Source organism: Nocardioides acrostichi, assembly GCF_015319165.1.
Taxonomy (GTDB): domain Bacteria; phylum Actinomycetota; class Actinomycetes; order Propionibacteriales; family Nocardioidaceae; genus Nocardioides; species Nocardioides acrostichi.
The window spans coordinates 1-57,157 of record NZ_JADIVZ010000010.1 but is presented as its reverse complement, the minus strand read 5'-3'; the positions used below and the strand labels follow the sequence as shown (position 1 = coordinate 57,157).

General features: G+C 70.9%; 53 protein-coding genes, 2 tRNA genes and 1 other RNA gene (1 of these 56 cut by a window edge). 25 read left to right on the top strand and 31 right to left on the bottom strand.

Translation table 11 applies throughout. From position 1 onward, the window contains the following. The 3 genes in view from ISG29_RS16285 to ssd are tightly spaced (at most 17 nt apart) and all read right to left on the bottom strand, a layout consistent with a single transcriptional unit that may run on beyond the window. Positions 1–419, bottom strand: partial view of a type II secretion system F family protein gene (locus tag ISG29_RS16285; RefSeq protein WP_194504507.1) — the 5' portion only. It extends 367 nt beyond the left edge of the window; only the first 419 of its 786 coding nucleotides appear in the window; the start codon lies at positions 417–419; its stop codon lies off the left edge, out of view. Continuing rightward, a complete protein-coding gene (locus ISG29_RS16280; protein WP_194504506.1) occupies positions 416–1,561 on the bottom strand; it encodes a TadA family conjugal transfer-associated ATPase in 1,146 nt (381 codons plus the stop codon). The genes ISG29_RS16285 and ISG29_RS16280 overlap by 4 nt, the downstream gene beginning before the upstream one ends. A 17-nt stretch (positions 1,562–1,578) precedes the next feature. Then, positions 1,579–2,643 carry a septum site-determining protein Ssd gene (ssd, locus tag ISG29_RS16275; RefSeq protein ID WP_194504505.1) on the bottom strand — a complete coding sequence of 355 codons (1,065 nt, stop codon included), beginning with the start codon at positions 2,641–2,643 and terminating at the stop codon, positions 1,579–1,581. A 113-nt stretch (positions 2,644–2,756) separates the two neighbouring features. On the opposite strand from ssd, the gene ISG29_RS16270 reads away from it, so the two are divergent. Then, positions 2,757–3,542, top strand: coding sequence for an HAD family hydrolase (locus tag ISG29_RS16270; RefSeq protein ID WP_207793237.1), 786 nt, complete (start codon positions 2,757–2,759; stop codon positions 3,540–3,542). 326 nt (positions 3,543–3,868) lie between these two features. Here ISG29_RS16270 and ISG29_RS16265 read toward each other — a convergent pair whose 3' ends face one another. Next, on the bottom strand, positions 3,869–4,594 hold the full coding sequence (locus tag ISG29_RS16265; RefSeq protein ID WP_194504503.1) for a Fic family protein: 726 nt from the start codon (positions 4,592–4,594) through the stop codon (positions 3,869–3,871). 71 nt (positions 4,595–4,665) lie between these two features. Here ISG29_RS16265 and ISG29_RS16260 point away from each other — a divergent pair, with 71 nt between their 5' ends. Genes ISG29_RS16260 through ISG29_RS16240 form a run of 5 tightly spaced genes read left to right on the top strand, consistent with a single transcriptional unit; the run spans position 4,666 to position 9,387 of the window. After that, entirely contained in the window at positions 4,666–5,565 is a 900-nt protein-coding gene (locus tag ISG29_RS16260; protein ID WP_194504502.1) for a class I SAM-dependent methyltransferase, read from the top strand. 22 nt (positions 5,566–5,587) lie between these two features. Then, entirely contained in the window at positions 5,588–6,700 is a 1,113-nt protein-coding gene (locus ISG29_RS16255) for a sensor histidine kinase (RefSeq protein WP_328829528.1), read from the top strand. Then, positions 6,697–7,467: a LytR/AlgR family response regulator transcription factor gene (locus ISG29_RS16250; RefSeq protein ID WP_194504500.1), complete on the top strand. Its 771-nt coding sequence runs from the start codon at positions 6,697–6,699 to the stop codon at positions 7,465–7,467. The genes ISG29_RS16255 and ISG29_RS16250 overlap by 4 nt, the downstream gene beginning before the upstream one ends. Positions 7,468–7,477: 10 nt before the next feature. Then, positions 7,478–7,837, top strand: a complete 360-nt coding sequence (locus ISG29_RS16245) for a hypothetical protein (RefSeq protein WP_194504499.1) — start codon at positions 7,478–7,480, stop codon at positions 7,835–7,837. Further along, positions 7,834–9,387, top strand: coding sequence for a sodium/solute symporter (locus tag ISG29_RS16240; protein ID WP_328829525.1), 1,554 nt, complete (start codon positions 7,834–7,836; stop codon positions 9,385–9,387). The genes ISG29_RS16245 and ISG29_RS16240 overlap by 4 nt, the downstream gene beginning before the upstream one ends. Here ISG29_RS16240 and ISG29_RS16235 read toward each other — a convergent pair. The 8 genes from ISG29_RS16235 to ISG29_RS16200 form a co-directional block, all read right to left on the bottom strand. Then, a complete protein-coding gene (locus tag ISG29_RS16235) occupies positions 9,373–10,038 on the bottom strand; it encodes a sirohydrochlorin chelatase (protein WP_194504498.1) in 666 nt (221 codons plus the stop codon). The two genes, ISG29_RS16240 and ISG29_RS16235, sit on opposite strands and share 15 nt — an antisense overlap. Before the next feature lie 9 nt (positions 10,039–10,047). Continuing rightward, on the bottom strand, positions 10,048–11,214 hold the full coding sequence (locus ISG29_RS16230; protein WP_194504497.1) for a uroporphyrinogen-III synthase: 1,167 nt from the start codon (positions 11,212–11,214) through the stop codon (positions 10,048–10,050). A 13-nt stretch (positions 11,215–11,227) separates the two neighbouring features. Further along, positions 11,228–11,575 (bottom strand): nitrite reductase small subunit NirD, encoded by a 348-nt coding sequence (gene nirD / locus ISG29_RS16225; protein WP_194504496.1) that lies wholly within the window; start codon positions 11,573–11,575, stop codon positions 11,228–11,230. Continuing rightward, positions 11,572–14,178: a nitrite reductase large subunit NirB gene (nirB, locus tag ISG29_RS16220; RefSeq protein WP_194504495.1), complete on the bottom strand. Its 2,607-nt coding sequence runs from the start codon at positions 14,176–14,178 to the stop codon at positions 11,572–11,574. Before nirB ends, nirD begins: the two co-directional genes overlap by 4 nt. A gap of 109 nt (positions 14,179–14,287) precedes the next feature. Beyond that, positions 14,288–15,772 carry an FAD-dependent oxidoreductase gene (locus ISG29_RS16215; protein WP_194504577.1) on the bottom strand — a complete coding sequence of 495 codons (1,485 nt, stop codon included), beginning with the start codon at positions 15,770–15,772 and terminating at the stop codon, positions 14,288–14,290. A gap of 29 nt (positions 15,773–15,801) precedes the next feature. Beyond that, positions 15,802–17,862 (bottom strand): molybdopterin oxidoreductase family protein, encoded by a 2,061-nt coding sequence (locus tag ISG29_RS16210; protein WP_328829520.1) that lies wholly within the window; start codon positions 17,860–17,862, stop codon positions 15,802–15,804. Positions 17,863–17,914: 52 nt separating this feature from the next. Further along, the gene (locus tag ISG29_RS16205) at positions 17,915–19,429 is read right to left on the bottom strand and encodes an MFS transporter (RefSeq protein ID WP_194504494.1); all 1,515 of its coding nucleotides are present in this window, start codon (positions 19,427–19,429) and stop codon (positions 17,915–17,917) included. A gap of 177 nt (positions 19,430–19,606) precedes the next feature. Further along, a complete protein-coding gene (locus ISG29_RS16200) occupies positions 19,607–20,008 on the bottom strand; it encodes a hypothetical protein (protein WP_207793236.1) in 402 nt (133 codons plus the stop codon). Positions 20,009–20,325: 317 nt separating this feature from the next. On the opposite strand from ISG29_RS16200, the gene ISG29_RS16195 reads away from it, so the two are divergent. The 5 genes from ISG29_RS16195 to ISG29_RS16175 all read left to right on the top strand — a co-directional run bounded on the left by ISG29_RS16195 (position 20,326) and on the right by ISG29_RS16175 (position 26,527). Beyond that, positions 20,326–20,604: a DUF4212 domain-containing protein gene (locus ISG29_RS16195; RefSeq protein ID WP_194504493.1), complete on the top strand. Its 279-nt coding sequence runs from the start codon at positions 20,326–20,328 to the stop codon at positions 20,602–20,604. After that, the gene (locus tag ISG29_RS16190) at positions 20,601–22,280 is read left to right on the top strand and encodes a sodium:solute symporter family protein (protein WP_194504492.1); all 1,680 of its coding nucleotides are present in this window, start codon (positions 20,601–20,603) and stop codon (positions 22,278–22,280) included. The genes ISG29_RS16195 and ISG29_RS16190 overlap by 4 nt, the downstream gene beginning before the upstream one ends. Positions 22,281–22,454: 174 nt before the next feature. Then, a complete protein-coding gene (gene acs / locus ISG29_RS16185; RefSeq protein WP_194504491.1) occupies positions 22,455–24,470 on the top strand; it encodes an acetate--CoA ligase in 2,016 nt (671 codons plus the stop codon). Between the two features lie 158 nt (positions 24,471–24,628). Continuing rightward, positions 24,629–26,032, top strand: a complete 1,404-nt coding sequence (nhaA, locus tag ISG29_RS16180; RefSeq protein WP_194504490.1) for a Na+/H+ antiporter NhaA — start codon at positions 24,629–24,631, stop codon at positions 26,030–26,032. A gap of 90 nt (positions 26,033–26,122) precedes the next feature. Continuing rightward, positions 26,123–26,527, top strand: a complete 405-nt coding sequence (locus ISG29_RS16175; RefSeq protein ID WP_194504489.1) for a phage holin family protein — start codon at positions 26,123–26,125, stop codon at positions 26,525–26,527. Positions 26,528–26,549: 22 nt separating this feature from the next. Here the strand turns inward: ISG29_RS16175 and ISG29_RS16170 are convergent, their stop codons facing one another. The 4 genes from ISG29_RS16170 to nth are packed head-to-tail and all read right to left on the bottom strand — an operon-like array spanning position 26,550 to position 29,772. Beyond that, entirely contained in the window at positions 26,550–27,722 is a 1,173-nt protein-coding gene (locus tag ISG29_RS16170; RefSeq protein ID WP_194504488.1) for a MarP family serine protease, read from the bottom strand. Between the two features lie 12 nt (positions 27,723–27,734). Continuing rightward, complete coding sequence (locus tag ISG29_RS16165; RefSeq protein ID WP_194504487.1) at positions 27,735–28,460, bottom strand: NUDIX hydrolase; 726 nt, start codon at positions 28,458–28,460, stop codon at positions 27,735–27,737. After that, positions 28,457–29,068 (bottom strand): TlpA family protein disulfide reductase, encoded by a 612-nt coding sequence (locus ISG29_RS21045; RefSeq protein WP_194504486.1) that lies wholly within the window; start codon positions 29,066–29,068, stop codon positions 28,457–28,459. The genes ISG29_RS16165 and ISG29_RS21045 overlap by 4 nt, the downstream gene beginning before the upstream one ends. Beyond that, positions 29,065–29,772, bottom strand: coding sequence for an endonuclease III (gene nth, locus ISG29_RS16155; protein ID WP_328829513.1), 708 nt, complete (start codon positions 29,770–29,772; stop codon positions 29,065–29,067). The genes ISG29_RS21045 and nth overlap by 4 nt, the downstream gene beginning before the upstream one ends. 193 nt (positions 29,773–29,965) lie before the next feature. On the opposite strand from nth, the gene ISG29_RS16150 reads away from it, so the two are divergent. The 3 genes from ISG29_RS16150 (at position 29,966) to ISG29_RS16140 (ending at position 32,641) form a co-directional block, all read left to right on the top strand. Beyond that, entirely contained in the window at positions 29,966–30,643 is a 678-nt protein-coding gene (locus tag ISG29_RS16150; RefSeq protein ID WP_194504484.1) for a Crp/Fnr family transcriptional regulator, read from the top strand. Positions 30,644–30,743: 100 nt separating this feature from the next. Continuing rightward, complete coding sequence (locus ISG29_RS16145; protein ID WP_328829511.1) at positions 30,744–31,262, top strand: SigE family RNA polymerase sigma factor; 519 nt, start codon at positions 30,744–30,746, stop codon at positions 31,260–31,262. Beyond that, positions 31,259–32,641 carry a WD40 repeat domain-containing protein gene (locus ISG29_RS16140; protein ID WP_194504483.1) on the top strand — a complete coding sequence of 461 codons (1,383 nt, stop codon included), beginning with the start codon at positions 31,259–31,261 and terminating at the stop codon, positions 32,639–32,641. Before ISG29_RS16145 ends, ISG29_RS16140 begins: the two co-directional genes overlap by 4 nt. 129 nt (positions 32,642–32,770) lie before the next feature. On the opposite strand, the gene ISG29_RS16135 is transcribed toward ISG29_RS16140, so the two are convergent. From ISG29_RS16135 to ISG29_RS16115, 5 genes are read right to left on the bottom strand one after another with little or no spacing between them, the layout of a single operon-like run. Further along, positions 32,771–33,592 carry an MBL fold metallo-hydrolase gene (locus ISG29_RS16135; protein WP_328829508.1) on the bottom strand — a complete coding sequence of 274 codons (822 nt, stop codon included), beginning with the start codon at positions 33,590–33,592 and terminating at the stop codon, positions 32,771–32,773. Further along, positions 33,589–34,521 carry an NUDIX hydrolase gene (locus ISG29_RS16130; protein WP_194504482.1) on the bottom strand — a complete coding sequence of 311 codons (933 nt, stop codon included), beginning with the start codon at positions 34,519–34,521 and terminating at the stop codon, positions 33,589–33,591. Before ISG29_RS16130 ends, ISG29_RS16135 begins: the two co-directional genes overlap by 4 nt. Then, entirely contained in the window at positions 34,521–34,982 is a 462-nt protein-coding gene (locus ISG29_RS16125; RefSeq protein ID WP_194504481.1) for a RidA family protein, read from the bottom strand. The genes ISG29_RS16130 and ISG29_RS16125 overlap by 1 nt, the downstream gene beginning before the upstream one ends. Further along, complete coding sequence (locus ISG29_RS16120; protein WP_194504480.1) at positions 34,979–35,131, bottom strand: hypothetical protein; 153 nt, start codon at positions 35,129–35,131, stop codon at positions 34,979–34,981. Before ISG29_RS16120 ends, ISG29_RS16125 begins: the two co-directional genes overlap by 4 nt. A 56-nt stretch (positions 35,132–35,187) precedes the next feature. After that, complete coding sequence (locus ISG29_RS16115) at positions 35,188–36,759, bottom strand: BCCT family transporter (RefSeq protein WP_207793235.1); 1,572 nt, start codon at positions 36,757–36,759, stop codon at positions 35,188–35,190. Between the two features lie 250 nt (positions 36,760–37,009). On the opposite strand from ISG29_RS16115, the gene ISG29_RS20525 reads away from it, so the two are divergent. Further along, positions 37,010–38,008 carry an ArsA-related P-loop ATPase gene (locus ISG29_RS20525; RefSeq protein WP_328829505.1) on the top strand — a complete coding sequence of 333 codons (999 nt, stop codon included), beginning with the start codon at positions 37,010–37,012 and terminating at the stop codon, positions 38,006–38,008. Beyond that, positions 38,005–39,129 (top strand): ArsA family ATPase, encoded by a 1,125-nt coding sequence (locus ISG29_RS20520; protein ID WP_207793234.1) that lies wholly within the window; start codon positions 38,005–38,007, stop codon positions 39,127–39,129. Before ISG29_RS20525 ends, ISG29_RS20520 begins: the two co-directional genes overlap by 4 nt. Before the next feature lie 8 nt (positions 39,130–39,137). Here the strand turns inward: ISG29_RS20520 and ISG29_RS16105 are convergent, their stop codons facing one another. Continuing rightward, positions 39,138–39,452 (bottom strand): WhiB family transcriptional regulator, encoded by a 315-nt coding sequence (locus ISG29_RS16105; protein ID WP_194504478.1) that lies wholly within the window; start codon positions 39,450–39,452, stop codon positions 39,138–39,140. A gap of 248 nt (positions 39,453–39,700) precedes the next feature. Between ISG29_RS16105 and ISG29_RS16100 the strand changes: the two genes are divergently transcribed. Continuing rightward, the gene (locus tag ISG29_RS16100; protein WP_194504477.1) at positions 39,701–42,082 is read left to right on the top strand and encodes a penicillin-binding protein; all 2,382 of its coding nucleotides are present in this window, start codon (positions 39,701–39,703) and stop codon (positions 42,080–42,082) included. 32 nt (positions 42,083–42,114) lie between these two features. On the opposite strand, the gene ISG29_RS16095 is transcribed toward ISG29_RS16100, so the two are convergent. Then, a complete protein-coding gene (locus tag ISG29_RS16095; RefSeq protein WP_194504476.1) occupies positions 42,115–42,573 on the bottom strand; it encodes a GatB/YqeY domain-containing protein in 459 nt (152 codons plus the stop codon). A gap of 26 nt (positions 42,574–42,599) precedes the next feature. On the opposite strand from ISG29_RS16095, the gene ISG29_RS16090 reads away from it, so the two are divergent. The 3 genes from ISG29_RS16090 (at position 42,600) to ISG29_RS16080 (ending at position 44,717) form a co-directional block, all read left to right on the top strand. Further along, on the top strand, positions 42,600–43,562 hold the full coding sequence (locus tag ISG29_RS16090) for a metallophosphoesterase (RefSeq protein WP_407940232.1): 963 nt from the start codon (positions 42,600–42,602) through the stop codon (positions 43,560–43,562). Positions 43,563–43,633: 71 nt separating this feature from the next. Next, a tRNA-Pro gene (locus tag ISG29_RS16085) sits at positions 43,634–43,707 on the top strand. A 95-nt stretch (positions 43,708–43,802) separates the two neighbouring features. After that, a complete protein-coding gene (locus tag ISG29_RS16080; protein WP_194504475.1) occupies positions 43,803–44,717 on the top strand; it encodes a hypothetical protein in 915 nt (304 codons plus the stop codon). Positions 44,718–44,760: 43 nt separating this feature from the next. On the opposite strand, the gene ISG29_RS16075 is transcribed toward ISG29_RS16080, so the two are convergent. The 7 genes from ISG29_RS16075 to ffs all read right to left on the bottom strand — a co-directional run bounded on the left by ISG29_RS16075 (position 44,761) and on the right by ffs (position 51,111). After that, positions 44,761–45,804 (bottom strand): aspartate-semialdehyde dehydrogenase, encoded by a 1,044-nt coding sequence (locus ISG29_RS16075; RefSeq protein ID WP_194504474.1) that lies wholly within the window; start codon positions 45,802–45,804, stop codon positions 44,761–44,763. Next, on the bottom strand, positions 45,801–47,084 hold the full coding sequence (locus tag ISG29_RS16070) for an aspartate kinase (protein ID WP_194504570.1): 1,284 nt from the start codon (positions 47,082–47,084) through the stop codon (positions 45,801–45,803). The genes ISG29_RS16075 and ISG29_RS16070 overlap by 4 nt, the downstream gene beginning before the upstream one ends. Before the next feature lie 64 nt (positions 47,085–47,148). Next, positions 47,149–47,784 (bottom strand): DUF5063 domain-containing protein, encoded by a 636-nt coding sequence (locus ISG29_RS16065; RefSeq protein WP_194504473.1) that lies wholly within the window; start codon positions 47,782–47,784, stop codon positions 47,149–47,151. Then, a complete protein-coding gene (gene recR / locus ISG29_RS16060) occupies positions 47,781–48,377 on the bottom strand; it encodes a recombination mediator RecR (RefSeq protein WP_194504472.1) in 597 nt (198 codons plus the stop codon). Before recR ends, ISG29_RS16065 begins: the two co-directional genes overlap by 4 nt. A 7-nt stretch (positions 48,378–48,384) precedes the next feature. Next, complete coding sequence (locus tag ISG29_RS16055) at positions 48,385–48,798, bottom strand: YbaB/EbfC family nucleoid-associated protein (protein ID WP_235960149.1); 414 nt, start codon at positions 48,796–48,798, stop codon at positions 48,385–48,387. Between the two features lie 37 nt (positions 48,799–48,835). Then, a complete protein-coding gene (locus ISG29_RS16050; protein ID WP_194504471.1) occupies positions 48,836–50,956 on the bottom strand; it encodes a DNA polymerase III subunit gamma and tau in 2,121 nt (706 codons plus the stop codon). 64 nt (positions 50,957–51,020) lie between these two features. After that, an RNA gene (ffs, locus tag ISG29_RS16045) (signal recognition particle sRNA small type) lies at positions 51,021–51,111 on the bottom strand. Positions 51,112–51,208: 97 nt separating this feature from the next. On the opposite strand from ffs, the gene ISG29_RS16040 reads away from it, so the two are divergent. The 5 genes from ISG29_RS16040 (at position 51,209) to ISG29_RS16020 (ending at position 56,583) form a co-directional block, all read left to right on the top strand. Beyond that, a tRNA-Ser gene (locus ISG29_RS16040) sits at positions 51,209–51,296 on the top strand. Between the two features lie 552 nt (positions 51,297–51,848). Next, the gene (locus ISG29_RS21865) at positions 51,849–52,007 is read left to right on the top strand and encodes a helix-turn-helix domain-containing protein (protein ID WP_194504568.1); all 159 of its coding nucleotides are present in this window, start codon (positions 51,849–51,851) and stop codon (positions 52,005–52,007) included. 45 nt (positions 52,008–52,052) lie between these two features. Continuing rightward, positions 52,053–53,633, top strand: coding sequence for a hypothetical protein (locus tag ISG29_RS16030; RefSeq protein WP_207793232.1), 1,581 nt, complete (start codon positions 52,053–52,055; stop codon positions 53,631–53,633). A 162-nt stretch (positions 53,634–53,795) separates the two neighbouring features. Then, positions 53,796–56,240 carry an ATP-binding protein gene (locus ISG29_RS16025; protein ID WP_194504470.1) on the top strand — a complete coding sequence of 815 codons (2,445 nt, stop codon included), beginning with the start codon at positions 53,796–53,798 and terminating at the stop codon, positions 56,238–56,240. Between the two features lie 40 nt (positions 56,241–56,280). Next, on the top strand, positions 56,281–56,583 hold the full coding sequence (locus ISG29_RS16020; protein WP_194504469.1) for a hypothetical protein: 303 nt from the start codon (positions 56,281–56,283) through the stop codon (positions 56,581–56,583). A 334-nt stretch (positions 56,584–56,917) separates the two neighbouring features. On the opposite strand, the gene ISG29_RS16015 is transcribed toward ISG29_RS16020, so the two are convergent. Beyond that, on the bottom strand, positions 56,918–57,157 hold a 240-nt coding region (locus ISG29_RS16015), incomplete at its 5' end, for a transposase (RefSeq protein ID WP_194504468.1).

Here is a 57,157-nt window from a genome sequence, read left to right as displayed (position 1 = left end):
CGCCAGGCCGCGGGGACGTCGGCACCGACGCGCGCGGCCCGGGCGACCGGAGCGAGCGGGGGCCAGTCGAGGGCAGCGCGGTCGAGGGCTGCGGCGGGAGGGCGCCCCGAGGCCAGGTCGGCCGCCAACGCCTCACAGGTCTCCTGCACCCGCTCCCGGGTCACCCGCGCAGACCGGGCGGCCGCATGCCGGGCGACCAGACGACGCAGTGCCAGCGCGGCAGCCAGGGCAGCCACCCCCGGCACGAGCACCGCAGCACCAGGACGCACGAGCGCGGCGAGGCCGACGGCACCCGCCGCGGCCGCCCACCGCAGCGTGCGGACGTCGAGGTTCGACGGGCGACCCGGGTGCCCGGGACCGGCCGACCACCGCACCGCCAACGCGGTGCCTCCCGCCGCCAGCAGCAGCCCGAGGGTCATCCGAGCAGCCCGGCGAGCAGGTCGGCACCCGGCCCCTCGTGCAGACCATCGGCATCGAAGCGGACGGCGGTGCGCATCGTCACCAGTCCCGTGTCGTCGCGCTCGGGCAGGGAGACGGCTGCGACGCGGCGGCGTCCGTCGCGGTCACGCCGCTGGTGCACGACGAGCTGGAGGCCGGCAGCGAGTTGACTGTGCGCCGCAGCACGACCCAGCCCGGCGGCCAGCGCGAGCGCCTCGACTCGCGCCGGGACGTCGGCGGCGGAGTTCGCGTGCAGCGTGCCGCACCCTCCCTCGTGCCCGGTGTTGAGCGCGGCCAGCAGGTCGACGACCTCGCCGCCGCGCACCTCGCCGACGACCAGCCGGTCGGGACGCATGCGCAGCGCCTGGCGCACCAGGGTGCGCAGGTCGACTGCGCCGGCGCCCTCGACGTTGGGTGGGCGGGCCTCGAGCCCGACGACGTGGGCGTGGTCGGGTCGGAGCTCGGAGGAGTCCTCGACCAGGACCAGGCGCTCCGCCGGGTCGACGAGGCCGAGCAGACACGAGAGCAGGGTGGTCTTGCCCGAGCCGGTGCCGCCGCTGACGAGGAAGGCCAGCCGGGCCGCGACGATCGCCCGCAGCAGTCGGGCGCCGTCGGCCGGGAGGGAGCCCGCGTCGACGAGGTCGTCGAGGGTGAACGCGACTCGCGGCGGCACCCGCAGCGAGATCACCGTGCCCGGTCGGGACAAGGGTGCGAGCACGGCGTGCAGCCGGGTGCCGTCGCTCAGCCGTGCGTCGACGTAGGGCTGGGCGTCGTCGAGGCGGCGCCCGGCCGAGGCCGCGAGCCGCTGGGCGAGACGGCGCACCGCGGCGTCGTCGGCGAAGGTCACGTCGGTGCGTTCCAGCCCTCTCCCCCGGTCGAGGAAGACTCCCCCGGCCCCGTTCACCAGCACATCGGTGACCCCCGGTCGGGCGAGCAGGGGGTCGAGTGGGCCCGCCCCGAGGACGTCGCGGCTCAGCGCCTCGTGGACGGCCAGCACGGTGGCGTCGCCCACCGGGCGCCCGGAGGCGCGCAGGGCCTCGGCGACCCGGTGCGGGGTGAGCGCGCCGGGACTGGAGGCCAGGTGCTCGCGCACCTGGTCGACCAGGGTGGTGGTGTCGGTCATCGTTCGCGCACGCGGGTTCAAGCGACCCGGTCGTCGCCGACCGCACCCGGAGCGGTCACGGCGCCCAGCAGACCGCGGGCGCTGCGAGCCAGGGCTCCCCGGTCACCGCGCAGGGGGCCGAAGCCGAGGTCGACGTTCTCCTCGACCCCGCGCTGGTCGCGTACGACCCCCACCACCGGAACCCCCGCGGCGCGCGCGGCCGCCCGCTCGTCGAGCACCGGGCCGCGCAGCACCAACCGCACCCGCGCCGGGTCGTCGAGCCGCCGGCACAACCGGGTGGCTGCCGCGAGTCCGGTGACGCGGTCGGGCACGAGCACGAGCACGACGTCGCAGCGAGGAACCACCTCGCCGACGACCTCACGGTGGGTGCGGGGCAGGTCGACCACGACCGTCTCGTGACCGCGAGCGGCCGCCGAGAGCACCTCGCGCAGCACGAACGGCGAGCACTCCGCGGTCCCCGGCGGCCAGCCGAGCACCCCGAGACGCTGACGTCGGGGCACGGCCTCGCGCAGCGAGCGGGCGCTGAGCCGGCCGGTGGTGCGCGCCAGGTCTGGCCAGCGCACGCCCGCGGTGTCGTCGAGGCCGAGCACTCGGTCGACACCCGGCCCCAGCGGGTCGGTGTCGACCACCAGCGTGCGCCCGCGGCCGGCGGCAACCTGGCCCAGCGCGCAGGCCAACGTGGTGGCACCGGCTCCCCCGGCGCCGCCGATGACCCCGATGACCCGCGCCCAGGTGGGCCGCCCCTCCCCCAGGTCGGCCAGCACCTCAACCAGCCAGTCGGTCGACTCGGCGACCCGGCTGACGTTCTCGGCGCCCACCGCCAGCGCGAGCCGGAACAGGGAGTCCGCCACCGCTGCCGTGCTGAGCACGTGCACGCCCTGCCGACGAGGCAGGGCCAGGCGCACCAGCGACTCGACGATGTCGTCGCCCACGAGCACCAGCGGCGCCGTGCGCCAGAGTCGGAGCACCGTGTGCGGATCGCTCACGACGCCGGGCTCGACTCCGGCGGCGGCCGCGATGCGGGACACCTCCTCGGCGAGGTGGGCGTCGCTCGTGATCAGCAGGGGTCGTGTGTCGCTCATGCGAACCACAGTGGCTCGCGACGTCTCGCCGAGTGGGCGACGCGACAGCACCTGTGGAGATCGCCTGCACGAACCCGACCTGTGGACGCGAGACGCTGCGTATGCTCGCGGGCATGCCCGGCGCCGCGGCGTTCTTCGACCTCGACAAGACGATCATCGCCAAGTCGAGCACGCTCGCGTTCTCCAAGCCGTTCCAGGCCGGTGGGCTCATCTCCCGGCGAGCGGTGCTGCGCTCGGCCTACGCACAGTTCATGTACCTCGTCGGCGGCGCCGACCACGACCAGATGGAGAAGATGCGGCAGTTCATGTCGCAGCTCTGCGCCGGATGGGACGTCGCGACCGTGCGCGACATCGTCGCCGAGACGCTGCACGAGATCGTCGATCCGCTCGTGTACTCCGAGGCGGTCGAGCTCATCGAGGCCCACCAGCTGGCCGGGCGGGAGGTCGTCATCGTGTCGACCTCCGGCACCGAGGTCGTCGAGCCCATCGGCGCGATGCTCGGCGTCGACCGCGTCGTGGCGACGCGCCTCGCCGAGGAGGACGGTCGCTACACCGGCGAGATCGAGTACTACGCCTACGCCGAGGAGAAGGCGAACGCGATCCGTGAGCTCGCCCGGGACCGCGGCTGGGATCTCGCGCAGTGCTACGGCTACAGCGACTCGGTGACCGACGCGCCCATGCTGGAGGCCGTCGGCCACCCCCACGCCGTCAATCCCGACAAGGATCTGCGCCGGATCGCCGAGGAGCGGCACTGGCCGGTGCTCGTGTTCACGCGCCCGGTCGCGTTGCGTGGCGGCGTGCGCGCGGCCGTCCGCCCCACGGTCGCCGCCCTGGCGGTCGGCGGCGCGCTGGCCGCCGGTGGCCTGTGGTGGAACGCGCGACGCCGCGACCTGACCTGACCTGGCCCGCCTGACCTGACCCGCCTGACCTGACCCGCCCCGACCCACACCGGCCCGCCCTGACCGCGCTCGGGACCAACGGCCCGACACGCCGGACGGCTCTTGTGTTCTGGGTCACACCAGGAGTACACCTGAGGGAACAACTCCACAGACGAACACGTGGCCGCCGGTACCCACGCGGCGATCCACCCTTCTGACCAGGGCGCCATGGCATTCCCGCTCCACGCGGGGGCCGGCTTATCGAGAAGCACGCCTGGTAGCTGACGGTCCACGTGTCCAGCGGTGGCCCTCCGGAGCGGTGTAGCTCCTGGGGGCCACCTGCACGTCTACGGAGCCCGCACCGGGGAGAGCTCGGCCGCGGCGGCGTAGGCCTCGCCGGCGTAGAGCAGCCAGGAGTGCACTCCGGAGCTCGAGCCCGAGGCATAGCCGCGCAGGTTCGACTCGTAGGCCTCGCGCACCATCAGGTGGCCCGCCTCGGGCACCAGCAGCGACTTCTCGTCGACCCCTCGCGCGACCAACACCAGCCGCTCCGCAGCCCGGGCGACGAGTCCGTTGTGCGAGGCGAACGGCGCGGCGGTGGCCAGGTCGGCGTGCACCAGCGCCGCGACGAGCAGGGCGGGCGCGGCCGTCTCGACGGTGAGCAGCGATGCGAGCCCCCGCAGCCGCTCGGCGGCCTCTGCGTCGCGAGGACGCCCCAGGTCCTCGGAGAGCACCCGACCGCGCGCCGCCACGGCGTGCAGCCGGGCGAGAGCCTGAAGCGGCGCCGTTCGCAGCACCGGCACCAGCGCGAGCAGGTCGACCGAGAGCCGGACGGCGTCCGCGGCCACGTCGTCGCCCGCGCCGTCGCGCACCTCGTCGAGGGAGGAGCCGGAACCCTCCAGCACGGCCGAGGAGTGGGCGCCGCGCAGCAGCGACTCGACCGTGAGCTCGGGCGCGGTGCGGCGCAGGCCGCGGTCGCGCAACAGCGCGTCGATGCCGTCGCGGGCGGAGGCGAAGCCGCTGGGCACGCCCTCGAGGGCGACGAGCCAGGCGAGCGGGTCGGGCGCGGTCACCCGAGCAGGGTACGGACCGCCGCGCCGCGCGGCGCCACCACCTGCGGGCCGGATCTCACTAGGCTTCGCACATGACCTCGACCGCGGAGCCAGCCGACCCCGCCCGGAGCTTCGGCGCGGTCGCGCAGGCCTACCACCGCGGTCGCCCGGGCTACCCGCTGGAGGCTGCCGCGTGGCTGGCCGGTGAGCAGCCATCGAGCGTGCTCGAGCTCGGTGCCGGCACCGGCAAGCTGACCCGCCCGCTGGTCGAGCTCGGCCACGACGTGCACGCGTGCGACCCCGACGAGCAGATGCTGGCGATGCTGCGCAGCGAGCTGCCCGGCGTGCGCAGCAGCCTCAGCAGCGCGGAGGAGATCCCGGCCGGCGACCGCAGCGCCGACGTGGTCGTCGTCGGCCAGGGCTTCCAGTGGTTCGACCTCGAGCTGGCCCTGCCCGAGATCGCTCGCGTGCTGCGCCCGGGTGGTCACCTGGCCATCGCATGGAACGAGCGCGACGAGCGCATCCCGTGGGTGCGTCGCCTGGGCCGCATCATCGACTCCGCCCACCCGGCCGACCCCGCCGACCTGCTCGCGGCCACCTCCGATCTCTTCGCCGACGCCGAGCACACCACCTTCCGGCACCGCCAGCACGTCGACCGCGAGTCGCTGCAGGATCTCGTCACCTCGCGCTCGGGTGTGTGCACCCTCGACCGTGAGTCCGCCGAGCAGCGACGCCACGCGGCCGGGGCGCTCTTCGACGAGTACGGCCGCGGCGGCGTCGACGGCATGCTGCTGCCCTACCTCACCCGGTGCCGCCGGGCGCGGGTCCTGCCGACGACGAACCCGGTCGAGGATCCGCCCGACGCGCCGTCCGATGCGCACGACTCCCCCATGGTCATCACGACCGGCAGCATCCGTCGCATCGAGGTCGAGCTGGCCAAGGCCCCGCAGGCTGCGGTCGACGACGGTCTGCTGCTCATCGACTTCCGCTGACGCCAGCGTCCGGGGAGCAGGCGTGTCCAGGTTCCGACGCCGGCTGGGCACCGACGCCGACCGACTCACCTTCCGCACCCTGCACACCGCGGCCCTGGCGGCCCCGGCCCTGCGAGAGGGCCTGACGGCCGCGAGCGCCGAGCGCGCCGTCCGGCACCTGCGCACCCTGCTGGGCTCGCCGGGTGTGGCGCTCACCGACACGACCGGCCTGCTCGCGTGGGACGGCGCCGGTGACCAGCACCACGACCGGGTGCCGTCGCTGGTGGCACTGGTGCTCGAACGGCCCGGCACGCGCGCGTTCGACCGGCACGACCTGCACTGCGTGGTCGGCAGCTGCCCTGCCCGCACGGCCGTGCTGAGCCCGCTGGTCGTCGACGACCGGGTCGTCGGCACCCTGGCCGCCCTCGCCCCGGAGACGACCGCCGGCCTCGTGCGCGCCACCGAGGAGGTCGCCGGCTGGGTGTCGGGGCAGCTCGAGCTCGCCGAGCTCGACAGCTCGCGCACCCGGCTGATGGAGGCCGAGGTGCGCGCGCTGCGCGCCCAGATCAGCCCGCACTTCGTCTACAACTCCCTCGGCGCCATCGCCAGCTTCGTGCGCACCGACCCCGACCGCGCCCGCCAGCTGCTGCTCGAGTTCGCGGACTTCACCCGCTACTCGTTCCGCCGGCACGGCGACTTCACGACCCTGGCCGAGGAGCTGCGCTCGATCGAGCAGTACCTGCTGCTCGAGCAGGCACGCTTCGGGGACCGTCTTCGGGTGACGCTCTCGGTGGCTCCCGAGGTACTCGGGGTCGCGCTGCCGTTCCTCTGTGTCCAGCCCCTGGTCGAGAACGCGGTGCGGCACGGGCTCGAGGGTTCCGAGGCGGGCGGCGGCCGGATCCAGATCACGGCCAAGGACGTCGGCACCGACGCGGTCATCGAGGTCGACGACGACGGCGCGGGCGAGGATCCGGACCACATCAGGCGGGTGCTGGCCGGCGACCAGTCCCTGGACTCCGTGGGGCTCGGCAACGTCGACGCGCGGCTGCGCGCGGTCTACGGTGACGACTACGGCCTGGTCGTCGAGACCGCGCCCGGCGCCGGCACGAAGGTGATCGTCCGGGTGCCCAAGTTCACGCCGGGGGTGCACGCATGACTCGCACGGCCACCGTCGCAGGACTACGCGTGCTGGTCGTCGACGACGAGCGGCCCGCTCTCGACGAGCTCACCTTCTTGCTCCGCGGCGACGATCGAGTCGGTGAGGTGCTCGCCACCACGAGCGCCACCGAAGCACTGCGGATCCTCCAGGAGAGCGACCTCGACGCGCTCTTCCTCGACATCTCGATGCCCGGCTTCTCCGGCTTGGAGCTCGCCTCGGTCCTGAGCCGGTTCAAGGAGCCGCCGCCCATCGTGTTCGTCACGGCCCACGAGCAGCACGCCGTGGAGGCGTTCGAGCTCCAGGCGGTCGACTACGTGCTCAAGCCGGTGCGCGCGCAGCGACTCTCCGAGGCGGTACGACGGCTGGGCCACGCGGGCCGAGACCTCGACGCGACGCCGCGCGCGGCATCCGAGGTGCAGGTTCCGGTCGAGCTCGGCGGGGTCACCCGCTTCGTGCGCCGCAGCGAGATCACCCACGTGGAGTCCCAGGGCGACTACGCGCGGTTGCACACCCCTGGCGGCTCGCACCTGGTGCGTACCCCGCTCACCACGCTCGAGGCGGAGTGGGGGGATGCCGGATTCCTGCGCATCCACCGCTCCCTGCTGGTGGCGCTGCCGCACGTGCGGGAGGTGCGCATGGACGCCGGGCGCTGCTCGGTCGTCGTGGGACGGCCCGATGCCCCCGGGGTCGAGCTGGCCGTGAGCCGGCGACACACGCGCGAGCTGCGCGATCTGCTGCTGCGTCGCGCGTCCGGACCGAGGTAGGCGGGCCGCGATGGCGGAGCGGGTGCGGGTCACGGGGCCGCCGCGACGCGGCACGCGCACGGCACCGGTGCGCGAGGTCGAGGCCGAGACGCCGTTGGGGCGGGTCTACGTCGACTCCCTGCTGCGCGAGCAGCTGTTCACCGCGCTGCGGGTGCTCGGGGTCACGCTGCTCGTGCTCGGGTCGGTGCCGCTGCTGTTCTTCACCGTGCCCGCGCTGCCCTCGCTCCGGGTCGGCGGCGTGCCCGTGGCCTGGGTGCTGCTGGGTGTCGCGCCGTACCCGCTGCTCGTCGGCCTGGGCTGGTGGTTCTGCCGTCGAGCCGAGCGCAACGAAGACGCCTTCGCCGGGCTGATGGAGGAGGTCGACTCGTGATTCCCGGGGTGGATGCCGCGCCGGGCGTCGTCGCGATGCTCGTGGTGACCGCCGCCACCTTGGGCATCGGGGTCTACGGACTCCGGATCTCGCGCACCACGAGCGACTTCATGGTCGCCTCACGCTCGGTGAGCCCCCGCCTCAACGCGGCCGCGATCTCGGGTGAGTACCTCTCGGCCGCCTCGTTCCTCGGCGCCGCCGGACTGCTGCTCACCTTCGGCGCCGACATGCTCTGGTACCCCGTCGGCTGGACGGCGGGCTATCTCGTGCTGCTCCTGCTGGTGGCGGCACCGTTGCGGCGCTCGGGCGCCTTCACCCTGCCCGACTTCGCGGAGGCGCGGCTCGCCTCACGCACGGTGCGTCGGGCGTGCTCGGTACTGGTGGTGGCGATCGGCTGGCTGTATCTGCTGCCGCAGTTCCAGGGTGCCGGCGTGGTGCTGGCGGCGGCCATCGGTGGCCCGCCGTGGCAGAGCACGGTCGTGGTGTGCCTGGTGGTGCTCGTCAACGTCGCCTCGGGCGGCATGCGCTCGATCACCTTCGTGCAGGCCTTCCAGTACTGGCTCAAGCTGACCGCGCTCCTGGTGCCGGCCGTGGTCCTGCTGCTCGTGTGGTTCGGCGACGGACGACCCGCTCCCGCGCCGGGCGTGCTCGGCGACCCCGCCTACCCCACCGAGACGCTGGCCTGGTCGAACCCGATCGCCGAGGGCGGCACCATCGGCCTCTACCTCACCTACTCACTCATCGCGGCGACCTTCCTGGGCACGATGGGCCTCCCGCACGTCGTGGTGCGCTTCTACACCAACCCCGACGGGAGGGCGGCCCGGCGCACCACGCTGCTGGTGCTCGGCCTGGTCGGCGTGTTCTACCTACTGCCCCCCGTGTACGCCGCCCTGGGCCGCGTCTACGCCCCGCACCTCGTCGAACGCGGCTCCGACGGGCTGGTGCTCGCCCTACCCGGCTTGATGGTGCCGGGCTGGGGCGGCACCGTGCTCACCGGCCTCGTGGTCGGCGGCGCGTTCGCCGCCTTCCTCTCCACCTCCTCCGGTCTGGTCATCGCGATCGCCGGGGTGCTCGGCCAGGACGTCACCGGTCGCTCGTTCGGACGCCGTCGCCTCGACGGCGTCACCGCGTTCCGCCTCGGGGCGCTGGTGGCCGTCGCGGTGCCTGCTGTCGTGGCCCTGACCGGGGGCGACGTCGGCGTCGCGACGACCGTCGGCCTGGCGTTCGCCGTGTCGGCCTCCACGTTCTGCCCGCTGCTGGTGTTGGGCATCTGGTGGCGCGGTCTCACGGCCACCGGCGCGCTGGCCGGGCTCGTGGTCGGCGGCGTGGGGTCCGGGCTGGCCAGCCTGCTCACCCTCTACACCGACCCGAGCGACCTCTGGCTCGACGCGCTGCTGCGCCGTCCAGCCGCGTGGAGCGTGCCGGTGGCGCTGGTCGCCATGGTCGGCGTCAGCCTGCTGACCCGCGACGCCGTACCCGCGCACACCCGCCGGTTCATGGTGCGGCTGCACGCACCCGAGGGCACGGCGCTGGGGTCACCGCGCCCATGAGTCCCGCACGCGGGCGACCAGCAGGTCGATGGCGAGCGGATGGGTGCCGATGACGTCGGCGCACGGGGCGTCGTGCGCCTCGGCGACCTCCCGCACTCGGCGGGAGAACAGCCCTGGCGAGAGCAGGTAGGGGGCGAGGGCGTCGCCGCGGCGCACGACGTCGGCCGGACGCGGGCCGAGACCGGAGAGCGTGGCGGTACGGACCTCGGCGGCCTCGACTCCCCACCCCTCGGCGAGCAGTCGGCTCGCACCGCGCAGGTCGCGCCACGCCTCGGGGTCGGTCGAGCCGGCGGCGACCATCACCAGCGGCGTGCCGGGTTGGGCTCCCGCCTCGAGCAGCCGATCGACCTGGGCGAGCGCCAGCAGCCGGTCGGGGCCGAAGGGCTGCCCTATCTGCACCGGCACCGAGGCCGCCGCGCAGGCCCGCGGCACGTCGGTGCGCACGTGGTAGCCGGTCGAGAGCAGCAGCGGCACCACGACCGCCGGCTCGGTCAGACCCGCCACCACGTCGGCGAGCAACGGCTCGCACAGCTCGACGTAGGCGGCGGTGGCAGGCACACCGAGCGTCTCGCCCGCGGCAGCGGTGAGTCGCCGGGCGATCTCGTTGCCGCCGCTGCGACGGGTGCCGTGCGCGACCGTGACCAGGTGCACGAGCAGAACCTATCCGGCCACGGCGAGCCGGTATCCGCGCTTGACCACGGTCTGCACCGAGCGGGTGCCGAGTCCGGCCCGCAGTCGGGCCACCGCCATCTCGACGGCGTGCTCGGAGCCGGCGGTGCCGCTGGGCAGCATCGCCAGCAGGGCACGCCGCGAGACGACGTTGCCCGGGTTGGCGAGCAGCGCCTGGAGCACCGCCCTGGGAGCGGGCGACAGCGCCACCTCGACGCCGTCGAGCAGCACCTGCTCGCCGTGCAGCAGCAACTGGCGCCCGCCGACGAGGTCGACACTGAGACCGGAACGGCGCGAGGGCAGTTCGGTCTCGAGCAGCTTGATCATCGCTCCCAGTCGATTGCGTTCGGGGTAGATCGTCGGCACGCCCCACAGCTCGAAGGCGGCAGCGGTGACCGGGCCGACGCACACGGCGACCACGTCGGCCTGGAGGGCGGAGATGACGTCGTCGCGGCGTCCGACCGAGGCCGCGGCGTCCATCATCGCCGCCACCGCGGGCGCCGAGGTGAAGGTGACGGCGTCGAGCTCGCCGTCGGCCAGCGCGTCGACGAGACCGAACATCGGGGTGGGATCCTCGGCCGAGGCGATCCGGTAGATGGTGACGTTCTCGACGATCGCCCCCTGACGGCGGAGCGCGTGGGCCACCATCGAGAGCGACTGCCCGTGCTCCTGCACCACGATCCGCCGACCCATCAGGTCACGGCCGCGCAGGTGGTCGAGCACGTCCTCGAACAGCTCCGACTCCGGCGACCACAGCTCGCGCAGCCCCACGGCCCGCAGCGAGCCGACAGCCTTGCGACCGCGGGCCAGGATCTCGGCCGGGCGGATCGCCTCGACCAGCGCGTCACGCAGCCCCCACGTCCTCGCCGCCTCGAACCAGGTGCGCATGCCGATGCCCGTGGTCACCAAGAACATGTCCGGCGGCTCGGCGATGACCCGCTCGGTCGCCGCGCGCAACGATGCCTCGTCGACGGTCGGCGCATCCTCCATCAGCGCCGGAGCATGCCGGACGACGGCACCGCGGCGCTCCAGCAGCGCGATCTGGTCGTCGGCCTTGCGGGCCGCCGTCACGCCGATGTGAAAGCCGGTCAGCAGGCCGTCTGCTCCCACGTCTGCGGTGGGGTCGGCCGGCAGGTCGTCGGACTCGGTGAGGCTCATCGGAGTATCCGTCTCAGTCGCGCCGCGCGCCGACCTCGATCGAGCCGCCGACGACGCGCACCTCGTAGGTGGCCACCTTCAGCGTCTCGTCGTCGAGACACACGCCGTCGCTGAGCCGGTAGGGCTGCTTGAGCAGCGGCGATGCCACGAACCCTACGTCACCCTCGACACGTCGCCGTGTTCCGACGATCCCCCGTGAGAGCACGGAGGCACCGGTCTTGGGGTCGATGTTCGAGAGCGCGTACACCGCATCGGTGTGGTCACGAAAGACGGCCACCGCCTCGCCGTGCACCCATGCCGCGACGCCGGATTCGCGGGCGATCTGGCTGAGGTGGCACACGGGGGTCCAGGTGATGCTCATGCCGGGGCTCCCACTCCGATGCTGCTGCCGAGCGACACCGGCTCGACCACCGGATGGCTGGCCTGGTTGCGGGGCTTGATCTGGTCGCGTTCGACGTCGAAGGAGATGTTCGGGTCGGGCGTGCCGGGGGCGTTGACGAAGGAGACGAATCGGGCCAGCTTGGCGGGATCCTCGATGGTGGCCCTCCACTCGTCGAAGTAGCCGGCCACGTGGCGGCTCATCTCGGCCTCGAGCTCGGAGCCCAGGCCGAGCGCATCGTCGACGACGACCTCGCGCACGCGGTCCAGACCGCCCTCGAGGGAGTCGATCCAGGGCGCGGTGCGCTGGAGCCGGTCTGCGGTGCGGATGTAGTACATGAGGAACCGGTCGAGGTAGCGCACCAGTCTCTCGTCGTCGAGGTCGCCCGCGAGCAGTTGGGCATGTGCCGGGGTGGCGCCGCCGTTGCCGCCGACGTAGAGGTTCCAGCCCTTCTCGGTGGCGATGACGCCGAAGTCCTTGGCGCGGGCCTCGGCGCACTCGCGGGCGCACCCGGAGACGCCGCCCTTGAGCTTGTGCGGCGAACGCAGGCCGCGGTAGCGCAGCTCGAGGGCGATGGCCATGCCCACGGAGTCCTGCACGCCGTAACGGCACCAGGTCGACCCGACGCACGACTTCACCGTGCGCAGCGACTTGCCGTAGGCGTGGCCGGACTCGAACCCGGCCTCGACCAGTCGGCCCCAGATGGCGGGCAGCTGCTCGAGGCGGGCGCCGAAGAGGTCGATGCGCTGGCCGCCGGTGATCTTGGTGTAGAGGTCGAAGTCGCGGGCGACCTCGCCGATCACGATCAGCTTCTCGGGCGTGATCTCGCCGCCGGGTATGCGCGGCACGACCGAGTAGGTGCCGTTCTTCTGGATGTTGGCCAGGTAGGCGTCGTTGGTGTCTTGCAAGGTGGCGTTCTCGGGCGCCAGCACGTGAGTGCCCAGCTGGCTGGCCAGGATCGAGGCGATCGCGGGCTTGCAGATGTCGCAGCCGCGGCCGGAGCCGTGCGCGTCGACGATCGCGTCGAACGTGCGATAGCCGTGCACGGAGACGACGTCGAAGAGCTCTTGGCGCGAGAGCGCGAAGTGCTCGCACAGCGCCCGCGAGACCTCCTTGCCGGTGCGCGCGAAGTGGTCCTCGATGATCGCCTTGACCGACCCGACGCAGGAGCCGCAGGTGGTGCCCGCGCCGGTGCAGGCCTTGACCCCCGCGACGTCCTCGCATCGGTGCTCGCCGGACTCGTCGACCGCGGCGAGGATCTCGCCCTTGCTCACGTTGTTGCACGAGCAGATCTGCGCCTCGTCGGGCAGTGCGGCCGCGCCGGAGCCGGCGCCGCCACCGCGGCTGCCGGGGAGGATGAGCTCTTCGGGGTTCTCGGGCAGCGCGATGCCCGAACTCACCATCGGCCGCAGCACGCCGTACGCCGCGGCGTCGCCGACCAGGATGCCGCCGAGCAGGCGGGTGCCGTCGTCGGAGACGACGAGCTTCTTGTAGACGCCGGCCACGGCGTCGGAGTACACGAGCTCGAGCGAGCCCTCGGTGGTCGCGAAGGCGTCACCGAACGAGGCGACGTCGACGCCGAGCAGCTTGAGCTTGGTGGACATGTCGGCGCCGGTGAAGGCGCCCGCGCCGCCGAGCAGCGCGTCGACGACGACCTCGGCCATGTCGTAGCCCGGGGCGACCAGGCCGTACATGCGCCCGCCGGGGGCGGCGCACTCGCCGATGGCCCAGATGCGGGCATCCGAGGTGCGGCACTGCTCGTCGACGAGCACACCGCCGCGCTCGGCGAGGTCGAGGCCGGCCTCGCGGGCCAGGGCGTCGCGCGGGCGGATGCCGGCCGAGAACACGACGACCTGCGCGTCGATGCCGTCGCCACCCCGGAGCGCCAGCCCGGAGACCGAGCCGTCGCCGGTGATCGCCTCGGTGGCCACGCCCGTGTGCACCTGCACGCCGAGCTTCGCGATGTGGCTGACCAGCGTGCGCCCGCCCGCGTCGTCGAGCTGCACCGGCATCAACCGGGGCGCCATCTCGACGACGTGCGTCTCCAGACCCAGCTGCACCAGGGCGTTGGCCGCCTCCAGGCCGAGCAGGCCGCCGCCGATGACCACGCCCGCGGTGGCGTGCGCCGACGCCGCGCGGATCGCGTCGAGATCCTCGATGGTGCGGTAGACGAAGCAGCCGTCGAGCTCGCGGCCCGGCACCGGCGGCACGAACGGCGCGGCGCCGGTGGCGAGCACGAGCTGGTCGTAGGCCAGCACCTCGCCGCCACCCACCGCACCAGCGGCCATCGCACCGTCACCCAGGGTGATCGTGCGGGCCTGGGGGTCGAGTGCGGTGACCTCGGTGGCCAGGCGAAGCTCGACCGCCGGGTGACCGTAGCTGCCCTCGGGGAGTAAGGAGAGTTCCTCGGGTCCGCTGGCTGCGAAGTAGGAGGTGAGGGCGACGCGGTCGTAGGCGGGGCGCGGCTCCTCGCCGACCACGACGATGTCATGGGTGTCGGTCAGGCCCCGCTCGACGGCGGCCTGCACGAAACGGTGGCCGACCATGCCGTGGCCGACGACGACCAGGCGCTGGCGAGTGCTCATCATTCTTCTCCCAGAGTGCGGGTGCGGGTGCCGGGTGGCGATGGCTCAACAGTGGTGGGGTGTCGTCACGCATCCGTGACGTGCCAGGTGACGTTGCGTCACGCTCTGCTCACGACCTCACGGGGCTCACGACCTCACGGGGTTCACGGGGCTCACGGGGCTCACGGACGGGCACCTCGCCGACGAGTCGGCTGCACACCTGGGTGCAGCCGCCGCAGCCGGTGGTGGCACGGGTTCTCTCCTGGGCCTCGGCGAGGCTGCCGCAGGCCCGTACCGCGCCGGCGGTGACGCCCGCGCAGGCGCAGACCTCGGCGTCGTCGGGCAGCGGGGCGAGCGGGGCCGCGGTCTCGGGCAGCAGCAGATCCCCTGGTTCGCGGACGCCGAGCACGGTGCCGCGGTCGTAGGCCTGGGTGATGAGTCCGACACGGCTGAGGTCGCCCACCAGCGCGGCGGCCACGATGACGCCGTCGCGCACGACGAGCCGGCTGTGCTTGCCGGCCACGGGGTTGGAGACCTCCACGATCTCGCCCGGCTCGGCCACGGGGTCGCCGAGGACGGCGACCTCGAGATCGGTGGCCCGCAGCCGGGCCACGTTGCGCGAGCCCCGGTAGTCGAGGTCGGCACCGCACAGCCGCTGCGCGAGCACCACGGCCTGCTCCCAGGCGGGCGGCACGAACCCGGTCACCTGACCCGCGTGCTGCGCGCAGTCGCCGATGGCGTGGATGCGCGGGTCGGTGGGCGAGGCGAGGTGCTCGTCGACCACGATCCCTCGGCGCACCTGGAGTCCGGCGCCACGGGCCAGCGCGACCGACGGGCGACCGCCGGCGGTGAGCACGATCAGGTCGGCGTCGAGCACGAAGCCGTTGTCGAGCTGCACGCCGATCGGGCCGCCCTCCTCGGGATGGTCGATCAGCTTGGTGGCGCGGGCCCCGGTGTAGACGGTGGTGCCGAGCTGGGTGAGGCTACGGGCCAGGATCGTGCCGGCGGCCGGGGTGACCTGGCGCGACAGCACGGTGTCACCGCCCTCGACCACCTCGGTGGCCACGCCGCGCACCGACAGCGCCCGGGCCACCTGGAGACCCAGCAGCCCGCCGCCGATCACGACCGCCCGAGCGGCGTCCACGGGCAGCACGGCCAGCAGGCGCTCGCAGTCGGCCAGGGAACGGAAGGCGTGCACGCGAGGGTGCAGCGAGCCGTCGGGTCGCACCAGCCCGCGGATCGGCGGCAGCGTCGGGATCGCGCCGGTGGCCAGCACGAGCCGGTCGAACGGCACGCAGGTGCCGTCGACCAGCATCACGTCGCCGTGCTCGCGGTCGACCGTGAGCACCCGGGTGCCCAGCCGCAGCTCGACACCGTGCTCGGCGTACCACTCCGGTGAGCGCAACCGGATCGCCGAGGCGTCGTGGGTGCCCTCGAGCACGGCGGAGAGCAGGATCCGGTTGTAGGCCGGCACCGGCTCCTCGCCGATGACGGTGACGTGTCCGGGGTAACCGCCCGCGACCAGCTGCTCGACGAACCTGGTGGCCGCCATCCCGTGGCCGACCACCACCAGGCGCTCGCGAGGGGTCGCAGATCGTCCCCCGAGGGGTCGCATATCGTCGTTCGAGGGGTCGCACATCGCGTTCATGCGGCCTCCACTCGCGCGGCGCACACCTTGAACTCCGGCATCCGGGACGCCGGGTCGAGCGCGTCGTGGGTGAGCCGGTTGACCCCGAGCCAGTGGAACGGCACGAACACCGTGTCCGGGCGGATCGTGGTGGCCACCCGGGCGGGGGCGGTGAGCTCCCCGCGTCGGGTCGAGATCGTCACCCTCATGCCGTCGGCGACGCCGATGCGGGCAGCCAGCAGGGGGTGCATCTCGATGAACGCGCCGCCGTCGGGCAGCTCCCGGATGCGGCGGGTCTGCGCGCCGGACTGGTACTGCGCGAGCACCCGGCCGGTGGTCAGGTGCACCGGGAACTCGCCGTCGCACGGCTCCGCCGGCCCCCGGTGCTCGACGTCGAGGAACCGGGCACGGCCATCGGACGTGGCGAAGGCGTCGGCGAAGAGTCGGGGCGTACCGGGGTGCTCGGGCGTCGGGCAGGGCCAGAACACGCCCAGCTCGGTCTCGATGCGCTCATAGGTGATCCCGGCGTAGTCGGCCTTGCCGCCGGACGACGCCCGCCCGAGCTCGGCGAAGATCGTCTCCGGGTCGGTCGAGAACGGCACCGGCGAGCCGAGTCGTTCGGCGAGTCCGGCGATCACGTCGAGGTCGCTGCGCACTCCGGACGGCGCACGCCGGGCCTGGCGACGCAGGATCACGCGGCCTTCGAGGTTGGTCATGGTGCCGGTCTCCTCGGCCCACTGCGTCACCGGCAGCACGACGTCGGCCATCGCCGCGGTCTCCGACAGCACGAGGTCGCACACGACGAGCAGATCGAGCGCCTCCAGCCGCTCGGCGACGTGCGTGGCGTTGGGCGCGGAGACCACGATGTTCGACCCGTGCACCAGCAGCGCCTTCGGGCCCTCGGGCGTGCCCAGCGCCTCGAGCAGCTCGTAGGCCGAGCGACCCTTGCCGGGCAGTGAGTCGGCCTCGACGCCCCAGACGCCGGCCACGTGCTGGCGGGCGGCGGGGTCGTCGATCATCCGGTAGCCGGGCAACTGGTCGGACTTCTGGCCGTGCTCACGCCCGCCCTGGCCGTTGCCCTGGCCGGTGAGGCAGCCCCAGCCGGCGTGCTCGCGCCCGGGCAGGCCGAGCGCGAGGCAGACGTTGATCCAGGCCAGCACGGTGTCGGAGCCCTGGGCGTGCTGCTCGGCGCCGCGGGCGGTGAGCACCATGACCCTGCGGTGACTGGTCATCAGGTCGGCCAGCGCGTGCAGCTCCGGCACCGAGATGCCGGTGACCCGCTCGACCCGCTCGGGCCACCACGCGGCCACGTGATCGCGCACGGCCTCCCAGCCGCTGGTGCGCTCTGCGACGTAGGACTCGTCCACGTGACCGCCGGAGATCACCAGGTGCAGCACCCCGAGTGCGAGCGCCAGGTCGGTGCCCGGCACCGGCTGGACGACGAGATCGGCGCGGTCGGCCGTGCTCGTGCGGCGGGGGTCGATCACCACGACCTCGCCACCGTTCTCGCGGCACCGGTCGAGGTGCCGGGCGGCCGGTGGCATGGTCTCGGCCAGGTTCGAGCCGACCAGCACCACCACCTCGGCCTGCTCGACGTCGGCGAGCGGGAACGGCAGCCCCCGGTCGACGCCGAACGCCCGGTTGGCGGCCGAGGCCGCCGAGCTCATGCACCAGCGGCCGTTGTAGTCGATCTGGCTGGTGCCGAGCGCCACCCGGGCGAACTTGCCCAACTGGTAGGACTTCTCGTTGGTCAGTCCGCCACCGCCGAACACCGCCAGGGCGTCGGCCCCGTGCTCCTCGCGGATCGCGGCGAGGGTGCCGGCCACGACGTCGAGTGCGTCGTCCCAGCCGACGGAGCGGAACTCGCCGGTGGCGCGGTCACGCAGCAGCGGGGTGGTGAGGCGTTCGCGGTGACCGGTGAGGCCACCGGAGGTCCAGCCCTTGCGGCACAGCGCGCCCTGGTTGACCGGGAACTCCGCCCACGGCTGCACCTCGAGGGTGCGCCGGCCCGCGCCGGTGTTGGCGAGGGTCATGCCGCACTGCAAGGAGCAGTAGGGGCAGTGGGTCTTCGTGGTCACGGGGTCTCCCGGGGGCCAGGGCGCGCTGTGCGAGGAGGGGTCGAATCCGGGATCACGCCCGGGCAGCGGCGAGCTTGCTGCCGCGGCGCAGGTAGAACGCCCAGGTGACGACCGCGCACACCGCGTAGTAGGCGATGAAGAGGCCGAAGGCGTTCTTGACCGCGGCCAGCGGGTTGTCGATCCACGGGGCGCCGAACATCATCGGGATGAAGAACCCCCCGATGGCACCGGCGGCGCCGATGATGCCGACGGCGGCCGAGGCCTCCTTGGTGGCCTTGAGGATGGCGCTCTTGCGCTCCTGCGAGCCCTCGGCGGTGCCCTGGGTGTGCTCGTGGCGCCAGATCGTCGGGATCATCCGGTAGGCCGAACCGTTGCCGACGCCGGTGGCGGCGAAGACCAGCAGGAAGAAGCCGAGGAACAGCGGGAACCACTGGGCGTTGGCGTCGGCCGCGGCGGCCTTGTCGGTGGCGGTGGCGATCGGGGTGAGCTCGGTGAGCGTCCACAGCACCACGGCGGTGAAGCCGATCATGGCGACGAAGGCGGACAGGGTGACCTTGGCACCACCCAGACGGTCGGCCAACCAGCCGCCGAAGGGGCGGGTGAAGGAGCCGACGAGGGCGCCCAGGAAGGCGTAGTAGGCGAAGTTGATGCCGCCGACGACCTTGAGGGTCTCGGGGTCGATGAGCGAGAAGTTGACCTTGATGAGCAGCGGCATGGCGGCCGAGTAGCCGATGAAGGAGCCGAAGGTGCCGATGTAGAGGAAGCTCATCACATAGGTCTGACGGCGCTTGAGTACCGACGCGGTCTCCTTGGAGGAGCCGGTGGCGGTGCCGAGGTTGTTCATGAAGAAGTAGGCGCCGGCCGTGGCGATCAGGGCCAGGGCGACGTAGACCCACCCCGCCCGCTCGAGGTGGATGCCCCCGGTGGAGGCCTTCACCAGCCCGAACACACCGGCCCCGCCGACGATGACGGGCAGCGCGAACTGGATGACCGAGACGCCCACGTTGCCGCCCGCGGCGTTGAGGCCCAGCGCGGCACCCTTCTTGTCAGCGGGGTAGAAGGCGTTGATGTTGGCCATGGACGACGCGAAGTTGCCGCCGCCGAGACCCGCGGTCGCGGCGATCAGCACCATCGCCCAGTACGGGGTTCCCGTGTGCTGCACGGCCACCACGTAGAGCAGCGTCGGCACGAGCAGGAACGCGGCGCTGGCCACGGTCCAGTTGCGGCCACCGAATCTCGGCACCGCGAAGGTGTAGGGCACCCGCACCAGCGAGCCGACCAGGTTGGGCGCGGCGACGAGGAAGAACAGCTGCTGGGGGCTGTAGCCGAAGGCGGCGCCGAGCATGGCGGCCGAGACCGACCAGATCAGCCACACCGAGAATCCGAGATGCTCGGCGAAGATCGACCAGGCGAGGTTGCGCCGGGCGATCGAGGCGCCGCCGTTCTCCCAGAAGGTCGGATCCTCGGGGTGCCAGTCGTCGATCCAACGGCCGGTACGGCGATCCGGCGATCCGGCGCTGGCTGCGCCGGCAGCGGCACCGGTCTGCGGGTTCTGCAGGGTGGTCATGTGAACTCCTGTGGCGAGACGATGCGCGGCCCGGTGCCGGCATGTCATCCACAGTGGGCTAGCCAGGTTTCGCGTTCAGACGCCCAGTCGTCTCACCCTGGTCAACTTCGACTCACGACCTCACAGTCCTCACGACCTCACGGTGAAGAACCCGTGAAGGCTCGCCTGCAGCGCGACTCAGCGGGCCAAGCGCACCGCACAGATCGCCGACACGACCCCGCCCAGGAACACGACGACCAGGCCCGATCCCGGCATCCAGCCGGCCGTGCCCACCAGGTTCAGCACGTGCCCGACCTGCCACCCGGTGAGGCCCACGGCGACGACGGCGAGCAGTGCGGCCTGGACGGCGGCGAGGCGCTGCGAGGGCACCAGGACGCCGGCGAACCCGAGCATGCAGGCGTAGAAGGTCCACAGGCCGGCACCGGCCATCCCGCTCACGCTGCCGACGGCCGTGTCGATCCAGGGCAGGAACGACCCGATCAGCACCATCAGGCTGCCCACGAGCAGCCAACGACGTCCAGGGTGCGCGGCGCGGCGCGCGCTCGGGCGGGCGGTCGGGGCAGGTGCGGTGGTGGCCATGGCGCGAAGGTAGGTGCTGTGACCCGGGTCACGTCAACGACGACGGGAGGCGAGTCGACCGACCGAGCCCCGCGACACGACGAACGGGCCAGACCACGCGACGAGCGGTCGATGACACCCCCGATCACCCCGATCGGACGGCGAGAACCCGGTCGGCGCCGCCGTTCGTCGTCCAGCCTGCACCGCTCGGCGCAGCGTGTGACCGACACCACATGTCGGCCTTGCCGCAGTGAGGCGGTGCTCGCTTCCATGCCCCCACGAGTGACGTGCACCACGTACCAGGGGGACGCGGGCACGCCCGACCCGAGGAGGAACACGTGGATGACGCACAGCGCCAGGAGTACTGGCGCCGCAACCTGAGACTGATGGCGGTGCTGCTCGCCGTCTGGGCCCTGGTGTCGTTCGGCGCCGGGATCGTGTTCGTCGAGCCGCTCAACCGGATCGAGATCGCGGGCTTCCCGCTCGGATTCTGGTTCTCCCAGCAGGGCTCGATCATCACCTTCGTCGCCCTGATCGCCATCTACGTGTGGCGCATGGACAGACTCGACGCGGAGTACGGCGTCACCGAGACCGAGGGCGAGGTGCACCACCCATGAGCGACATCCAGCTCTGGACGCTGGTCTTCGCCGTCGTCACCTTCGGCATCTACATCTACATCGCCTACGCGAGCCGGGTCACCGACACGGCCGGCTTCTACGTCGCCGGCGGCGGCATCCCGGCTCCGGCCAACGGCGCCGCCATCGCCGCGGACTGGATGAGCGCCGCATCGTTCATCAGCCTGGCCGGCATCGTCGGCCTCTCCTACAACGGCTACGCCGGCGGCGTGTTCCTCATGGGCTGGACCGGCGGCTACGTGCTGTTGGCCCTGCTGCTCGCGCCCTACCTGCGCAAGTTCGGCAAGTACACGCTGCCGGACTTCGTGGGCGACCGGTACTCCGAGACCGCCCGACTGGTGGCGGTCATCGCCGCGATCGTCGTCTCGTTCGTCTACGTGGCCGGCCAGATGGGCGGCGTCGGCCTGGTCTTCACCCGGTTCCTCGGCGTGAGCACCACCACCGGTGTGCTCATCGGCATGGCCATCGTGTTCTTCTACGCCGTGCTCGGTGGCATGAAGGGCATCACCTGGACCCAGGTCGCGCAGTACTCCGTGCTCATCGTCGCCTACCTCATCCCGGCCATCGCCGTGTCGACCAAGGTCACCGGCGTGCCGCTGCCGCAGATCGGCTTCGGCACGATCCTCGACGAGCTCAACGGACTGCAGGCCGACCTCGGCCTGGCCGAGTACAGCGGAGCGTTCACGCAGATCTCGATGCCGAACATGGTGCTCATCACCGCGGCCTTGATGTTCGGTACCGCCGGACTGCCGCACGTGATCGTGCGCTTCTACACCGCCAAGTCGGTGCGCGCGGCCCGCTACTCGGCGCTGTGGGCGATCGTGTTCATCGCGATCCTCTACACCACCGCGCCGTCGGTGGCGGCGTTCACGAAGCTCCAGATCATCAAGGATCTCAGCGGCGCCACGCTCGACACGGTGCCGGGCTGGTTCTCCACGTGGTCGGACGTCGGCCTCATCACCGCCGCCGGCGGCGCACCGCTGAGCGACCTCTCGGGCCAGACCTTCAACTACTCCGACGTCGCGATCAACAATGACATCATCGTGCTGGCCAGCCCGGAGATCGGTGGCCTGCCCGCCCCGATCGTCGGGCTGGTCGCAGCCGGGGCCCTCGCCGCCGCGCTGTCGACGGCCTCCGGTCTGTTGCTGGTGATCTCCTCGGCCGTGGCCAACGACGTCTACTACAAGAAGATCAACCCGCAGGCCTCCGAGAGCCAGCAACTGATGGTCGGCCGGATCGCTATGGCCGCGGCCATCTGCGTGGCCGGCTACCTCGGCATCAACCCGCCCGGCTTCGTGGCGCAGGTCGTCGCGCTGGCCTTCGGGCTGGCAGCCGCCAGCTTCTTCCCGATCCTGGTGCTCGGCATCTTCTGGAAGAAGACGACGGCGGCAGGCGCCGCGGCCGGCATGATCACCGGCCTCGCGGTGACGATGGTCTACATGATCTGGACCATCGACATCTACGGCAACAGCGCCGGCATCTGGAACATCCCCGAGACCGGTTTCGGCACCATCGGCATGCTGATCAACTTCGCCGTGACGATCGCCGTCTCGCAGTTCACCACGAGGCCGAGCGAGCAGATGCAGCACCTGGTCGAGGAGATCCGCTACCCCGGCCGCACGAAGCTGGTCCAACAACACGCTGCCGGCGAGGTCTGAGCCGTCCTCCAACCCGCTCGACGACAGGCCCGGGCGTGGCTCGGCCGAGGTGGACCAGGCACCAACCTCGACCGACCACCCTGGGCCTGTCGGCCTACTGTGTGAGGCGGGCCACCGACATCCGTCATACGTTCCCAGCACCACCAACGACACGAGACGAGGAAGAGGCGCGACGTGAGCGACACGACCGAGGAGACCCTGGCCAACCTGCTCAAGGAGGACCGGCGCTTCGAGCCGCCCGCCGAGCTCGCCGAGCACGCCAACGTCACCGCCGACGCCTACGACGCGGCCGCCCAGGACCGCGACGCCTTCTGGGCCGATGCCGCGCGCCGCCTCACGTGGGCCCAGGACTTCACCGAGGTGCTCGACTGGTCGAACCCACCCTTCGCGCAGTGGTTCGCCGACGGCACCATCAACGCCGCCTACAACTGCGTCGACCGCCACGTCGAGGCGGGCAAGGGTGACAAGGTCGCCCTGCACTTCGTGGGCGAGCCGGTCGACGACGACCCCGCGAACAAGCGCAGCATCACCTACGCGCAACTCCAGGACATGGTCTGCCAGGCGGCCAACACGCTGGGCGACCTCGGTGTCGAGAAGGGCGACCGCGTCGCCATCTACATGCCGATGATCCCCGAGGCGATCGTCGCGATGCTCGCGTGCGCCCGCATCGGGGCCCCGCACACGGTCGTCTTCGGCGGATTCTCCTCCGACGCCCTCGCCTCGCGACTCGAGGACTGCCAGGCCAAGGTCGTCGTCACCTCGGACGGCGGCTACCGCCGCGGCGCCCCGAGCTCGCTGAAGCCCGCCGTCGACGAGGCCCGCACCAAGGCCGCCGACCTCGGCCACACCGTCTCGAAGGTGCTGGTGGTCCGGCGCACCGGGCAGGACGTCGCATGGGACGACGCGGTCGACGTGTGGTGGCACGACACGGTCGAGCAGGCATCCACCGACCACACGCCCGAGGCGTTCCCCGCCGAGCATCCGCTCTACGTCATGTACACCTCGGGCACCACGGGCAAGCCCAAGGGCATCCTGCACACCACCGGCGGCTACCTCACCGGCGCCGCCTACACGCACTGGGCGGTCTTCGACCTCAAGCCCGACTCGGACGTCTACTGGTGCACCGCCGACATCGGCTGGGTGACCGGGCACTCCTACATCGTCTACGGCCCGCTCGCGAACGGCGCCACCCAGGTGCTCTACGAGGGCACGCCCGACTTCCCCGAGCGCGGCCGCTGGTGGGACATCGTCGCCGAGTACGGCGTCACGCTCTTCTACACCGCCCCCACCGCGATCCGGTCGTTCATGAAGCAGGGCCGGGAGATCCCCGACGCGCGCGACCTCTCGAGCCTGCGCATCCTCGGTTCGGTCGGCGAGCCGATCAACCCCGAGGCCTACGTCTGGTACCGCCACGTCATCGGCGGCGACCGCACCCCGGTGGTCGACACCTGGTGGCAGACCGAGACCGGCGCGATGATGATCAGCCCGCTGCCCGGCGTCACCGCCGGCAAGCCCGGCTCGGCGATGGTGCCGCTGCCCGGCATCAGCGCCGCGGTCGTCGACGACGCCGGCAAGCCGGTGGGCAACGGCTCCGGCGGTCTGCTGGTCATCACCGACCCCTGGCCCTCGATGCTGCGCACCATCTGGGGCGACGACGACCGCTTCAAGGAGACGTACTGGGCACGGTTCGAGAAGGAGGGCTTCTACTTCGCCGGCGACGGCGCCAAGCTCGACGACGACGGCGACCTGTGGGTGCTCGGCCGGGTCGACGACGTCATGAACGTCTCGGGCCACCGCCTCTCCACCACCGAGATCGAGTCCGCGCTCGTCTCACACCCCAAGGTCGCCGAGGCCGCGGTGGTGGGCGCCAAGGACGAGGACACCGGTCAGGCCGTGTGCGCGTTCGTGATCCTGCGCGAGTCTGCCGTTGAATCTGGGGCGAGCGACGGCGGCGAGGACATCGTCGAGGAGCTGCGCAACCACGTGCGCAAGGAGATCGGCCCCATCGCCAAGCCGCGTCAGATCATGGTCGTGCCCGAACTGCCCAAGACCCGCTCGGGCAAGATCATGCGGCGTCTGCTGCGTGACGTCGCCGAGAACCGCGAGGTCGGCGACGTCACGACCCTGGCCGACTCCTCGGTCATGGACCTCATCTCCTCGGGCCTCTCCTCGGGCAAGGGAGAGGACTGAGCCGAGACGCCCCGCGGCGCGACGCGGGAGGCGGGGTCGGGTGGGGTGAGCCGGCGGCCCGATAGACTGCAGTCCAGGTGAGCCGGGAAGTCTGGTCGGCCCGCACTGTGCAGGTTCTCGGTGCGGAACGACCGTCATCGACCCCAGGAGACACCCTCGTGGCCGACACCCCGCCGTCCGACCAGCAGCCGAGCGACCAGAACCCTTCGGCAGGAGCGGCGACGCCGTCCGGTTCGCGGTCCAGCGTCCGGCTCTTCAGCCGCGGCAGCTTCTTGGAGAGCTCCCGGCTGGCCGAGGTGCTGCGCGCCGAGACCACCGGCGGCATGCTGCTCATCCTCGGCGCCGTCGTCGCGATCGTATGGGCCAACACCCCGTGGGCCCACACGTATGAGGCGATCCGCGACTTCAAGCCCCTCGCGCACCCGGTGCACCTGGGATCGCTCTCGTTGCACCTCGACCTCTCCATCGGCGCCTGGGCGGCCGACGGGCTGCTGGCCATCTTCTTCTTCGTGGTGGGCCTCGAGCTCAAGCGCGAGTTCGTGGCCGGCGACCTGCGCGACCCGCGCCGGGCCGCCCTGCCGATGGCTGCGGCGGTCGGCGGCATGGTCGCCCCGGCGCTCATCTACGTGCTATTCAACCTCGGTGGCAACGGCGCCCTCGGCGGCTGGGCGATCCCGACCGCCACCGACATCGCGTTCGCGGTGGCGATTCTCGCCGTCATCAGCACCCACCTGCCCTCGGGGCTGCGCACCTTCTTGCTGACCCTCGCCGTCGTCGACGACCTGCTGGCCATCACGATCATCGCGATCTTCTACACCAGCGATCTCGAGCCGCTGTTCCTGCTGCTCGGCCTGGTACCGATCGGCGTCTTCGCTCTGCTCGTCCAGAAGCGCATCTGGAAGGGCTACCTGCTCCTTCCCCTGGCGGTCGTCGCGTGGGTGCTCGTGCACGAGTCCGGCGTGCACGCCACCGTCGCCGGCGTCCTGCTCGGCTTCACCGTGCCGGTCCTGCGCCGCGACGGCGCGTCCGGCCCGGGCCTCGCCGAGCATCTCGAGCACCTGGTGCGGCCCGTGAGCGCGGGCTTCGCCGTACCCGTCTTCGCGTTCTTCGCCGCGGGCGTGACCGTCGGCGGCTTCAGCGGACTCTGGGACTCCCTGCACGACCCCGTCGCGATGGGCATCCTGGTCGGCCTGGTGCTCGGCAAGACCATCGGCATCTCCGGCTCGACCTGGCTGCTGGCGACGTTCACCCACGCCGACCTCGACGACGAGCTGAGCTGGATCGACGTCGTCGGCATGGCGATGCTCGCCGGCATCGGGTTCACGGTCTCGCTGCTCATCGGCGAACTCGCCTTCGGGCAGGGCAGTGAGCGCGACGACCACGTCAAGGTCGGCGTCCTGCTCGGCTCCGTGACGGCCGCGCTGCTGGCCACCGTCGTGCTCCGCACCCGCAACCGGGTCTATCGCCGGCTGTGGGAGGAGGAGCAGCGCGACGACGACCACGACGGCATCCCCGACGTCTACCAACGAGGCGACCACGACCTCTCCACTCCGCCCTCCTGACCGACGGGGGAGGGCCAGGGCGCCCGGCGTTCGCTAGGGTCGGTCTCGGCAGATCGCGTGGACGACCGCAAAGAACGACAGGAGCACCTCGTGGCGCTGGAACCGGTCAAGGACGACGACCCGACCATCGGGCGTCTCGTGCTCCAGGCACAGGAGGACATCTCCCTCCTGGTGCGCAAGGAGATCGAGCTCGCCAAGAGCGAACTCAAGATCACCGCGAAGTTCGGCGTCCTCGGCGTCGTCTTCTTCGCGGTCGCCGGCTTCTTGGCCCTGTTGGCCATCATCGCGCTCACGGTGGCCCTGGGCTTCCTCATCGACCGGATCCCGCACATCGGCCCCGACGGCGCGTTCGGCATCGTCACCCTGCTCTACCTGCTGACCGCCGGTCTGCTCGGCCTGATCGGCTACAAGAAGTTCATGGCCAAGGTGGGCCCGCCCGAGGCGACGATCCGCCAGGGCAAGGAGATCCCGAAGGCGTTCAAGGGCTCGAAGTAGCCGCTTTCCCGACCCGTCCGCCTCAGCTGGCGCAGCCGCCGGTGGAGACCTGCTGGTCGTTCTGCTCTCCCTGCGACGCGGCCTGCTGCACCTGGTCGGAGGTCAGCGCGTAGCCGGTGTCGCCATCGGTGACGGACGCCGCGAACACCACGCCCACGACGTCGCCCTTCGGGTCTACCAGCGGGCCGCCGGAATTGCCGGGGCGCACCAGGCCCCGCAGCGAGAAGACCTCGCGGATGACGGTGCCGTTGCCGTAGATGTTCGGCGAGCGGAGCCGCTGCTGGGCGCGGATGCGCCCGGCTCGCACGTCGTAGGGACCGTCTTGCGGGTAACCGGCGATCACCACGTTGTCGCCCTCCCCTGCCGTGGCGAACTCCAGGGCCGGCGAGGAGCCGGTGTCGAGCGCGAGCACGGCGATGTCGACGTCGGGGTTGTAATAGACGACGCGCGCGGGCACCGTGGCCTCGCCCTCCTGCACCGTGGGCGCGGTGACGCCGGCGACGACGTGCGCGTTGGTCATGACGCGCCCGGGGGCGAAGACGAAGCCGCTGCCCTCGACGCCACTGCCGCAGCTGTTGGTGCCGCGGATCTTGAGCACACTGGACTCGACGGCGCGCACGGCCGGCCGCTGGAGCACCTTGGCGTTGCCCGGCGGCACGTTGACGATGCGCTCGGTGGCGAAGGGCTCGAGATAGTCGGGGAAGAAGCTGGTGCCCACGACGGAGTTGAAGGTGGTCAGCAGCTTGTTGGCCGAGGTCGGCAGCACGCCGTTGACCTCGGCGAGCACAGCAGAGCTGCGCACCAGCGGGGTGAGCCCTGCGATGCGGGTGCCGGAGACCGCGACGCCCAGCGCCCACGCGACGAGCAGCACGGCAGCCGCGCTCAGGGCGGCGCCGCCGATGGCGTCGACAGCGCGCACCGGCTGCCAGGTGATCTTCGAGCGCAGCTTGGCCCCGGCGTACTGGAACAGCGCCTGCCCCAGCGACGCGGCGACGATGACGATGAACAGCGCACCGAGGGAGACCACGAGGCTGGGCGAGGCGTCTCCCAGCAGCAGCGGCGCCAGCCAGATGCCGAAGAAGCCGCCGAGCAGCAACCCGGCGGTGGCGGCGGCACCGGTGATGAAGCCCTGCCAGTAGCCGGAGAGGGCATAGGCCACCACCAGCAGCACCAGAAGCCAGTCCAGCAGGTTCACGCGGCCATTCTCCTAGAGGTCGTTGTCGGTGTGGGTGAGATCGAGATCCCGCTCGAGCTCCTCGCGTCGCGAGGCGTAGCGGTGGTCGGCGGCCAGCATGTACTCCGGCAGCTCCCGCACCCGGGTGTCGTCCCAGGGGAGGGTCCAGCCCAGGTAGTCGAAGAGCCGGTTGATGATGCCTCCCGTGAAGCCCCACACGATGACGTCCTTGTCTGGGCCGACGAGGAACCCGGGGCTCTCGTAGCCGCGCGGGTGACGCACCATCACGCGGTGCTCGGGGTCGAGCAGCTCGGCGATCGGCGCGCGGTGGATCGCGTGCACCTCGGCCCGGCTCGCGATGCGCACGTCGCCGGGCACGCCCCACCAGCCCAACACCGGCGTGACCGCGAAGTTCGACGGCGGCAGCCACAGCTCGGGCAGCCGGCCGAACAAGGTGACCTCGTCGGCGTCGAGGTCGACCTCCTCCCGGGCCTCGCGCAGCGCCGCCTGCTCGACCGTCTCTCCGGGGTCGAGCGAGCCGCCGGGGAAGGAGACCTGGCCCGGGTGGCTGCGCATGTCGTGGGCGCGCTCGGTGAGCAGAATCTCGCCGCCCTGCTCTCCCTCGCCGAAGAGCATGAGCACGGCCCCGGGGCGAGCCGTGCCATCGTCGGGCGGCAGGAACCGAGTGAGGTCGGTGCCGTCGATGGTGGCGGCGGCCTCGCGCACCGGGTGCAGCCATTCGGGCAGCGAGGCTCTCACAGCTCCACCCCGAGATGCTCGTCGACGAGCTGCACCAGTTGGTCGACGGAGTCGAAGCCGCCGTCGGTCTCGTAGACGACCTTGCCGTCGGCATCGATGAGCACGAAGTGCGGCAGCCCCATCAGGCGCAGCGTGCCGTCGGCGCCCAGATCGCCGCCCGGGTCGGCGACGAGCGGATAGGTGACACCGGTCTTGCGGACCAACTCCATCGCCATGACCGGCAGCACGTCGAGGTAGTCGACGCCGATGATGGGCACCTGGTCGCCGTAGCGTTGGTGGAAGTCCTCCAGGGCGGGCATCTCCTCGCGGCACGGCCCGCAGGTGGCGGCCCAGAAGTTGATCATCATCGGGCCGCGCAGACCGGCCATATCGACGTCTCGCCCGCCACCCAGGCAAGGCAGCGTGACGTCGGGCAGACCACCGTCGACGGCACCCGCCGTGACCGCCGGACAGTCCTCGACACCCGCCTGCTTCTTGGCCTGGCGCAGGTCGGGGCTGTCGACGCTCACCTTGGCCTCGCCGACGATCGGCGACTCGGGCGTGCTCGTGCACCCGGCCATCAAGACGGCACCCGCGAGGAGGGCGAGTAGGCGCCCGGGCCGCGTCACGCGCGGCCCTCGGTCTTGACCAGCTTCGCGGCCACCTCGGGATCGGTCGGACCCTCGCCGTACGACGGGCACCACCGTGCGACGGGGCACGCCCCGCAGGCCGGCTTCTGGGCGTGGCAGCGACGGCGTCCGTGCCAGATGAGGTGGTGGGAGAGCATGGTCCAGTCGCGCTTCTCGAATAGCGCGCCGACCTCGTGCTCGACCTTCACCGGGTCGGTCTGCTCGGTCCAGCCCAGGCGGCGCGCGAGCCGGCCGAAGTGGGTGTCGACGGTGATGCCGGGGACTCCGAAAGCGTTGCCCAACACCACGTTGGCGGTCTTGCGCCCCACGCCCGGCAGCTTGACGAGGTCCTCGAGCCGCCCCGGCACCTGGCCGCCGTGGTCGGCCATCAGCGCCGCGGAGAGCTTGAGCAGCGACTCGGTCTTCGCGCGGAAGAACCCGAGCGGGCCGACGATGCCCTCGAGCGTCTCGCGATCGGCGGCGGCCATCGCGGCGGCGTCCGGATAGGCGGCGAAGAGCGTCGGTCGCACGGCATTGACGCGCTTGTCGGTGGTCTGCGCCGAGAGCACCGTGACGACGAGCAGCTGGAAGGGGTCGTCGAAGTCGAGCTCGCACCGCGCGTCGGGGTAGGTCTGCGCCAGCACCCGGTCGGTCTTGCGGGCCCGGCGCACCAGGGAGGTGCGGGAGGTGGCGGGTGCGGACACGTCGATCAGGGTACGAGACGGTGCCGACAAAGGGAGCGGCGCAGGCCTCGTCCGCGGCGCCGTCGGCCGCCTCTCGCGACGGGGCTCGACGCGCGGCCGGAGCACCCGTTTACCCTGTGACCAATCACACTGGCTAGGATCATGTCTGCGAGCGCCCCGCCCCTGGGGGACGCCCCCAGAGAAGGAGGTCAGCGTGGACAACGACGTACTGCGTCAGGCGCCGCTGTTCGGCGCACTCGACGACGAGGCCGCCACCGCGCTGCGCGCCTCCATGAGCGAGACCCGGCTGCGCCGCGGCGAGGTGCTGTTCCGCGAGGGTGACTCCGGCGACAAGCTCTACATCGTGCTCGACGGCAAGGTGAAGCTCGGCCGCAGTTCCGTCGACGGGCGCGAGAACCTGCTGGCGATCCTCGGCCCCGGTCAGATGTTCGGCGAGCTCTCGCTCTTCGACCCGGGCCCACGCTCGGCCACCGTCACCGCCGTCACCGAGACCACCTTCGCCTCGCTCTCCCACGAGGATCTGCTGCGCTGGCTCGAGGGCCGCCCGGTGGTCGCCCGCGGCCTGCTCTCCCAGCTCGCCGGACGGCTGCGCAAGGCCAACGACGTCGTCGCCGACCTGGTGTTCTCCGACGTCCCCGGCCGCGTGGCCAAGGCACTGCTCGACCTCGCCGACCGCTTCGGCCGCACCGCGGACGACGGCGTGCACGTGCACCACGACCTCACCCAGGAGGAGCTCGCCCAGCTGGTCGGCGCTTCCCGCGAGACGGTCAACAAGGCGCTCGCCGACTTCGCCTCCCGCGGTTGGCTGCGCCTGGAGCCTCGCTCGGTCGTCCTCATGGACGTCGAGCGGCTTTCCCGCCGCGCTCGCTGACCCCTCCCCGAGCAGCCCGCTGCGAAACCCTGGGAAAGTCCTCACCAGCTGACCCCATTTCCCTCCTCTGCTGCGTCTGAGCAGGTGAGAGAGGTGAGCGGTGGGCACGCGTAAGGAGAGGCTGGCGGCGCGCGAGGCGTCGTTCGAGTCCTTCGTGCGCGCCCGCACGACCGCGCTGGGCAGGACGGCGTATCTGCTCACCGGCGACGCCCACGCCGCCGAGGATCTCGTGCAGTCGGCGCTGCTCAGGGCCGCCGAGCACTGGCGCCGCATCGAGACCTCCCCCGAGGCCTACGTGCGCCGCACCATGTATCACCTGCAGGTCTCGGCCTGGCGCAAGCGTGGCGAGGTCCGCGAGCACGACCTCGGAGGCTTCGACGCCGCATCACCGGTGTGCGACACCGACCTGCGGCTCAGCATCGCCGACGCGTTGGCCGGCCTCACCGTCAAACAGCGCACCGTGCTGGTGCTGCGCTTCTTCGAAGATCTCACCGAGAGCCAGACAGCCGACGCGCTCGGCATCAGCCGCGGCACCGTGAAGTCGACGACCCGCCAGGCGCTCGATCGTCTCCGCGTCCTGGCGCCCCATCTCGCGGAACTGGTGGAGGAGAGGCCATGACCGACACGCTGAAGGACCACCTCGAGCGACTGGCGGCCGACGCTCCGTCCCTCGACATCCCCGCCGACACCTGGGCCCGCGGACGCCGTCGGCACCGCCGCGCCGTGACCGTGCGTGCCCTGGGGGCCCTCGCCCTCGTGGTGCTGCTCGGGCTCGCCCCGCTGCTCGTCGCCAGGCTCGACACCGGCACGGTGCAGCCCGCGGATCCGTCCCGTTCGTTGGGGGTGCCTGACCGCTTACAGGGAGTGCCTGCGCGCCTGGCCGATCGCAGCGACGGCGCCTGGGTGCACGACATCGTGACCGACGACCTGCACACCGGGGTGGGCGCCGCGGCCTGGGTCACCGCCGAGGGTCTCCCGGTCGTCGTCGACGCGGCGGCCGGCGGCTACCACCTGCTGGACCTGCCCGGTTTCCAGCTCACCAGCACCGAGGCGGCCTCGACCTGGATCGGTTACACCCCCTACACCTTCCTGGCCCTCTCCCCCGACGGCACGCACCTGGCTTACGGGTACGCCGACCTCGACGGGCCGGGCCGTTCGGCCACGGTCACGACCGGTATCCGGATCGTCGACCTGCCCACCGGCGAGGTCCAGCGATCGATCCCACTGACCGGCGGTGCGGGCGTGGCTGTCACCGACATCTCGTGGTCGTCGGGCGGTACGTGGCTCGCCTGGTCGGGGTTCCGCACGACCAGCTGGACGGCGTCGTCGATCGGCGGGCACACACCCCTCGTCGGCATCGCCGGCCCCGGGCGTGACGAACAGGTGCACAAGCGCGCCCCGAGGAACAGCACCGTCAGCGTCGACGACGACGGAGCGGGGGTCGTTGTGAGCGGGCGCCGCCTCACGCTGCTGCCCGCTCGGAACAGTCGGGGATCGCAGGCATTCGTCACCGGTCCCACCGCGAGAGTTCCCCGGTCCATCCGGTGGAGCCGGACCGGTCACGCCGTCGACTCGGCCCTGCTGTCTCCCGACGGAACGCAGGTCGCGGTGGGTGCCGACGGGGAGGGCCTGCTCGTCATCGACGTGCCCTCAGGGAGGTGGCGCCTGGTGGCCGACGATGGCCCGGACTCGGCGCAGACCCGGCCCCTGGCCTGGTCGGGGGACACTCTCGTGACCGATGCGTGGCGGGAAGGGCACCACATCGAGGCCGTCACGGTGCGACGGCCGACCGAGCCTCGCACCCTCGTGACGCTCGGCCCCGGCGTCACCCCGAGCATCGCCACCGACCTGCTGGGCACGCCACCGCACACCGTCGACCGGCCCGGCCCCCACTGGCCCTGGAGCCCCGACCGCTGGGCGTTCACCATCGCGCTGACGATCCTCGTCGTCTTCGCTGTAGCCGGAGCCGCCACCGTGGTCACCCGCCGTCCTCGCTGACCTGCCACGAGTTTTCAGGTGACCCGTCGCCAACTTTCACTCCAACTGCCACGAGTTTTCACAGCACCAGCAAAAACGTGGCAGGTCACCTGAAAACTGGCGCCGGGTCACCTGAAAACTGGCGCCGGGTCAGCGTTGGAGGTAGGCGAGTTGGGCGCGCACCGACCACTCGGCAGCACCCCAGAGCACGGGGTCGACGTCGCTGTACACGATCTCGACGACGGCCATCGGCAGGTCGTCCGTAGCCGGCGGATCGTGACGCTCGAGCAGTGACCGCCAGGCGGTCTCGACCTGGGCGAGCCGCTCGCGGCGGTGGGAGATGTAGAAGTCGATCGCGCCGAGCGCGTCGTCGATCACCGGGCCGTGTCCGGGCCACACGACGGTGGCCTCCTGCGCCTCGGCCAGCGCATGCAGCCGGTCGAGCGAGCCGAGGTAGGCGCCGAGCTCGCCGTCCGGGTGCGCGACCACGGTGGTGCCACGCCCCAGTACGGTGTCGCCGGTGAGCACGGCACGCTCGGCGGGCAGCAGGAACGACAGCGAGTCCGCGGTGTGGCCGGGCGTGCCGACGACGTGCACCTCCAGCCCGTCGACCTCGACGACATCGCCGTCACCGAGCCCCTCCGACCCGAGCCGGTACTCCGGGTCGAGGGCCCGGACCCCGCACCCCATGCGCTGCGCGAACTCCTTCGCCGCCTCGCTGTGGTCGTGGTGGTGGTGGGTGAGCAGCACGGCGCCGACGTTGCCGCGACCCCCGGCGGCCTGCGCGATCGCGTCGAGATGCGACTCGATCATCGGGCCGGGGTCGATCACGACGCAGCGTTGCGCTCCGGGCTCGCGCAGCACCCAGGTGTTGGTGCCGTCGAGCGTCATCGTGTCGGCGTTCGGTGCGAGCACGCACTGCGCGCGGTCGCCGAAGGCGCCGCCACTCCAGCCGGTGCCGGACGACGTCACGCCCGGCCCCTCTCCTCGCGCCGCGCCGTCAGCAGCGGACGGTGCCGCGCCGGCATCGAGAGGGTCCAGCCCTCACCCAGGCCCTCGGAGAGCGGCTCGACACTCGGGCAGTGCATCGAGGCCGAACGCCCGCGTGCCTCGGCGAGCAGCGCGTCGACGTCACCGAACCCCGAGACCTCCAGCGACGTGAGGTACGTCGGCGGCATCATCGCCAGCTCGCCGGCCTCGGCCTGGTCGACAGCGCCACCCGCAGGCAGCCACGTGACCGACGACGACTCCGTCGACACGTCGCGGGTCCGCTGCCCCTCGGGCAGCCGGGCCACGAAGAACCAGGTGGCGTAGCGCTTGGGCTCGAAGGCGGGCGTGAGCCAGGCGTCCCAGACACCGAGCAGGTCGGTGCGCAGCACCAGGCTCCGCCTGGCCAGGAAGTCGGTGAAGGCGAGGTCGCGCGACTCCAGGGCCGCACGGTCGTGCTCCCAGTCGTCGCTCGTGGTGTCGTCGACGACCGCGTCGACCGACGGACCGGCCAGCAGCACACCGGACTCCTCGAAGGTCTCGCGCACTGCCGCGCACACGAGCGCGACCGCGAGATCCTCCTCGACGCCCAGCACCTCGGCCCACTCCGACGGCGCGGGCCCGGCCCAGGCGCCCTCGCCCAGGTCGGCGTCGAAGTCGCGCGCGTCGACCCCGCCGCCGGGGAACACGGCCATACCGCCGGCAAAGTCCATGGAGCGCTGCCGGCGCAGGTAGTAGGCCTCCGGTCCGGTGTCGCCGTCGCGGAGCAGCACCACCGTGGCGGCGTTGCGCGGCACGGCGGGTGAACGGCGTCCGTCGTCGAACTCCGCGGCCAGTGCCACGACCTCGTCGGGCAGCGGCACGGGCGGCAGCGGGATGCGGGGGTGCCCGGCCGGTTGCTGCGGCGAGGCCATCAGGCGACCTCGACGACGATCTCCACCTCGACGGGGGCGTCGAGGGGCAGCACGGGCACACCGACGGCCGAACGGGCGTGCACGCCGGCGTCGCCGAACACCTCGCCGAGCAGTTCGCTGGCACCGTTGGCGACGCCGGGCTGCCCGGTGAAGTCGGGCGTGGACGCCACGAAGCACACGACCTTGACCACGCGGGTGACGCGGGCCAGGTCGCCGACCTCGGCCTTGACCGCGGCGATGGCGTTGAGCGCGCACTGCTGAGCGCAGGCGTAGGCCTCCTCGGCGCTCACCTCACCGCCGACCTTGCCGGTCTGGATCAGCTCGCCCGCGCGCATCGGCAGCTGGCCGGAGGTGAAGACGTGCGCACCGCTGCGCACAGCCGGCACGTAGACCGCGACGGGTTTCGCGACCTCCGGCACGGCCAGGCCCATCGCGGCCAGCCGGTCCTCCGGCGAGGTCACTGCTGGGGCCGCTTCAAGAAGGCGACGAGGCCGCCCTGGTCGTTGCTGTGGATGGTCACCAGCTCCCAGCCGTCGGCGCCGAAGTTGTTCAGCATCAGCGCCTCGTTGTGCAGCGGGATCGGTGCGACTTGGTACTCCCAGGTGGTCATGGGCCGACCCTACTCATGCGCAGGGCCGGCGCCAGACCCTGACCAGGACGCCGCCGCTACTTCACCGTGGGCAGCTCGCCGCTCCCGCGCAGCTCCTCGGCGACCTGCTCGGCCAGCCACCGCCGCTTGCGCCGCTGGATCACACGGTTCTCGGCCAGCAGCGCCTTGGCGGTGGCGACCGCCATCAGCACCATCACGACGCTGAAGGGAGCAGCGACCAGGATCGACATGGTGCGCAGCGCGGCGAGCCCTCCGGCGGCGAGCAGCACAGCGGCGACGATGCCCTCCATCGACGCCCAGAAGGCGCGGCTCCACAGCGGCGGGTCGAGGTCGCCGCCCTCGGCGAGCATGTCGACCACGAACGAGCCGGAGTCGGAGCTGGTCACGAAGAAGATGACCACCAGCACCATCGCGACGACGCTGAGCAGCGTGCCCGCGGGCAGGGTGTCGAGGAACCGGAACAAGGCGGTGTCGGTGTTGACCGTGCCGTCGGAGACGATGCCGCCCCCGCCGAACATCTCGGTCCAGATGGCCGAGCCACCCATCACCGAGAACCACAGCATGGTCACCAGCGTCGGCACGAGCAGCACGCCGAGCACGAACTCCCGCACGGTGCGACCGCGGGAGATGCGGGCGATGAACACGCCGACGAACGGCGCCCAGCTCATCCACCAGCCCCAGTAGTAGGTGGTCCAGCCCGAGAGCCACTCCTGGCCCGCGGTGCCCTGGAAGGGCCGGACGTCGAACGCGAGCGTGAAGAAGTTCTGCAGGTAGCTGCCGATCTGGGTCACGAAGTCGCTGAGCAGGAACACCGTCGGGCCGAGCACCAGCACGGCCAGCAGGAACACCGCGGCGACGCCCATGTTGATGTTGGAGAGGATCTTGATGCCCTTGTCGACACCGGTGAGCACCGAGGCCAGCGCGCAGGCGGTGATGACGACGATGAGCCCGACCAGCAGCGGCGTGCCGGCGTGGTCCACGACCCCGAGGAACGAGAGGCCGTTGCCGACCTGGGTGACGCCGAAGCCGAGCGAGGTGGCGACGCCGAAGAGGGTGCCGACGATGGCGATGACATCGACGACGTCACCGAACCAGCCCTTGACCTTATCGCCGAGGAGCGGCTCGAGGGCGTAGCGGATCGAGATGGGCCGGCCCTTGCGGTGCACCGCGTAGGCGATGGCCAGACCGACGACGACGTAGATGGCCCAGGCGTGCAGGCCCCAGTGCAGGAAGGTGACGTCCATGGCGTTGCGGCCGGCGGACTGGCCGTTGTCGGTGCTGCCCGGCGGCGGCGCGTTGTAGTGCGTGAGCGGCTCGGCCACGCCCCAGTAGACGAGGCCGATGCCCATGCCGGCCGCGAAGAGCATCGCGAACCAGGAGAACAGGCCGAACTCGGGCTCCTCGTCGTCGCGGCCCAACACGATGCCGCCCATCGGCGAGACCGCCAGCCAGACGGAGAAGAACACGAACCCGGTGACGACCAGCACGTAGAACCAGCCGAGATCTTCGATGACGCCGGAGTTGGCCGCGTCGAGCACCCTGCCGAGCGGCTTCGGGAAGAGCACGGCGATCGCGGAGAACACCACCAAGAGCGCCGCGGCCGGGAGGAAGACGCGCGATGCGGCCATGTGGAGACGAGAGCCGGGTGGGCGCTCGGCCTCTACGGGTCGAGACGTGGGCGGGGTGGTCGTCATCGGGTACCTCCTGGCTGTCCGTGGTGATCGAGAGACGTTCGGGGGTGCTCGCGGCACAAAGCCACGACGCTATCGACGCCCTCGGCCAGCCGACCCACCCCCCTCCACGAGCCCGTGATGCACCTAACGGACGCCTGCGGCCGGACGCCGGGCGGGCTGGGGGCCGATGCCCTAGGGTCGGGGCGTGAGCAGCGACTGGCCGCGCGTGCGCCTGCACGTGGTCACCGGCAAGGGCGGCACCGGCAAGTCCACGGTGGCGGCGTCCCTGGCCCTGGCCCTCGCCTCCCACGGCAAGAACGTGCTGCTCTGCGAGGTCGAGGGGCGTCAGGGCATCGCCCGCATGTTCGACGTCGACCCCCTGCCCTACGAGGAGCGCCGCATCTCCGCCGGCCTGCGCGACTCCCGCGGAGCAGGGTCCGTGCACGCGCTGCACATCGACCCGGAGGCCGCGCTGCTGGAGTACCTCGCGATGTACTACCGGCTCGGACGCGCCGGCAGGGCGCTCGACCGCTTCGGCGTCATCGACTTCGCCACCACCATCGCGCCGGGCGTGCGCGACGTGCTGCTCACCGGCAAGGTCTACGAGGCCGTCGAGCGCAACAGCCGCAACAAGGGGGCCACGCAGTACGACGCGGTCGTGCTCGACGCGCCGCCGACCGGGCGCATCACCCAGTTCCTCAACGTCTCCGACGAGCTCGCCGGCCTCGCCAAGGTCGGGCCGATCAGGAGTCAGGCCGACACGATGATGACGCTGTTCCGCTCGCCCCGCACCGCCGTGCACCTGGTGACCGTGCTCGAGGAGATGCCCGTGCAGGAGACCGCCGACGGCATCGCCGAATTGAGCAGGGTCGGGCTGCCCGTCGGCGGCGTGGTGGTGAACATGCGCCGCCCCGCCGAGCTCCCGGATGCCGACCTCGAGCGCGCCGGGCGGGGCGGCCTGGACGCCGAGCGGGTGAGAGCCGACCTCGCTGCCGCCCTCGACCCCGTACCCGCGCCGCTGCCTGGAGCGCTGCTCACCGAGGCCGCCGAGCACGCCGAGCGGCACCGGCTCGAGGTGGCGCAGCGCGAGGTCGTCGACGGACTCGGCGTGCCGGTCTACGAGCTGCCGAGGCTTCCCGGCGGCGTCGACCGCGGCGGGCTCGGCGAGCTGGGAGCCCTCATGCGGGAGCAGGGGCTGGCATGAGCGCGGGCGCACTCGACGTCGACGCCCTGATCGACGATCCCGGTACCGGCATCATCGTGTGCTGCGGCTCCGGTGGCGTGGGCAAGACGACGACCTCGGCCGCCCTTGCGCTGCGGGCCGCCGAGCGGGGTCGCAAGGTCGTCGTCCTCACGATCGACCCGGCGCGGCGGCTGGCACAGTCGATGGGCATCGAGGAGCTCGACAACACCCCCCGTCCGGTGCCGGGCACGAGCGGCGACGGCTCGCTCGACGCGATGATGCTCGACATGAAGTCGACCTTCGACGAGGTCGTGCTCAGCCAGGCCAGCCCCGAGAAGGCGCAGCAGATCCTGGAGAACCCGTTCTACGTCGCGCTGTCGACGTCGTTCGCGGGCACCCAGGAGTACATGGCGATGGAGAAGCTGGGGCTGATCCACGCGGCGGCCCAGAGGGACCACAGCTACGACCTGATCGTCGTCGACACCCCGCCGTCGCGCTCGGCGCTGGACTTCCTCGACGCGCCCGAACGTCTCTCGAGCTTCCTCGACGGGCGGTTCACGCGACTGATGCTCGCGCCGGCGCGCGGGCCTGCGCGCCTGGTGACGGCCGGGCTCGGCCTGGTGACCGGGGCTCTGACCAAGATCCTCGGCGCGCAGGTGCTCACCGATCTCCAGACGTTCGTCGCGGCTCTGGAGACCGTCTTCGGTGGTGGGTTCCGTGACCGCGCGGCGAAGACGTACGCCCTGCTCCAAGACACCGGCACCGCGTTCGTGGTGATCGCCGCCCCGGAGCCCGACGCCCTGCGTGAGGCGGCCTACTTCGTGGAGCGCCTGGAGGAGGACGCGATGCCGCTGGCGGGGCTCGTGGTGAACCGGGCGAGCGTGGCGCCCGAGGGCGGTCTCTCAGTCGACCAGTCGGCGGCCGCCGCCGAGCAGCTCGCGGACCGACCGGAGCACGCTCTGGGCGCCGCACTGCTGCGGCTGCACGCCCACACGCTGCGCGCGGTCGAGCGAGAGCGGCTGCTCGTCTCGAGGTTCACCGCCGCGCACCCGCAGGTGGCCACGGCCGTCGTGCCGGCTCTCGCCGGAGACGTGCACGACCTCGGCGGACTCCGCCGGATCGGCGCTCTCCTCGGAACCTAGCGCGAGGCTCAGACGTTGACCGGGGCCGCGGTCTTGGCCGGAGCGGAGCCCTGGGCGGCGGTCTGGCTCATCGCGGTCTCGAGCACCGAGCGCCACGAGGCGGTCGGGCGGCGACGCAGCAGCGCGCGGCGCTCCCGCTCGGTCATGCCGCCCCACACGCCCCACTCGATCTGGTTGTCGAGGGCCTCGGCCAGGCACTCGGTGCGCACGGGGCACCCCTGGCAGACCTGCTTGGCCTTGTTCTGCTCGGCACCCTTGACGAAGAGCTGGTCAGGTTGCGCGGACTTGCACGCGGCGCGAGGCGCCCAATCTTCGACCCACATGTCGTATTTCCCCACACTCGGTACTGCATCGGATGGTGTAGCTGGCGGCCGCTCGCGGGGGCGAGTTGGGGCCGCTGTCCCTGTTAAGAAGGTAAGGAACGGTTACTGGTCTCCTACAGACCCGACCGGCTCAATCGGGGTAGCCAGATATGACTAGTTCTTCTGGACTATCCGCGATGGTGGTTCACCCGTGCGGGTGAAATCTCGACGATCACGGGCCCTTGGGGCTGCTCGCGTACCCTCGAGGCATGTCTGAGCCCCGTTCCACGGCCCGCACGGCCGGTCGCGTCGTCTCCCACCTGGGAGTCATGGCGCTGGTCTCGGTCGTCCTCGGCGTGGTCGTGGCGGGTCTCGCCATCCCGTTCGCAGGCGTGGCCGGCATCGGCACCCGCAACCTGGCCGACACGATGGACCAGCTGCCGGCGCAGCTCGAGACCGGGACGCTCGACCAGCGCACCACGATCCTCGACCGCAACGGCGACGTGCTGGCCACGGTGTACGACCAGAACCGGGTCGAGGTGCCGTTGTCCCAGGTCAGCCGCAAGATGGTCAAGGCCATGCTGGCCACCGAGGATGCCCGCTTCTACCAGCACGGTGCCCTCGACCTGCAGGGCACGCTGCGTGCGTTCATCACCAACCAGGCCGAGTCGGGCACGGTGCAGGGCGGCTCGTCGATCACCCAGCAGCTGGTCAAGCAGACGCTGCTCTACCAGGCGGGCGACAACAAGAAGGAGCAGGCGGCCGCCACGGCCGACACCTACGCGCGCAAGCTCCAAGAGCTGCGCTACGCCGTGGCGCTCGAGCAGAACCACTCCAAGGACTGGATCCTCCAGCGCTACCTCAACACGGTCTACTTCGGCGACGGCGCCTACGGCATCCAGTCCGCGGCGAAGCACTTCTTCAACGTGAACGCCAGCGACCTCTCCCTACTCCAGTCGGCCACGCTCGCGGGTCTGGTGCGCAACCCCAGCGGCTACGACCCCATCGACGACCCCCAGGCGGCCACCAACCGGCGCAACGTCGTCCTCCAGCGGATGGTGTCGGTCGGCATCATCAAGCAACGCCGGGCCAACAAGCTCTCCAAGCGCGACCTCGGGCTCGACCCGCAGCGCACGACGAACGGCTGCACGCAGTCGACGGCTCCGTTCTTCTGCCAATACGTCATCAACTACCTCAAGACCGACCCGGCGCTGGGCGACAACCGCAAGGCGCGGGAGAACCTCATCGAGACGGGCGGGCTGACGATCAAAACCACGCTGGCCCCGAACTACCAGAAGGCGGCCGACACCGCCGTCAGCAGCCACGTCTACCCGACCGACCAGGCCATCGGCGGCCTGGCGATGGTGCAGCCCGGCACCGGCGAGGTCTTCGCGATCGCCCAGTCCCGCCCGATGGGAACCGACAAGGCCAAGGGCCAGTCCTACATCAACTACACCGTGCCCAAGCGGTACGGGAACTCCGGCGGTTTCCAGCCGGGCTCGACCTTCAAGGCCTTCGTGCTCGCGGCCGCGATCGAGAAGGGCGTGCCGCTCTCCAAGACCATCTACTCCCCGCCCCACATCGACGTCCCGCAGAACTCCTTCAAGGTGTGCGGCGGCAAGAACTACCAGTCCACCGCCGACTACCCGGTCAACAACTCGACCGATCCCGGCACGAGCAACCCGAACCTCTACCAGGGCACGCAGTACTCGGTGAACACGTTCTTCGTGCAGCTCGAGCAGCAGATCGGACTGTGCAAGCCCTACAAGCTCGCGAAGCGGATGGGTATCACCGGCCTCCAGGACACGAACAAGTGGATGGTGCCCTCCTTCACGCTCGGGGTGGCCAGCGTGAGCCCACTGGAGATGGCCGACGCCTACGCCACGTTCGCCGCGCGTGGCCTCTACTGCTCCCCGCGGCCGGTCACCTCGATCTCCGATGCCAACGGCAACGAGCTGAAGACCTACCCGGCGAAGTGTCGTCAGGTCATGCAGAACTCCACCGCCGACGCGGTCAACGACATCCTCACCGGCGTCATCGCCCCGGGCGGGTTCGCCTCGGCCCAGCAGCTGGACAGCCCCGCGGCCGGCAAGACGGGCACGACCCAGGACGGCAAGTCCGTGTGGTTCGTCGGCTACACCCCCGACATGGCCGCCGCGGCCATGATCGCCGGCGCCAACCAGTACGGCACGCCGATCTCGCTCACGTACCAGACCGTGGGCGGACGGACCATCTACTCGGCGTCGGGATCCGGCTACGCCGCGCCCATCTGGGGTGACGCGATGAAGGCCATCATGGGCCAGCTCCCCAACGACTCGTTCGTAGCCCCCAACGCCAGCGACGTGGCGGGCGTGCCGACGACCGTTCCGGACGTCTACGGGCGCAGCCTCGACGGTGCCCGCAAGCAGCTGGAGGCGGCCGGGTTCACGGTCGCCTATGGCAGCTACATCAACTCGACCTATCCCGAGGGCACGGTCGCCGCGACCAGTCCGAGTGTGGGCAGCACGGCGCCGTCGGGCTCGACGATCACGATCCTGCAGTCCAACGGCACTCCGCCGGCGCCGTCCAAGCCCGACAAGCCGAAGAAGAGCGGCGGCGGCGACAAGAACAAGCCGGGCAAGGGCAAGAACAAGGGGCGTGGCCGCGGCTGACCGGCTGACCCCGCGGGCGCTGCGTCGCCGGCTCAGCCGAGCTGGCGGCGCACCTCGGCGGCGACCGCGCCGCCGTCTGCACGACCCTTCGTGCGCGGCTGCACGGCGCCCATCACCTTGCCCATGGCTCGCATGCCCTCGCCCGCGGCGCCGGTGGAGGCGATGGCCTCGCTGACGATCGCGGCGATCTCGTGGTCGGCGAGCTGCTCGGGCAGGTAGATGGCGATCACCTCGGCCTCGGCGCGCTCGCGGGCGGCGCTCTCGGCGCGGCCGCCGTCCTCGAACGCCGTGGCCGCCTCGCGGCGCTTCTTGGCCTCGGTCGTGAGCACGCCGACGACCTCGTCGTCGGTGAGCGTCTTGGCGGACTTGCCGGCGACCTCGGCGGTGGTGACGGCGGCCAGCAACATGCGCAGGGTCGAGGACCGCAACTCGTCACGCGCCTTCATGGCGGTCGTGAGGTCGCTGCGCATCTGCTCCTTGAGGGTGCTCATGCGGCCCAGTGTGGCAGCCTGACCACGTGCCGCTCACACGAGTTTCGTCGACCGCCCCCCGGCGGCTGGCGCGCCGGGCAGCCGGGGCGGGGGTCGCCGCGGTCACGGCGGGGGCCGCGGTCACGGCCTACGCGGCGCTCGAGGCGCGGCGCTACGTGCTGCGCGAGGTCACGGTGCCGGTGCTGCCGGCGGGTGCGGGACCGCTGCGCGTGCTGCACCTCAGCGACCTGCACCTCACTCCGGGGCAGCGACACAAGCAGGAGTGGCTCGCCGGGCTGGCGCGGCTCGAACCCGACCTCGTGGTCGACACCGGCGACAACCTCGCCCACCGAGACGCCGTCCCGTACGTGCTCGAGTCGCTCGGCGCGCTGCTGGATCGCCCCGGGGTGTTCGTGCACGGCTCCAACGACTACTTCGAGCCTCGGTTGCGCAACCCGGTCAAGTACCTGCTGCCCGACGACGGCACCCGGCACACCGACGTGCCCCCTCTCCCCTGGCGCGACCTCTCCGCGGCGTTCACCGGCGCAGGGTGGCTCGACCTCACCAACCGGACGGCGTCCCTCACGGTGGGCGACCTCGCGATCTCCTTCGCGGGGGTCGACGACCCCCACCTGGGCTACGACCGGCTCGACGCGGTGGCCGGCCCCGCCGACGCCACCGCCGACCTGCGCCTCGGTGTCGCGCACGCGCCGTACCTGCGCGTGCTCGACCAGATGGCCGCCGACGGCTACGACGCGCTCCTGGCCGGGCACACCCACGGCGGTCAGGTGTGTCTGCCGGGTGGTCGCGCCCTCACCACGAACTGCGACCTCGACCCCGAGCGCGCCCGCGGACTGCACCGGCATCCGGCCGACTCCGCGGCGGGCGACCCCGGGTCGGCGTGGTTGCACGTCTCGGCCGGGCTGGGCACCTCTCCGTACGCCCGGATCCGCACCGCGTGCCGGCCCGAGGCGACCCTGCTCACGCTGGTGCCCGCCGGGTGCCCCTGATTGGGGTGCGCGCCCTCGCCTCGGCTATGCTCCCCTGCTGGTGGGCACGCCCCTGGTGGGCTGGCTCATGGCGGGCTGTGGCGCAGCTTGGTAGCGCGCCTCGTTCGGGACGAGGAGGCCGCAGGTTCAAATCCTGTCAGCCCGACCGCCTCGACGGACCCACGGATGGCCGTGGGTCCGTCGTGCTTTTGATGGGACATGACCGGCCCCGCGTGACCCGGGTCACCTAGACTCGCCCGCATGGCTGACGACGATTCCCGGGACTCCAAGCTGGAGGCGCCCTCGCTGGGGCTGGGCGGCCTCTTCAAACGGAAGGGGTCGAAGGACAAGCCCGCCGAGACGCCGACGCTCGCCGAGGAGCCCCCCGCCGAGGAGGCCTCAGCCGACGAGTCGGCCACCGAGCAGATCGAGCCGGTCGACACACCTGCCGAGCCGGTGACCGAGCCTGAGCCCATCGTCGCCGCCGAACCTGAGCCCGAGCCCGAGCCCGAGCCCGTCGCCTCGGTCGAGGACACCCAGGTGCTCGGCACCGAGGGTCGCCCGCTCTACGCCGACGAGGTGGCGGGCGAGCCGGCCGGCCAGCCGGCAGCCCGCACCTCGGCTGTGGCCGTCCAGGAGGCTCCGCCGACCCCGGTCGAGACAGCCCCGGTCGAGACAGCCCCGGTCGAGACGGTCCCGGCTGAGACGGCCCTGGCTGAGACGGCCGAGCAGCCCGCGAAGCCGTCACACGGCCTGCCGACCATCACCGTGCCCAAGGTGAGCGTGCCGAAGGTCAACATGCCCGCCCGCATCGCGGCCGCGGTGACCGGTGGCATCGTCGGGGTGCTCATGGTCGCTCTGGTGGCGCTGGCGCTGCGTGGGTGCAGCGCGGCGCGCGGCGTCGACACCTGCGGTGGCGGTCCGGGCGTCACGTTCCTCATCGCCACCGTGCTCGTCGTGACGTTCCTCGGTGGTCTGCTGCTGCGCCTGGTCAAGGTGCCCGATCCGTTCTCGAGCTCATTCCTCGGCGTCGGCCTGACCTCGGTGTTCTCGCTGATCTTCCTCGTGGGCGTGCTCGACGAGTGGTGGATGATCATCGTGATGCCGGTGCTCACCGCCGCCACGTTCTCGGTGTCGTACTGGGTGACCACCGCGGTGGTCGAGAAGGCCGACTGAACCGACCGGCCCCAGCACCGACCGGCCCCAGCACCGACCGGCCTCAGCCGAGCAGCAGCTCGGCGATCTGCACGGTGTTCAGCGCGGCACCCTTGCGCAGGTTGTCGCCGGAGACGAAGAGCGCAAGGCCACGGCCGCCGTCGACGCCCTCGTCGGCGCGGATCCGGCCGACGTACGACGGGTCGGCCCCAGCGGCCTGGAGCGGGGTCGGGATGTCGGAGAGCGCGACTCCCGGCGCCGTGCCGAGCAACTCGGCGGCACGCTGGGGTGACAGTGGCGAGGCGAACTCGGCGTTGATCGCCAGGGAGTGGCCCGTGAAGACCGGGACGCGCACGCAGATGCCGGAGACCTTGAGCTCGGGGAGGCCCAGGATCTTGCGCGACTCGTTGCGCAGCTTCTGCTCCTCGTCGGTCTCGTTGAGTCCGTCGTCGACCAGGTTGCCGGCGAACGGGAGCACGTTGTAGGCGATGGTGCGTCGGTAGACGCCCGGGTCGGGGAACGAGACGGCCTGGCCGTCGTAGGCCAGCTCGCGGGCCTTGTCGCCCGCCGCCTCGACGCCGGTGGCGAGCTCGTCGACGCCCGCGATGCCGGAGCCGGAGACGGCCTGGTAGGTCGAGACCACCAGGCGGGTCAGGCCGGCCTCGTCGTGCAGCGGCTTGAGCACGGGCATCGCGGCCATGGTGGTGCAGTTCGGGTTCGCGATGACGCCCCGGCCGGCCGCGAGAACCCCAGCGGCCGCCTCCGGATTGACCTCGGAGACGACCAGTGGGATGTCGGGATCCTTACGGAAGGCCGAGGAGTTGTCGACGACGACCACGCCGGCGTCGACGAACCGCGGCACGAGCGCGCGTGACGCGGTGGCGCCGGCCGAGAAGAGCGCGACATCGAGGCCGGTGGGGTCGGCGCTCTCGGCGTCCTCGACCGTGACCTCGCGATCACCGAAGGCGAGCACGGTGCCGGCCGAGCGCGGCGAGGAGAAGAACCGGACGTCGCCGACGGGGAAGTCGCGCTCGAGCAGGATCTGTCGCATCGCGACGCCGACCTGGCCGGTGGCGCCCACGACGCCGATGTTGAGCGTGCGGGTCATCGGCCGGTCCCTCCGTAGACGACGGCCTCGACCTCGTCGGCGTCGAGGTCGAAGGCGGTGTGAGCGGCGCGCACGGCGTCGTCGATCTGGCCTTCGTCGACGATGACGGAGATGCGGATCTCGGAGGTCGAGATCATGCCGATGTTGACGCCCGCAGAGGCGAGCGCGGAGAAGAAGTTCGCCGTGATGCCCGGGTGGCTGCGCATGCCGGCCCCGATGAGGGAGACCTTGCCGACGCGGTCGTCGAAGAGCAGCTTGTCGTAGCCGACCTCGTCTTGGATGCGGGCCAGCGCGGCCATCGCGCCCTGGCCGTCGGCACGCGGCAAGGTGAAGGTGATGTCGGTGCGACCGGTAGCGGCGGCGGAGACGTTCTGCACGACCATGTCGATGTTCACGCCGACCCCGGCGAGCACCTCGAAGATACGGGCGGCCTCGCCCACCTTGTCGGGCACGCCGACGACGGTGATCTTGGCCTCGCTGCGGTCGTGGGCGACGCCGGCGATGATGGCTTGTTCCATGGTGCCCTCCTCGGGCGCGGAGTCGTCGATGCTGCCGGCCACGATGGTGCCGTGGAGCTGGCTGAACGACGAGCGGACGTGGATGGCGATGTCGTTGCGGCGCGCGTACTCGACGCAGCGCAGGTGCAGCACCTTCGCGCCGGATGCCGCGAGCTCGAGCATCTCCTCGTAGGTGACGCGGTCGAGCTTGCGGGCGGCGGGAACGATGCGTGGATCGGCGGTGAACACGCCGTCGACATCGGTGTAGATCTCGCAGACGTCGGCCCTGAGCGCCGCGGCGAGCGCCACCGCGGTCGTGTCGGTGCCACCACGCCCCAGCGTGGTGATCTCCTTGGTGTCGGCCGAGACGCCCTGGAAGCCGGCGACGATGACGATGTGACCCTCGGCGATGGCGCTCTCGATGCGGCCCGGGGTGACGTCGATGATCTTCGCCTTGCCGTGCACGGCGTCGGTGATGACGCCGGCCTGCGAGCCGGTGAAGGAACGTGCGGAGTAGCCCAGGTCGGAGATCGCCATTGCGACCAGCGCCATCGAGATGCGCTCACCGGCGGTGAGCAGCATGTCGAGCTCGCGCGCGGGCGGCAGCGGCGAGACCGCGTGCGCCTTGTCGAGCAGGTCGTCGGTGGTGTCGCCCATGGCGGAGACCGCCACGACCACGTCGTTGCCGGCCTTCTTGGCCTCCACGATGCGTCGGGCGACGCGCTTGATGGCGTCGGCATCGGCGACGGAGGAGCCGCCGTACTTCTGCACGACAATGCCCACGGCGGTGTCCTTCGGTGTGGCGGTGATCGGCGCATCGGTGCGATGCGCCACGAGCGCCTCGATTCTACCGAGAGGCCGGGGTCGACCCTGCGGCCGTCTCGTCCACCGACTCGAGCATGACCTCGGCGGCCGCCACCTGGTCGTCGTCGAGCACGACCTCGACGTCGAGCCGGTCGTGGCTGACGATCGAGAGCAGCGCGTTGAGCGCGGCCCCGGCGAGGTTGCCCCACGACGACACGTAGGAGAACTGCCACCACCACAGCGCCTCCTCGACGTTGCCGGCGCCGAAGTGACGCAGCCCGGTGTCGAGGTCGGTGGCGATGGAGGTGAGGTCGTCGGAGAGCTGGCTCTCGACGACCTCGGGGTCGTAGGGGTCGAACACGAAGCTGTAAGTGTCGGTGTCACCGAGGATCGCCGCGAGCTGCATGCGCATGTCGTCGAGGTCGGGCTCCGGGCCGACGTCGGGCTGGTACTCCGAGCGCGGCGTGAAGTCGCGCTCGACGCCCAGCCGGGATCCGGCGAAGAGCATCTGGCTGATCTCGAGCAGCAGCAGCGGGATGGAGCGACCGGGGTCGTTCTCGGCCGCGACCGCGCGCAGCGCGACCAGGAAGTCCTCGACGTGGCCGGCGATCCCGGCCGCCAGCGCCTCACTGGTCAGGGGCTCGGCGCTGGGGGGTGCACCGGTGGGGGTGGGGGTCATTGTGCTGCTCGCCTCCCTGCGAACGCGCGTCCGAGAGTGATCTCGTCGGCATACTCGAGATCACCGCCTACCGGCAGTCCACTCGCCAATCGGCTCACGCGCAACTCCATCGGGAGGAGCAACCGGGTGAGATACGTCGCGGTGGCCTCGCCCTCGAGGTTGGGGTCGGTGGCCAAGATGACCTCGGTGACGGTGCCGTCGGCCAGCCGCGGCATCAGCTCACGCACCCTGAGCTGGTCGGGCCCGATGCCGTCGATGGGGCTGATCGCACCCCCGAGCACGTGGTAGCGGCCGCGGAACTCACGCGTGCGCTCGATGGCGACGACGTCCTTGTACTCCTCGACCACGCACAGCACCGCCGGGTCGCGCCGCGGGTCGCGGCAGATGCGGCACTGCTCCTCCTGGCTGACGTTGAAGCAGATCGAGCAGAAGGCCACCTTGGCCTTCACCTCGACCAGCACGTCGGCGAGCCGCCGGACGTCGGCGGGGTCGGCGGCGAGCAGGTGGAACGCGATGCGCTGCGCGCTCTTCGGGCCGACGCCGGGCAGCCGGCCGAGCTCGTCGATGAGATCCTGGACGACGCCTTCGTACATGGCCTGCCTAGAACCCGAACTGGCCGGAGCCACCGCCGGGCAGGCCGCCCGCGGCGCCGCCGCCGGGACCGCCACTCAGCCCGCCCAGCCCACCGGCGAGGGGACCGAGCGCCTGGCCCGCCTGCGCGTCGGCGCGGGCCTTGGCGTCGCGGTAGGCCGCGACGACCATGTCGCCGAGGTCGGTGAGCGACTCCTCGTCGGCGCCGTCGACGATGCCGGTGCGAAAGGTGACGCCGACCAGCTCCCCGACGCCGTTGACCTGCACCGTGACACCGCCGACGCTGCCCTCGACGATCTTCTCGGCCAGCTCTTCTTGGGTGCGCTGGAGTTGCTCCTGCATCTGCTGGGCCTGCTGGAGCAGGGCGTTCATGTCGAAGCCGCCGGCTCCGAGGGCGTCGAACGGGTTCTGGCTCTCGCTCATGGTGCTCCAGTCTGGCAGCCGGTTGGCTGCGGTCGGGTCAGGTGTGGGGGATCTCTTCGATGACCTGGGCGCCGAGCTTCTCGGCGAGCAGGTCGGCGCCGGCCAGCGCGTGGTCGTCGGCGTCGATGTCGTCGGGATGCACGGCGGCGTCGGCCTCGGCCGCTGCGACCCGGCGGGCGTCGGCGTTCGACTCGGCCGGCCCGCCGGCCGGTCGGGTCTGCGCGATGGCCTCACGGGCCCGCGCCACCGAGCCCGAGCCGGACGGTTCGGGATCGGGCGGCCCGTCGTCGGGCGGCGGCTCGACGGCCCACGGTGGAGGCGAGTCGGGCACCGTCTGCGGCGGCGGCTCGGGAGCGCGCGGTGCCGGGGCCGGCGCGGGGGGCGGGGGTGCGGCGTCGGCACTGGCACCTGGATCGACGATGGTCTCGATGCGCCAGTCGACGCCGACCACGTCGATGGCGGCCTGGCGGACGATCTCGGCGCTGCCGTTCTTGTCGAACGACCCGCGCGCACCCGCGTTGGCGAACCCGAGAGTGAGGGTGTCGCCGTCGAGCCCCACGACCTGGGCGTTCTGGCTGAGCAGCATCCACGTCAGCCGACGCCGCTCCTTGCACGCCTCGACGACGTCGGGCCACAGCCGGCGCACGTCGACCAGGCCCATGCCACCGGGACCGGGCTCCTGGGGCGGCGAGGCGGGCTGCGGTTCCGGGCCGGGGCCAGGGGCCGGCTCGAGACCAGTCTCAGGGCCGGTCTGGGGGCCGGTCTCAGGGCCTGTCTGGGGGCCTGTCTGGGGGCCCGTTTGGGGGCCCGTTTGGGGGCCGGTCTCGGCGGCGGAGGGCTCCGGCTCCGGCGTGCCGCCCCACGCTGCGGGTGCGGGGGTGGGGGCCGGGGTCTCGACGGGCTCGGGTGCGGTCTGGGTGGGCTGCGGCCGGTCCTGGGCGGGGACGGGTGTGGTGGTCGGTGCCTGGCGCTGTGGAGCGGCGGGCACGCTGACCGAGAGCCGGCGCTCGACCCGGTCGAGGCGGGCCGCGAGCCCCGCGGCGTCGTGGTCTGCGCCGGGCAGCAGGATGCGCGCACAGATGAGCTCGAGCAGCAGCCGTGGGGCGGTGGCGCCGCGCATCTCCGTGAGGCCGGCGGCCACGAGGTCGGCGGCACGGGTGAGGTCGTGGGCTCCGAAGCGGGCCGCCTGGGCGACCAGGCGCTCACCGGCGTCCTCGGAGACGTCGATGAGACCACTGGCCGGGGCATCGGGCACGGCCGCCACGATGACGAGGTCGCGCAGCCGGCGCAGCAGATCCTCGGTGAACCGGCGCGGATCCTGGCCGGTCTCGACGACCTTGTCGACGACGCCGAACACGGCGGCGCCGTCGGCGGCGGCGAACGCGTCGACGGCCTCGTCGAGCAGGGAGTCGGGCGTGTAGCCGAGCAGCGTGGTGGCCAGATGGTGGGTGACGCCCTCGGGACCGGCCCCGCCGAGCAGCTGGTCGAGCACCGAGAGGGTGTCGCGCGCCGAGCCGGCGCCTGCCCGCACGACCAGGGGCAGTGCGCCCGGCTCGATCGGGACGCCCTCGGCCTGGCAGAGCTCGGTGAGATAGGCCGACAACAGTCGCGGCGGGATCAGCCGGAACGGATAGTGATGCGTGCGCGAGCGGATGGTGCCGAGCACCTTCTCGGGCTCGGTGGTGGCGAAGATGAAGCGCAGGTGCGGGGGCGGCTCCTCGACCAGCTTGAGCAGTGCGTTGAACGCGTGCGTGGTGACCATGTGGGCCTCATCGATGATGTAGACCTTGTAGCGGTCGCGCACGGGCGCGAAGAACGCCTTCTCGCGCAGGTCGCGGGCGTCGTCGACACCACTGTGCGAGGCGGCGTCGATCTCGATGACGTCCATCGACCCGGCCCCACCGCGGGCCAGCTCGACGCATGAGTCGCACTCACCGCACGGGTCGGCGATGGGCGCACGGGCGCAGTTGAGCGCGCGGGCCAGGATGCGGGCCGAGGTGGTCTTGCCGCACCCGCGCGGACCCGAAAAGAGATAGGCGTGGTTGACCCGATTGTTCGCCAGCGCCGCGCGCAGGGGCGTGGTGACGTGGTCCTGACCGATGACCTCGGCGAAGGTCTCGGGGCGGTAGCGCCGGTACAGCGCGAGGGGTGACTCCACCCGCCCGACCCTAGCCGCGGGGACCGACAGCCGGAACCGCTGCCTGGGAGTGGACCCGGGGCGAAGAGGCCCCCCGCGCACCCGTCAGAGCTCGCTTACCCTTGCTGTCTCTCGACCCTGGGGGAGTTGGGCAAGATGCCGCCGCGCGGGGGGTTGCCCAGCAGCATAGGTGAGGCCCGTCGGACCAGACCAACCCGCGTGCCGTCCCGAGTCGATTTCACGGCCCTGAGCCCCGCAGGTAACCTTCCGCGCGGAGGTATCGCCTAGTGGCCTATGGCGCTCGCTTGGAAAGCGGGTTGGGTTAACGCCCTCGGGGGTTCGAATCCCCCTACCTCCGCCAGATGATCAACGTTAGAACCCTCGCGAGGCGTTGAGCCGGCGGGGGTTTTCTCGTCCCCCTCCGGCGACAAGGCGGCGCGTGCCGCCCGGCCCGCTACGACCGCGCCCACGGGCCGGGACAGCGACCCTCGGCCACCACAGCGCCCGACACGGGCCCGTCCGGGCGGTTGTCGACAGCGAAGGGCCCGATGACGGTGCGGTTGAGAAGTTGCCGGGCTTCCGGGCCGACGGAGCTGTAGAGCCGTTCGGCGTGGCGCAGCAGCGAGATGACCTATTTCAAGCGCGCGATCACTTTGTCACTGGCGACCTCGGCGTTCTGCATCAGTCGCTTGGCGTCGGCGATCTCGCTGGCCACCCCAGCCTGATGCTCCTTCAACACTTCGACTGGCAGGGGGCCATGTAGGCATCGAGCAGCTTCTGCCGGTGCCGCTCCAACTCGGCCAGACGCCGATATTGGTCTGCGATCAGCTTGCTGCCGGACTCGGCCGAGCGGTGCAGATCGTCGCGGGCGCGCTGGCTGAACCCCGCGATCTCGTCGTCGGTGAACTTGACGATGGTCCAGGCTCGCTGCGAGCTCCACGGGATCTACATCGGCCAGATCGAGCGCGGCCAGCGCACCATCTCTTTGCACAACATCATCCGAGTGGCCGAGGCCCTTCAGCTCGATCCGGGCCACTTGGTTAAAGGCCTGCGACTCCCAAACGCGACCTGATATCCGTTGCGTCACAGATCGCAAGCACTGCTTAGGAGGTCCACGGTGACTGTTGTCTATCGCGCGCTCTGGAAAGACGAAACTCAGCCCAACCCGAGCCAGTACTTGCAGGCGGTTCGAGAGATCTTCTCGTCATGGGCACTCGAGGATCCGTCGGCAGCGCCTCTCGAAGATGGCTCTTACACGTTTGACCTTGCCGGAGGGCGCCATCGCTCGGTCAATGTGCGGGCGCTTCCTGCTGATCTCGCGGGAGCGGTTGGGCTTGAGGCTATCGTCCGCGATCAGGTACTAGCAGATCCCGCTCGTACCGAGTGGGCCACCGTGATACGAGTGGTAGGCGACGGCACCTCTACCCACACCTGGGTTGAGAATCGGGTTGAGTCAGATGATCCGTCTTTACGTGTTCAGGTCGGCCGTCCAAGGCTCGTCGACCAGATGCTCGACCTACCCGGGTCACCCATCCTCGGTGGCTCACGCCTGGTGACCACTGTCATGTCACTGGCTCCTGACGAGGTGCCGGCGCTCGTCGGCCTCCTTGAGTCGTCAAGCCGCACCTTGCCCGTGGTTGTGTGTTCCGAACCTGCTGAAGATGCCGCAGGACGTTGGGCGTTGTGGCCCGACCGGATCGCTCGACGGGTGGGCGGCATCGCCCTTGTTGTCACGCTGCCGACTGCTTCGGTCGCGGCTCTTTCGGATCTGCTCGGATCGTTGGCCGTCTGGGGCGGCGCAGTTCGGACCTACCTGCCCGGCGGGCTCGACGCTAACGAGGGATGGCGACACAGATATGTACCGGGCTATCTCATGACGACGCGCGAAGACGCAATGATCGACCGCATCGTCTTCCGGGTTGCGCAACTTTCGACTCGCCGCCGCGTCACTGATGTGTTCGCTCCGTTCACTTCGACGACCGTCGCCCCGTCCGATTCGGTCGGTGGCATCTCCGAAGATGAGGCCGAAGAGCGTCGCCTGGAATTGGAGCTAGCCAGGGAGGAACACGACAACTTGCAGCGAGAACTAGGCGCCGCCGTGGGTCATCTTGGGCGACTGAAGCGAGCACTAAGCGCCGAGAATAAGTTGGGACTGTTTTGGGAGACTCTCAGTGATCTGGGGAACGACATCCCTGACCAGGTTGACGACGTCGAGGATGCGATTCTGTCAGCTGAAACGTACTTGTCGGACCAACTTGCGATCCATGCCGATGCGCCGCGTGAGTTGACGGGCATCCTCACGGCGCCGCAAGCAGTGTCGTGGGGAAACACCACGTGGCGAGGGTTCAGGGCGCTCGCCGCGTTCGTCGATGCACGGCGCGACGGCTTCGCGGGCAACTTCTACGACTGGTGCAAGAGCGGACCCCCTCTTGGCTGGCCTGCCACTCCAAAAAAGCTCTCGATGACCGAGAGCGAGACAGTTCGTAGCGGCGGGCTTGCTGGAGCCCGCATGCTGCCTGTTGATCGGAACGTGTCTTCGTCCGGTCGTGTTGAGATGCTCGCACATCTCAAGATCTCGGAAGGTGGTGGCAACCTCGCTCCACGCGTCTACTTCTACGACGATACGGCAGGGACGACGGTAAAGGTCCATGTGGGCTTTGTTGGACCCCACTACCTGATGCCGAACACAAGGTCGTAGCGATGAACGGCAATTGGGGTGTGCCCTCCGGATTCGCAGGAGTGATGAGAGCGGGCACGGATCCCAGCGCAATTCGGTGCAACGAGTCCTTCTAGTTCGAGACGAGCGCCACGCATTGTGCAAATGTGAACCCGACACATAGACACGGTCTGCGGGGTATAGATGGGCACATTGCTGTCGTTGCTTACGTTCGAGCAACTGGTCGACAAGATCGCCGAATTCCACGATCGCGCTCGAGTCGGCGAGTCCCGGAACGGTTGGAAGAAGCTGCTCGAGGTTGCCAAGGGTCTTGCGGGCACAGCGAGTCGAGACAATGACCCATCCGCTGATAGCGCCTGGTACCTCACCGAGGTCCAGGCGCAGGGCTATCAAGGCATCGGCGGCGAGCAGTCGCTGTCGATTGAGCTTGACCCGACCCCAGGGATTACCGTCATTCATGGTGCGAACGGGTCGGGCAAGTCGAGCATTGCCGACGCGATCGAGACGGCGCTCCAAGGGCGTGTCCGAGAGCCCGCCCTAGAAGGTCGCGGTGGCAACGTTCCGATCTGGGAGCGCGAACACTGCGGCAGAGACGTGCAGCAAGCGACCGTCGCACTGACGCTGCGGTCCGGCTCCAACAGTCTCAGACTCCGTTGCTGCATCGATCGCTCGGGAACCACGACCGAGTGGTCCGCGCGTCAGTCCTCTGACGGAGCGGATCGGGAGATCGATCTTTCCGCAACAGGGTGGTTGTCCGCCGTGACCGGGTATCGGCCGGTCTTCTCCTATGCAGTCGTTGAACGCGAAGTGCAGTTGGCCCGCAACCTCCAACAGTTCCTTGAACGTCTGCTCGCCTTTGGATCCTGTTTCGACGTGTTAGACCAAGAGATCGAGAATAGGAGCGCCGCAGCCATCGAGGCACGCGACCGGTGGGATGCAGCCCTTCGTGATGCGCAGGCTCGGGCTAGTGAGGTCGATAAGGAGCGAGCTCGCGAGGACCGAACTCAGCTTCTGCCGATGGAGTGGCCGACCGCCGACCAGGACCCTGACAGCTGGTTGCGTCGGTCGGAGTTGACAGAGACGGGTATCGCGCTTCCAGAAGTGCCCGCAACAACTTTGGACAATCTCCGCGGGTTGGCAGCTGCGGTCGAGCACGAGTTGACCGAACTGCGTGAGGCGGAGACGTCGCTTCACGCCCAGCTCGCAGGTCCGTTAAGGGATCTTCACGCTGAAGCCGAGATCCTCGATGACGTCGGCGATCTTTGCCCGGTCTGCGCCACCGAGGGCGTGCCGTGGCTTGATCGCCTCGGTGAGGCGGTCGCTGATGTCATCGAGATCCAGACAAGACAAGACAGTTGTCGAGAAGCCATCGCCAGCCTCCGCGCTTCGACGGTCGACGTACTGGGCAACGTCGCGGCAGTACTCGCCGGGGGCGAGCAGCTGGAAAAGCCTGGTTGGTGGCAAGCAACCATCGCGCCGCTTCTCGATGAAGCTCAACAGGCCGGCGGTCGGATCACGACTGGCCTCCGAACTGCGGGGAGCGCAGTTGTGGCCTGGGTCAACTCACCTGATTGCGAAGAGGCAGTCCTGGCCGCCAGTGCAGAGAGTGACCACCTGCGTCAATGGCGACATGCGCGCCGCGAGGCAGTCGACGACTTCGTCACTGTATGGCGGTCAACAGCAGACGACGCTTCCCAGGCAGCTGTGTGGTCGTCCGCGAAGACACGGCTCGCGACGCTTCGGACCAGCCTGCGGTCCGAGCGCGCGAACGTGTTGGGTGCGCAGACCAATCTGAAGGTGGAAGCCTTACTAGCGGACGTCGGTATCACCCTCGAGTCGATCACAGTCCAAGGTCGTCAAGCCTCACTGAGGGTGATTGACCAGCAGGACAGAGACCTGCAGCTGTCGATGCTAAGCGCCGGCCAGCGCAATGCTCTGCTTCTCGCTCCGATGCTGGCGGTGTCGGATGGCGGACCCTTTAGATTCCTCGTCCTTGACGACCCCGTACACGCATTCGATCAGGTCCGGGTCGATCGATTGGCTGCGGCCGTGTCTGAAGTAGCGAAGGCGCGTCGCGTACTCGTACTGACTCACGATGAGCGACTAAAGGAGCACCTACTCGCGCGGAATGCCAACTGCGATGTGCGCGGCGTCGCACGGGACCCCGGCACGGGAATCGTGACCTCAGCCGTCCAGGGCGAGATGTGGAAAGTTCTCCTGCTCGATGCGCTCGGTGTGCTCGACACCGCCCAGACGCAACCCCAGGGCGTGACGCTGCCGCCCTACGACATCGTGCGCGGACTCTGCCGCCAAGCGTTCGACAATGCGCTGCGTTCACTCGTTCTTCGCGCGGCGGTACGCCAATCTCGGGCTCCTGACCAAGATCTTCAGGAGCTCGATGACGAAGACCGCACGCGGGCTCGCATCCGACGTGCTCGTCAGCTTGTTGCGTCCATTCCTGCCGCCGGCACCGCTCTGGACGATGCCGAGCAACTTGTCGGTGCCTACCTCGACGGCTGGAACCGTTCCTCTCACGGAAACCCACCCGTCGGCGCACAGGACATCCCGTCGCTTCGAGCCGAGGTCCAGACAGCCCAGCAGGCATGCGAGAGGATCACGACGATCTGAGATGACACCGGCACCTAGCTCGCAGGTCCGGGTAGAGGTCATGGACCTCCGGATCCGCCTTGAGTTGTTGGCTGCGGCAGCCTTTGACGAGGCATGCCAGCCGAGCGTCCGCGGCAGGCAGTCGCGAGCAAAGCACCGGCTGCTCCACCTCCTTCACAATCTGCCCAACGATCAGGCGGCCGAGGCGTACAAGCTCATCCGGCTCGGCGCATATGTCATGGAAGAGAGTTCGAACATCCTTCACGGACGTAGCGGCATGATCGACCTGCCCCGCGTGGTTGTCGATGAGTGGCGAAGCATCGTCGAGCAGCTTGAGGCGCTCGCGCCGAGTGCGCGGGCGTGAGTCGACAATCCCGACGAAAAGGAAGGGACTGCTGGCACTTAGTTCTACGAGCAGTGCGTGTCGGCGTCAACGAAGACGGAATGCCTGGGAGCTAGCGCGTTATTGACCGTACGGAAAGCGGGTGGCCCGACGGCAGACTGCACAAGCCCGCCTCGGTGATGCTGCGGGGCTGTCCAAATCGGCTGCGCTTAGCCCCGGTCTTTCATGGGGGCGTCGGCGACGGCGTCGCGGCGTGAGGCGGGTTGATGGCGGTCTTCGGGTACGACGCTGGGCCGGCTGACGCTGCCGGGCTGCGGTTCTCCGGGTGGTGAGGGTTGTGGGCGGACGGGAAGGGTCAGGCTGGTTGCGGAATCGCGGCGATGTTGGCGAAGACCGCGACGACCGCGGCCGCCCATGGCCACGATTCCGGGATGCGGAGCCGTCGCCGGCGGGCGCCGTGCGTGACTCGGGCGGGAACGTGGAGCAATCGGTAGCGCAGGGCCTTCGGCTCACAGCTCGCAAGGGTCTTGGCGTCGCCGGACAGTGCGAGCAGCCTGGTCCAGGCGGTCAGGTCGGCCGCGATCATCGTGAGTGC

Excerpts from the sequence above, each read along its gene's own strand:
- ssd (WP_194504505.1), bottom strand. The coding sequence starts at position 2,643 with ATGAGCGACACACGACCCCTGCTGATCACGAGCGACGCCCACCTCGCC.
- ISG29_RS16215 (WP_194504577.1), bottom strand. The coding sequence starts at position 15,772 with ATGCGACCCCTCGGGGGACGATCTGCGACCCCTCGCGAGCGCCTGGTG.
- ISG29_RS16120 (WP_194504480.1), bottom strand. The coding sequence starts at position 35,131 with ATGACCACCTGGGAGTACCAAGTCGCACCGATCCCGCTGCACAACGAG.
- ISG29_RS21865 (WP_194504568.1), top strand. The coding sequence starts at position 51,849 with ATGGTCCAGGCTCGCTGCGAGCTCCACGGGATCTACATCGGCCAGATC.
- ISG29_RS16020 (WP_194504469.1), top strand. The coding sequence starts at position 56,281 with ATGGACCTCCGGATCCGCCTTGAGTTGTTGGCTGCGGCAGCCTTTGAC.
- ISG29_RS16230 (WP_194504497.1), bottom strand. The coding sequence starts at position 11,214 with ATGAGCCTCACCGAGTCCGACGACCTGCCGGCCGACCCCACCGCAGAC.
- nirB (WP_194504495.1), bottom strand. The coding sequence starts at position 14,178 with ATGAGCACTCGCCAGCGCCTGGTCGTCGTCGGCCACGGCATGGTCGGC.
- ISG29_RS20520 (WP_207793234.1), top strand. The coding sequence starts at position 38,005 with ATGAGCGCGGGCGCACTCGACGTCGACGCCCTGATCGACGATCCCGGT.
- ISG29_RS16115 (WP_207793235.1), bottom strand. The coding sequence starts at position 36,759 with ATGGCCGCATCGCGCGTCTTCCTCCCGGCCGCGGCGCTCTTGGTGGTG.
- ISG29_RS16130 (WP_194504482.1), bottom strand. The coding sequence starts at position 34,521 with ATGGCCTCGCCGCAGCAACCGGCCGGGCACCCCCGCATCCCGCTGCCG.
- ISG29_RS16245 (WP_194504499.1), top strand. The coding sequence starts at position 7,478 with ATGGCGGAGCGGGTGCGGGTCACGGGGCCGCCGCGACGCGGCACGCGC.
- ISG29_RS16270 (WP_207793237.1), top strand. The coding sequence starts at position 2,757 with ATGCCCGGCGCCGCGGCGTTCTTCGACCTCGACAAGACGATCATCGCC.
- ISG29_RS16100 (WP_194504477.1), top strand. The coding sequence starts at position 39,701 with ATGTCTGAGCCCCGTTCCACGGCCCGCACGGCCGGTCGCGTCGTCTCC.
- ISG29_RS16080 (WP_194504475.1), top strand. The coding sequence starts at position 43,803 with ATGGCTGACGACGATTCCCGGGACTCCAAGCTGGAGGCGCCCTCGCTG.
- recR (WP_194504472.1), bottom strand. The coding sequence starts at position 48,377 with ATGTACGAAGGCGTCGTCCAGGATCTCATCGACGAGCTCGGCCGGCTG.
- ISG29_RS16250 (WP_194504500.1), top strand. The coding sequence starts at position 6,697 with ATGACTCGCACGGCCACCGTCGCAGGACTACGCGTGCTGGTCGTCGAC.
- ISG29_RS16190 (WP_194504492.1), top strand. The coding sequence starts at position 20,601 with ATGAGCGACATCCAGCTCTGGACGCTGGTCTTCGCCGTCGTCACCTTC.
- ISG29_RS16065 (WP_194504473.1), bottom strand. The coding sequence starts at position 47,784 with ATGACCCCCACCCCCACCGGTGCACCCCCCAGCGCCGAGCCCCTGACC.
- ISG29_RS16075 (WP_194504474.1), bottom strand. The coding sequence starts at position 45,804 with ATGACCCGCACGCTCAACATCGGCGTCGTGGGCGCCACCGGCCAGGTC.
- ISG29_RS16105 (WP_194504478.1), bottom strand. The coding sequence starts at position 39,452 with ATGTGGGTCGAAGATTGGGCGCCTCGCGCCGCGTGCAAGTCCGCGCAA.
- nirD (WP_194504496.1), bottom strand. The coding sequence starts at position 11,575 with ATGAGCATCACCTGGACCCCCGTGTGCCACCTCAGCCAGATCGCCCGC.
- ISG29_RS16260 (WP_194504502.1), top strand. The coding sequence starts at position 4,666 with ATGACCTCGACCGCGGAGCCAGCCGACCCCGCCCGGAGCTTCGGCGCG.
- ISG29_RS16205 (WP_194504494.1), bottom strand. The coding sequence starts at position 19,429 with ATGACCACCCTGCAGAACCCGCAGACCGGTGCCGCTGCCGGCGCAGCC.
- ISG29_RS16025 (WP_194504470.1), top strand. The coding sequence starts at position 53,796 with ATGGGCACATTGCTGTCGTTGCTTACGTTCGAGCAACTGGTCGACAAG.
- ISG29_RS16095 (WP_194504476.1), bottom strand. The coding sequence starts at position 42,573 with ATGAGCACCCTCAAGGAGCAGATGCGCAGCGACCTCACGACCGCCATG.
- ISG29_RS16055 (WP_235960149.1), bottom strand. The coding sequence starts at position 48,798 with ATGAGCGAGAGCCAGAACCCGTTCGACGCCCTCGGAGCCGGCGGCTTC.
- ISG29_RS16280 (WP_194504506.1), bottom strand. The coding sequence starts at position 1,561 with ATGACCGACACCACCACCCTGGTCGACCAGGTGCGCGAGCACCTGGCC.
- ISG29_RS16140 (WP_194504483.1), top strand. The coding sequence starts at position 31,259 with ATGACCGACACGCTGAAGGACCACCTCGAGCGACTGGCGGCCGACGCT.
- ISG29_RS16200 (WP_207793236.1), bottom strand. The coding sequence starts at position 20,008 with ATGGCCACCACCGCACCTGCCCCGACCGCCCGCCCGAGCGCGCGCCGC.